This is a genomic window from Bacillus sp. ISL-57 (genome assembly GCF_018613135.1).
Lineage (GTDB): Bacteria > Bacillota > Bacilli > Bacillales > DSM-1321 > Peribacillus > Peribacillus frigoritolerans.
Window position 1 is genome coordinate 57672 of record NZ_JAGGQV010000013.1, and the last position, 52278, is coordinate 109949.

Sequence of the window (52278 nt, forward strand, 5' to 3'; positions counted from 1 at the left end):
CGCTATGGTTATATATCCTCGCTTTAATTCTTCCTCAAGCGTATATAACGAAAATTGACCTATATTATTCAATAATTGATCTGCATCCGAATGGGTCACTTCATAGGAAAAAAAGTATGGTTCCCCCCCTACAATGACCTCAAGCGGCCTTCCAACCCGAATTCGCAGCTCTTCCATCTTATCGATCACCATCGGTGTCATACCGCGGAGTTGCTCGTATAAACTTTTCGGTAAAAAAGAAAGAATCGTTTCCATTTTGACAATCCTCCTGTATACACCACTTTCACTAAAATATATGCCGACAAGCCCGCAATCATGACAGGCTATTAAAGAAACGGACCATTTATTGATTTTTTATAACTTCCTGGATCTAAAAAAAGACAATAAAAAGACCGAGAAATTAACCTCGGCCTTCAGGCTTTAGACAAATTCGAAGAAACGCGTTGCCTAAGTTTTTCTATGGCTTGTACAATTTGGACGTTAGTCTGTTTAAAAATAGGAGGATAAAAAAAACTTGAGGTGATAAGGATTCTTTTTAAATCATGATTCTATTCAGCGAGATCAGCTTGAAATGTTTACTTTAGACAAATGGTGCCAGCTTGTAACATGGAGATTAAAGAGGGCTATCGTGTGCACTCGTTCATTTTTATCACAGTGTACAGAAAGTAAGGACCATCAGAAAGTGGTGACACTCCATATTTGGCAAGAATAAATGGAAGAAGCAGATCATCTGAGTCATCATGAAGTCCCATCCAATAAAAAATCAAAAAGGTTTCGGAATGAGACCACCCCGAAACCTTTTTGTCTACAATTTGAGGCCGAGATATTAATCTCGGCCTTCTTTCATTTATGCACGTGATACGTAAGAACCTTCATTTGTATTGATTAATAATTTGTCACCTTGGTTGATGAAGAATGGCACTTGAACCGAAAGGCCCGTCTCAAGTACGGCTGATTTCGTACCGCCTGAAGATGTATCGCCTTTAATTCCAGGCTCAGTCTCCGCCACTTCTAGTTCCACTGTGTTTGGAAGTTCGACACCAAGAGTTTCCGCTTGGAAAGTCATGATATGTACTTCCATATTTTCCTTTAGGAACTTAAGTTCACGTTCAATGCTTGAAGCCGGCAGCTCGATTTGGTCATACGTTTCGTTATCCATGAATACATGGCTGTCTCCACTTGCATAAAGGTACTGCATCTTGCGGTTTTCGATATGTGCTTTAGCAACTTTTTCACCAGCACGGAATGTTTTCTCCTGGATTGAACCCGTACGAAGGTTACGGAGTTTAGAACGTACAAAAGCTGCACCTTTACCAGGTTTAACGTGTTGGAACTCGATAACCTGCCAAATTCCATTATCTACTTCAATCGTAACACCCGTGCGAAAATCGTTTACAGAAATCATAAATTTGTCCTCCTACATGTACATGTTTACAGAATGATTAACTCTTTAGTTGAATGAGTAAGTGCTTCGTTACCGTCAATTGTAAAGATTGTATCATCTTCAATCCGCACTCCGCCTACGTCCGGTAAATAAATGCCCGGTTCAACGGTTACAGCCATACCTGGTTCTAAAATGATATCAGACCTAAAGGATAATGCTGGACCTTCATGAACTTCAAGGCCGATTCCATGTCCGGTCGAATGTCCAAAATACTGCCCATATCCCTTTTCTTCAATTAGATTTCGAGTTAGTGCATCCGCTTCCCTGCCAGTCATACCGGGTTTGATCCCAGCCATTCCCCTCAGTTGAGCTTCTAAAACAATGTCATAAATATTAATAAGTTCTTCACTTGGCTTGCCAACCGCTAATGTCCGAGTGATGTCAGACACATACCCGTTATAATATGCCCCGTAATCCAATGTGACAAAATCGCCTTTTTCGATGATTTTATCAGTAGCCACTCCATGCGGAAGTGCGGACCTTATGCCGGATGCCACTATAATATCGAAGGAAGAAGAAGTTGCCCCTTGTTTCCTCATAAAGAATTCAAGTTCATTGGATACATCCAGTTCCGTAATCCCTGGACGCAGGAAATCCAGAATATGCGTAAACGCAGCATCAGCAATAGCAGCCGCTTCCTTTAATATCTTAATCTCTGACGAAGTCTTTATCAAGCGTAAATTCTCAATAACCCCAGACACCGGCAAAAGTTGGCCATCAATGGCCGCTTCATAAGCTTTATATGTAGCGTAAGTCAGGTGCTCTTGCTCAAAACCCAGCTTGCCGATATTCATCGCTTTAGCCTGCTTGCCGACTTCTTCCATGATGGTTCCTTTGTGTTGAACGACTTCATAATCCGGTGCCTGCTTACCCGCTTGTTCCACGTATCTGAAATCAGTGATGAATTTAGCTTCTTTTTGAGAAATGAGGACAACGCCTGCACTTCCCGTGAAGTTGGTCATGTATCGGCGGTTATATGTACTGGTGATCAAAAAACCATCAATGCCCACCTTTTCCATCGAGGCTCTTAAGCGCATAAGTTTATTCATTTAATTTCCCCCTTTGCAATCTTTGTGATCGCCTGCAACGCCAATTCATAACCGTGTATCCCCAAGCCAACAATCTGTCCCGCCGATACCGCAGCGGTCACTGATTCATGCCGAAAGCTTTCACGGGCATGTATGTTCGAAATATGCACTTCCACCACTGGAACATCAATTCCGGCTATTGCATCACGAATCGCATAACTATAATGAGTAAAAGCCCCAGGATTAATGATAATCCCGTCGATCCCATGATCCTCTGACCAATGGAGCTTGTCGATAATCGCTCCTTCATGGTTAGTTTGAAAAGAGGTTAATTCCACATTTAACCCTTGTGCTTGCAGCATTAATTGCGCTTCCACATCCGCAAGCGTCGAGGATCCATAATGCGCAGGTTCCCGCTTCCCCAAGCGATTTAAATTCGGACCATTGATTAGTAAGATTTTTGTCATCATCAAACACCTGCTCATGTTAAAAGAATGCTTTCCATGAACATTCTATCATAATTACAAATTGTCTTACTACTTTTTTACAACCAAGAGCAATCAGCTTTCCGATTGCTTCTCGGCCTTGTTTTTATGGCGTATATATTCCTGATGATCATATGATATAGAAAACCCTACAAAAAGACCGTATATAATAAAAATGCATACACTTGTTATAACCGTATTTGCTGACATTTTATAAAAGGTCGGCAAATCGATGAACATCGGTTTCAGGACAAATACAAGCAAAGCCCAGCAGACCACCCCCAAAATAATACCCGGAAAAATGCTCTTCATCCTTTTAAAAAGACTATAGTATATAAAAGCGATCCCCACGGATAGAATTCCGAATAAAACCATGGTCATTACCGTACCGAGCCAATGATCGATCCAGGTCATATTTGACCACGAAGTCAGTATGAATTTTGGGCTGAAATCCATAAAGTTAACATAATGGGCTAGGATTCCGATAAAACTGGCTAAAGCCCCCCCAACAAAACCGACAGCAAGTACATTGAAGATTAACATGCTTTGATATTCCTGTTGAATTTGTCCATTTTCATTTGAAGACATATCAAACACCTCCCCTACGTAGTATGCCCTTTGTTAAATAGAACTATTTTTTTTTATTATTGGGGAGGAGAATCACTAGAGGTTTTGTGATTAATTCTGTATGATTAAATCATAAATAATCTGCTTTTTTCAGAGGAAAATCCCCTTCCTCTGTTGAAATTTATAATGTACACAGGATAATACCTTCCTGTGATTCAACATTCAAAAAGCATTTGCAGGGGGTAAAGCTTCCATTCCATTTTGGAGGACCGCCTTTAACCCTTGTGATGCTTGATAATACACATGTTAGCACCCTTGAGAGAGCTACGTGAATAACTATTAGGTTGGTGTAGAAATGTCTGAGGTTCAAAAACCCGTTTATGGAGGGCAGGCTGTAGTGGAAGGCGTCATGTTCGGTGGCAAACATCACACAGTCACTGCGGTACGCCGCAAAGATTCGACGATTGTATATTATCATCTGCCTCGTGAATCGAAACCTGTTGTAAACCGCTTAAAAAAAATACCGTTTCTACGGGGTATCGTATCACTGATTCAGTCAAGTGCCACCGGTTCGAAACATCTTAACTTTTCAACTGAACAGTATGAAGAAGAAGACGGGGAAAAAGAGGTCGAAACGAAAAAAGAGACGAAAGACCCATCTAAATTAAGTCTTTGGCTAGGTGTTGCCGTGATCGGTGTGATCTCCTTCCTATTTGGGAAATTGCTTTTCACCTTGATTCCTGTCTTCCTCGCAAAATTGACAGAACCCATTTTCAGTGGCCATACGGCTCAGGTATTAGTGGAAAGCTTGTTCAAGCTGATCTTACTGCTCGTATATATTTATGTAGTTTCCTTGACGCCATTGATCAAGCGGGTCTTTCAGTATCACGGAGCTGAGCATAAGGTGATCAATTGCTTTGAAAGCGGAAAAGAATTGACGGTTGCAAATGTGCAGGCAAGTTCCCGCCTTCATTATCGCTGTGGCAGCAGTTTTATTTTATTTACCGTCATTGTAGGGATGTTTGTCTATCTTCTTGTACCAATAGATCCGCTATGGGTTCGTATCGTCAATCGCATTTTGCTTATCCCCGTCGTGCTAGGCATAGCATTCGAAGTCTTGCAGTTGACTAACAAAGTAAGGGACACACCCATCCTGCGTTACCTTGGCTATCCCGGCCTTTGGCTTCAGTTATTGACAACCAAAGCCCCTACCGATGATCAAGTCGAAGTCGCATTGGCTTCCTTCCGAGAACTGTTAAGGATGGAAAAAGAGACCAAAAAAGGTTTAGAATCGGATGTAATTGTGTAAAACATCTATACACATTTTGATGATGAAAAATCATATACTAACTAAATGAAAGATCTTCATTTTTTTCAAATATTTCTCATTTGGAATGTTTAAAATAAGCTAAAAATGCTTATGATGCTCTTAAGGAGGTGTCTTTGTTGAAACGTTTCATATCTTTCATGATATACGGAATCATCGCCCTCGGAGTCCTCGGACTATTGAGCCGACTATTTAATGACCCGATTGGCTTTTTTAGAAACATTCTCATAATAGCCATTGTCGCAGGGATTATTTATATGATTTATACCGGATTAACAAAGGGAAAACCAGTTAAGAAAGAGCAGCAAGCATTCCGAAAGGCTGCCCGCCAATCGAAAAAAAGGCTAAAAAATCGAACTTCGAAAAAAGATAATGTGGCTAGCTTCTCTGCAGCAAAATCATCAAAGAAAATAAAATGGAGAAAGAAAACGGATAGTCACTTAACCGTCATCGAAGGAAAAAAGAATAAAAAGAAAAATCGGGCATCTTTTTAAGAGCCCGATTTTTTATTATTATCAATAAGTCCATTTTTTAAGGAATTCCTTCGTACACTGCCTGCCGTTATTGATCAATTCACCCTTTTTTTCATCATTCAGATTAAAATCCATTGCAGAAATTCCCTTCATCGGGATGAATACAATATTATGGACGTGTTTCTTGGAAATATACCGTGCATCATGGGCATCTTTCATCGTTTTGAATAGTGCGGAGAACAATTCAACCGCATTATCCACCTCATGCGGTTTCCATATCTCATCGACGCTTAACCGCAAGCCAATGACCGGTCTTTCCTTTCTAACTTGATCTGAATTGAATAACCACATTGGAAAATTGCTTAATACACCTCCATCAACAAAAAGGAACTTGCTTTTTCCGACATTAAGTTTGACTGGCTCAAAGAAATAAGGAATGCTGCAACTCATTCTTACTGCCTTTGCCACCGGAAAAGCGCTTGGGTCAATTCCATAATTAGGCAAATCATCGGGCAGTACGACCAATTTCCCATTCGAAATGTCAGAGGTTATGATACGGAGTGATTTCGGCCGAACATCCTTAAAGGTGACTACATTCCTTTCGGCAAGTTTACTAGCGACCCATGCTTCCAAGGCGTTGCCTTTATAAAGGCCCAGTTTCCAGTATAAAAGAAGCCATTTGGCAAATGGGATAGGCAAAAGACCACGCCTTTTATCCAGCAGGCCGCTTAAATCTATATCAAGAAAAAACTTTTCCATTTCTTTTCCCGTGTACCCAGCCGCTACGAATGCTGCAATTATGGATCCTGCACTCGTACCTGCTGTTCGATGGAATACAAATCCCTTTTCTTCTAATTCCTGCAGGGCTCCCACTAAACCATAGCCTTTAATCCCGCCTCCGGAAAAAACGCCGTCAATAATCATAGCTGCCCTCCCCTAATCCGGTCTTTACATTTCTAAGCAGGATTAGAGCGATTTATGACAGTTTAAAAAAGAAAATTGTCTTGATTCAGGTAAAATACTGAATTTCCGCTTTCGGGAAGAATTCCGCTATATACCCACGAATGGTCGTTTCCAGTTCTGCCGCTTCCTCGTTTTGATAAACATATTTACCAATTCCATATCGGCCCCATTTATATTTACGCTTCGTTTCGTCCAGTTCCAATTTTGTTTTCGGATAGTTTTTTTGAATCACTTTTTTTGCTGGACCAGTGAACCGATGCTGGATTAATTCGAAAGTCAAGTCAGGGATATCCATCCCTTTCAAGGCCTCACTCAACCGTTCGAATAATTCATGGTAGCCCTCCTCCCATGCTTCATGACGGTATATTGGAGCTACGATAAAACCCAGGGGATATCCGGCACCTGCCACTTTTCGTGCCGCTTCCATCCGTTCTTCGAAGCTCGAAGTCCCGGGTTCGAAATTCTTTATCACATAACGTGAATTTATACTGAAGCGAAATCTCGTTTTTCCATTATGTTCGGCATCCAACAGATGATCGACATGATGGAATTTAGTGACGAACCTAAGAACCCCATATTCACTTTTCCCAAAATACTCTATGGCCCTTTTTAACGAATGTGTCAAATGATCAATTCCGACGATATCCGATGTACAGGCTGCCTCAAAACGGGTAATTTCAGGCTTTCTCTCATTTATATATTTTTCGGCCGCTTCGAAAATCTCGTCAAGATTCACATATGTCCGAATATATGGCTTTGATCCGAGTGTCGTTTGTAAATAACAATAGTGACAATGCCCCATGCACCCTGTAGCAAGAGGGATGGCATATTCAGCAGATGGCTTTGAAGAATCGAATTTCAATGTTTTTCTGATTCCTACCACGAGTGTCGATTTGGCGACACGATATTTTTGCAGATCATTTTCTCCAGGAAGGTCCCTAATTTGGTTATGCGATGTGGTCTCACGGATTTCAATGTTCAAATCTTCGAATTTCTTCTTCAATTCCCGGCCAAGCGGGTATTCCAATGCCCTTGGCTCGATATATACTAACTGTGGCATAAATGGTTTCATTTCGATCTCCATTCTTTTTTCGATTTGTTCATACTTTCAATCGAACTACACAATCTAATTCATAAGGATAGTTTTTCTTTATTCTTTTATCCTCATGATTGTTTTTACTTGGAAATTCAAAATGAAGGAGATGCGATATGGCTAATAAACGAGACTTCTTGACAAATGGAATGGGAAAACAAACGATCACCGTCCAAACAGATAATAAATTTCCAAATCCAAGGAATATACCGGGAGACTCGGTCGATGAATTTTCGGTATTGAAAGATGGCAACCAATATCTAGCCGAAAAGGAAATAGGGCAGCAAAATGAAAATGGTTGATTGAACGTGAAAAGAAGACCGAATTTACGATGATTCGGTCTTCTCTATTGTTATTTAATTGAACAGACTGTCACTCCCCTGCATGAATGACTTTTAAAAAAAGCCGTTAAGATAGCTTTGCAGCATACTTAACGACTTCCTTTGCATCAGCTTATAGCCCGCATTTCAATTGCGCTCCGCAATTCGTGCACGTATTGCATCCGCCCATTTCCTGGACTTCACCCTTACGGCATACGGGGCAAGTGTTACCCACTTCCGAACCGATTGTAACATTCGTCGAACGCAGCTCATTTATCGTATCGACCAATACTACTTTTTTCTTTTCTTCCACATCTGTCAATTCATCCATTTCAAGCTGCTCGTCCATTTGGTTTTCTTCAGCTTTGAGCGTAAGGACCTGACTGTCACGGCTGCCATCCACATATACCGTTCCGCCTTTTGCTCCGCCTTTGTATAGACGTTCATATACCTTTTCAACTTGTTCGACAGTATATCCTTTTGGAGCATTGACCGTCTTGCTGATCGAGCTGTCAATCCAGCGTTGAATGATGCATTGAACATCAGCATGTGCTTCTGGAGCTAATTCCATAGCGGAAATGAACCATTTTGGAAGCTCTTCTGTATCGGCTTCTGGATGGCGGTCCAAGTATTCCTGTACAATGTCAGCCTTAACTTCAATGAATTTACCAAGACGGCCGCTGCGGAAATACGTGAAGGAGAAATATGGTTCAAGACCTGTTGATACCCCAACCATCGTTCCTGTACTTCCCGTAGGAGCCACTGTCAATAAATGAGAGTTACGAATACCATGTGCAGCAACACTTTCTCTGATATCTTCCGGCATTTTTTCCATAAATCCGGTTTGTGTGAAACGTGTTCTAAGCTCATTGGTTTCTTTGTCCGTTGATCCGATCAGGAACGGGAAACTGCCTTTTTCTTTAGCAAGTTCTACCGAAGCCCTGTAAGCTGTGGTCGCAATCGTTTCAAACACCTTGTCAACCAGGATATTTCCTTCTTCAGAGCCATATTCCGTTTCACAGTAGATCAACAGGTCATGCAGACCCATTACACCTAGTCCAACCCGTCGCTCGCCCAGTGCCTGTTTTTTGTTTTCATCCAAGAAATAAGGAGTTGCGTCAATGACATTGTCCTGCATGCGCACACCGATTTCAACGGTCTGTTTAAGTTTCTCGAAATTAACCGTTTTGCTTTCTTTATCAGCCATTTCAGCCAGATTGACAGCCGCAAGGTTACATACTGAATATGGGGCCAATGGCTGTTCTCCACAAGGGTTCGTGGCTACGACCTGTTGACCGTATGCTTTGGCATTCGTCATTTCATTAGCATTATCGATAAAGAAAATACCTGGTTCAGCAGAATATGTTGCACAAATGTTTATTAAGTTCCAAAGCTCTTTAGCCCGGATTTTACGGTAAACACGGACTTTGTGACCCATTTTCTCCCATTCGCGAACATCACCGACATTATGCCATTCTTCATTGTAAATGGCCATTTCTTCGGCATTATAGCTTTCAACATCAGGAAAACGCAATTCATATTCCGCATCTTGTTCAGCCGCTTCCATAAATTCCTTAGTCAGGCAAATAGAGATATTGGCTCCAGTCAGGAAATCCGAATTATGGACACTGTACGTTCCGCCTGTACGGATCTTTTCCTCTGCATCCCTAATGATTTTCTCGCTGAACCCGCCTTGACCAGGAATCTCCTTATAATTGATGATCCCTTGATACATAGCCGTTTCCTGTTCCGTGTGCGGCGTGAATTTCAATTTATCCGTGGCATATTTCTTGATGGCTTCATCTTTGGTGTTTTCCACTAGGTAACGCAAAATCCTTGGATTTTGCATTTTGGAAATGATGAACTCTGCAATATCGGGATGCCAATCAGCAAGCATGATCATTTGCGCGCCTCGTCTGCTGCCGCCCTGTTCAACAAGATGCGTCAGTTTTGCGATATCGTCAAGCCATGACACTGAACCGGAGGATTTTCCATTTACCCCTTTTGCCAGAGTGTTTCTTGGACGCAGTGTCGATCCGTTCGTACCCACGCCGCCGCCGCGGCTCATGATTTCCATCACTTGTTTCCTATGTTCTGAAATACCTTCACGTGAATCCGGTACGAATGGCATTACATAGCAGTTGAAATAAGTAACATCCGTATTGGAACCTGCACCGTATAATACTCGGCCTGCCGGGACGAAATTAAGGTTCTTTAATTCTTCATAGAATTTATTGAACCATTCCGTTCTTTTTTCTTCCGTGGTTTCCACTGATGCCAATCCCGTTGCATTACGTTTTGCAATTTGTTCATAGTATATTTCAAGCGGCTTTTCAATTATATCCAAGGGACGGTATACAATCCCCGTCTCGACTTCTTCCGGATTATCCAATACGCCACGGAATTCTTCATCCACCAATACCTTGGCTTTTTTGGTTTCCCAATCAATTTCAACGATGTAACCGAGACCCCTTGCCGGGAATTTCGGATCTTCCTTAATCGTCAACACGACGAAATCGCCTGCCGAGAGTGTGATTTTTTCAGTATCCTTAAAAGAATAGCGGTCAAGCATGACTAGACGGGACACTCCCTTATGCGCCATTTTCATATCAGCAGTTACAGGGTGAACCTGGGGAAATAAAGAAATATCCTTATTCAACCTTTCTAGATCAACCTTTAAAGCTTCTTTTATTACAACCGACATAATTCCCTCTCCTTTATATGTTTCAAGATCCGTTCTTGCTGCCGCAAAAATCCTTATGTAACCTTACATGTCCGTTTCGCTTAACAAGTACCCTAAATTTATCATAGCGAAACTCAAAAATCAACATATAGTATCGCATTAAATATTTCAACTACTATATATTGTGTTTGTTTTGAATAACTTTTAATTTTGTCAAACGTTAAATCAATTAATATAGTTAGCAAAAGGGAGGAAAATGTCGATTTATAATAATTTTTCATCAGATTTCAATTAATTTGGACCTTGCTTTTTCCCCATCCCTTTTAGGGCTTATCCCTGCAAGGGATGTGTAATTCGGTCAAACAAATCTGAAAAAACTTTTTATTATCCACTCTAATTATGCTTCCTCTATCTCATGAAATTCCATTCATCGCTTTCATATTTGCTTTCTGCAATTGCCTTCACTTCCAGCAATTGCTTTTCGGTGAGGACATATGGCTCTAAATCGACCGAAAGTCCTTCGGCAAAACCTTTTTCGAAAGCTTCTTTCGCTTCAGGGATGGTTATCTTTCTCCCTGCAATGTCATTCATGGCCACAGCTTTGTTTTTTAAGTTTTTTTGCATTCTCTCTTTAACCCTGTCATTCGAGAATTTGAATACGCTAAAGAGCTTATCATCATCAAGCTCAAGCAAAATGGACCCGTGCTGAAGGATGACGCCTTTTTGCCTGGTTTGAGCGCTGCCAGCGACCTTTCTGCCCTCAACGACCAGTTCATACCAGCTAGGTGCATCAAAGCAGACGGAAGACCTGGGCGATTTTAAAGCCGCTTTTTCCTGTTCGCTTCGAGGCACAGCAAAATAAGCATCCAATCCAAGATTCCTGAACCCCATCAATATTCCTTCAGAAATGACACGATAAGCTTCAGTAACGGTGGTTGGCATTCCCGGATAGGATTCTGGAACGATTACGCTATAAGTCAATTCATGTTCGTGCAGCACCGCTCGTCCTCCCGTCGGCCTGCGAACAAAACCAAGGCCCTGCCTTTTGACCTCTTCCAGATCAATCTCCGCTTCTGCCTTTTGAAAATAACCGATCGACAATGTCGCTGGATTCCAGCCGTAAAAGCGTATGATCGGCGGAATTTCCCCTTTGCTTTGCCAGTTTAACAAGGCTTCGTCCAGCGCCATATTAAAAGCCGGTGAACAATACCCCGAATCTATAAAACCCCATTTTTCTTTAGTCATCCTTACCCCTCGTTTCGATAGACGTTTTTCAATTCCCCACAAAAAACTCACATGTAGTAGTTTAACAGACTTTAACACTCTAAAAAAGAAAGTGCTATCAAGTCATGAAGAATTTGATGAAAATTCTTTTTGATTATTGGGTAAAGCAATTATATAATAAAGATTGTCTGTATTCGTTAAGGTAGAAGGGAGTTTTTATGTTTGGAAATATTATATACACTGCTCATCATCCTAGGAGTGGTTATTGCGTATTCACTTTTTAATTGGTACCGCCAGCGTAAAATCGTTAAAACACTAACACAGGACGAATTTATCGCCAACTACAGAAAAGTGCAGCTAATCGATGTGCGGGAACCGAATGATTTCGAAAATGGTCATATCTTAGGCGCAAGAAACATCCCTATGACTCAAATGAAAACCCGCTTGGTCGAAATTAGGCCGGACAAGCCTGTATATTTGTACGCTCAAAGCGAAATCATCAGCGGCAGAGCTGCAGCCATGCTATACAAAAAGGGCTACAGGGAACTTTTCCACTTAAAGGGCGGTTTCAAGATGTGGACCGGGAAAATCAAAGCAAAGAAATAAGACCCCATCTCGGCATGGGCTCTTTTTAATTCCATAGCTCAAGTAAAAGAAAGTCAACAGTTGGACTTTAATGGAATCTTACATAAACATGAAAAATCCCCGCCGGCAGGCAGGGATTTTTTTCGTGTAAGCTACTAATCTAAGCTTGATAACGCAAAACGGGTTTTCTTGCAGCAAGAGTTTCATCAAGCCGCTTTATAACGGTTGTATGCGGAGCTTCCTGAACGATTTCCGGAGTTTCCTCCGCTTCCTTGGCAATCTGGATCATCGCATCGATGAACGCATCCAGCGTTTCTTTTGACTCGGTTTCAGTCGGTTCTATCATCATTCCTTCTTCCACGTTCAACGGGAAGTAAATGGTTGGAGGATGATACCCGAAATCCAGCAATCTTTTAGCTATATCGAGAGTCCTTACCCCCAATTTCTTTTGCCGGCGTCCGCTTAATACGAATTCATGTTTACAATGACGATTATATGGTAAGTCAAAATAAGGTTCCAACTTGCGCATCATATAATTGGCATTGATGACCGCGTTCTCTGTGACCGCTTTAAGGCCATCAGGACCCATTGAACGAATGTACGTATATGCCCTCACGTTTATTCCGAAATTACCATAATAAGGTTTTACCCTGCCAATGGATTGCGGACGATCATAATCAAGGACGAATTGCTCACCTTGCTTGACTATAAGAGGTTTAGGCAAGTAAGGAATCAAGTCGGACTTCACACCTACAGGACCAGAACCCGGGCCTCCGCCTCCATGCGGGCCTGTGAATGTTTTATGGAGATTTAAATGAACCACATCAAAGCCCATGTCCCCCGGTCGTGCTTTTGATAGGACTGCATTCAGATTCGCTCCATCATAATAAAGCTTGCCACCTGCGTCATGGACAAGTTGTGCCATTTCCAAAATATTTTCTTCAAACAATCCCAATGTATTGGGGTTCGTGAGCATCAAGGCCGCCGTATCCGGTCCGACAACACGTTTTAAATCTTCAAGGTCGACTAACCCATTTTCATCGGACTTCACTGTAATCGTTTCTAGTCCGGCAACAGTGGCAGAGGCAGGATTCGTACCATGGGCCGAATCAGGTACAATCACTTTCGTCCGTTCTGTATCGCCATTCGCTTCGTGAAAAGCGCGAATCATCATCAATCCTGTCCATTCACCGTGGGCACCTGCTGCAGGCTGTAGTGTCACTTGGTCCATCCCGGTGATTTCCGTTAAGTGTTCCTGCAAATCAAATAATAGTCCCAATGCTCCTTGTACAGTAGCGGGATCTTGATATGGATGGATATGGGCAAAACCATTGAAGCGTGCCACATTTTCATTTATTTTCGGATTATATTTCATCGTGCATGAACCCAGCGGATAAAAACCGGAATCCACCCCATGATTCCGTTTGGAAAGTGCAGTATAGTGACGCATGATATCCAGTTCGGACACCTCAGGAAGCTCTGCCTCTTCTTCACGGATGTAGTCGGCAGGAAGAATTTCTTCGAGCGGAATAGTCGCAACATCCATTTCTGGCAGACTGTACCCGATCCTGCCGGAAGTACTGATTTCAAAAATGAGTGATTGATCTTGATTATTCATGTTGATCCCCCAATTCCTGCGCAAGTGCATCAATTTCTTCTTTTGTTCTTAGTTCAGTTACCGCAACCAGCATATGGTCTTTCAATTCAGGATAAACCGCCCCTAAATCGAAGCCGCCGATCATCCCTTTTTCAAAAAGTTTTTTATTGATCTCTGAAAACGGAGCAGGCAGTTTAATGACAAATTCATTAAATGAAGGACCGTCGAATATCACTTCCACCCCTTTTGCCATAATTGCTTTTTTCGCATAATGTGCTTTTTGAATATTTTGCACGGCCATTTCTTTGACACCCTTTTTCCCAAGTGCGGTCATAGCAACAGAAGCTGCCAAGGCATTCAAAGCTTGATTGGAACATATGTTGGATGTGGCTTTGTCACGGCGAATGTGCTGTTCACGAGCTTGAAGCGTGAGTACAAACCCTCTTTTTCCATTCTCATCGACCGTTTGACCGACGAGTCGGCCTGGAACTTTCCGTACAAGTTTATTAGTAACCGCAAAATATCCACAATGAGGGCCCCCGAATGCCGCTGGAATACCGAATGGCTGAGCATCCCCCGTTACGATATCTGCACCGAGTGCACCAGGGGATGTCAAAGCTCCCAATGCAAGCGGATTACTGGAAACGATAAACATGGACTTGACGCCATGAATGATTTCTTCCATTTCTTTCAATGGCTCGATCCTGCCAAAAAAGTTCGGGTATTGCACGATCACTCCTGCAATGTCATCATTCGCCAATTCCCTTAAAGCAGCTAAGTCCGTCACACCGTCTTTATGAGGAATTTCGATCACTTCCACGCGTTGCCCTTTCGCATATGTCTTCACAACTTCTCTTGATTCAGGATGGACGGTTCCTGAAATGAGAATCTTCTTCCGCCTTGTCTGTCCTGAAGCAAGCATTGCTGCTTCAGCCAACGCCGTCCCGCCGTCATACATGGAGGAGTTAGCCACATCCATGCCCGTCAATTCACATATCATCGTTTGATATTCAAAGATTGCTTGAAGCTCTCCCTGTGAAATTTCAGGCTGATAGGGTGTATACGCCGTATAAAACTCAGAACGGGAAAGAACATGATCGACGATGACCGGCGCGTAATGGTCATAGACACCCGCACCAAGGAAGGAAGCATAATTTTTAAGGTCCGCATTCTTTGCAGCAAGTTTTGATAATTCTTTCATTAATGCAGGTTCCGATTTAGCAGGCTTGATATCGTATTCTCCTTGAAAACGAACGCTTTCAGGGATATCATTGAAAAGTTCTTCAGCAGTGGCTACCCCTATCGCTTCCAGCATTTCTTGTTTATCTTGCTCTGTCATGGGTAAATAACGATGTTTCATCTAATGACCATTCCTCTCTATTTACGTGGTTTTTTATAAAAAGGTGTTTGTATTATAACGGCTTTCAAACGTTTGGAACGGATTTCCACTTCGACTTCCGCATCCAGCACCGAAAATTCCTTATCGATTAGTACCAATCCAACGTTTTTCTTCAATGTTGGCGATTGGGTACCAGTCGTGACCTCGCCAATGACTTCATCACCGCTGTAGACCTTATACCCATGACGTGGAATGCCACGGTCAATCATTTCAATTCCCACAAGCTTTCGGGGAGCCCCTTTCTCCTTTTGCTCAGCAAGAACGGCTTTCCCGAAAAAATCAACTTCCTTATCCACTTTTACTGCAAAACCAATCCCCGCTTCTATCGGGGTGATGTCCGCAGAAAGCTCCTGCCCATACAGCGGCAGTTTCGCTTCAAAACGCAGGGTATCACGAGCACCTAAACCAATCGGCTGAACCCCCTCTTCCTTACCGGCATCCATAATCGCCTTCCAAAGGGCAGGGCCATTTTTACTGTCGCTATATATTTCAAAACCATCTTCACCAGTGTATCCAGTCCGGGATACCAGCGTGGAGATACCGTTAATCATGACATTATCCTTGAACCTGAAAAATCCAATTTCACTTAAGTCAGTACTTCCTGATAGTTTTTGTAATATCTTCTCTGCAGCTGGTCCTTGAAGTGCCAGCTGTGTATAGTCACTTGATACATTCGTAATTTGGGCATCTTCCGTTAAATTAGCTTGCAGCCAATTGAAATCTTTTTCTGTATTCGCTGCATTGACCACGAGCAGATAGTCGTCCTCAGCCCTTTTATACACGATAAGATCATCAACCGTGCCTCCGTTTTCATAACACATGGCCGTATATTGGGCACCGCCCTGTTGCAGCTTTGATATATCATTGGTCAGCATCTTCTGTAAAAAGGAAAGGCTCCCAGGCCCCTTAACATCGACTTCCCCCATATGGGAAACATCAAATAATCCCGCTTTTGATCGTACGGCTTCATGTTCATCCTTTATACCCGAAAATTGGACAGGAAGTTCCCAGCCGCCAAAATCAATCGTTTTACCTCCGTATTCACGATAAACCTCAAATAGTGGTGTTCTTTTTAAATTGGTCAAAAAATGACCCCCTTCAGATTTTTTTAAAAATTAATCGGCTTCATTATCAAAAGCTTCTTGTCATTACGCATCAGATACATCCTGATTCATGATGTGAAAAAAGCACAAAAAAGGACAGAGAAAGCCCGTTTGAGCTTTTTCTCTGTCCTGAAACCTGAAAGTTTACCTATGTAATAGGTTTTCCCCTTTGGTGGCCGTCCCATAACGGGCGGCGCTCTCCAGAGTTGCGTCCAATAAGAGTTCTTTTGCCTGAGAGATTCACTGCTAAGTTTGCTCCTTCGGCGCTACATCCGTAGTCTCTCCCCTTATCTTCACCCGCATATAAATGGTCTACCATTGAAAGGAAGCGAATAAGCCCCATGCATCGGTAAAACCTTTGACCATAAATGGAATGCATTCTCTGCCAATTCTCCTAAAACTTCAGAAACCGTTAAACTGATCTCCTTCAGTAATCTTGGATAAATTAGGAGCCTATAGCCCATACTAAGAAAACGCGAACTGCAAAATCGAAGTACAATCATTCTTTGTAGCGTTTGGAAATTGGAATTTTCTAAATATACTTATATCCTACCCTAAGAAACTTATCTCTGCAATATCTTTTGAAGAGAAATATTTTTCTTACTTCACATATGAAATGTTCGGGTTTTGACCTTATATTAAGGAAATTATGATTTAAGAGGGAGTTATTTCTATGAAAATCAATATATCCTTCAATTCTGAATGGAATGACGAGTTTCTGCAAAAGATGGAAAATGACGGTCCATGGGGAAATTGGGAGCTTTATAAGTTGGCGGTTCAAATGGAGGAAAATCTTATCATCCCTGATTTTGAAGGTTTACAGGCGCCCAAGCACCTTCCTCAGTTAACCCCGCTTCCCCATCAATTGGAAGCGGCGAAGCAAGTAGTCGAAAAGATGAATGGAAAAGCCATTTTGGCTGATGAGGTAGGGCTGGGAAAAACAATTGAAGCAGGCTTGATCCTAAAAGAGTATATGATTAGGGGCCTTGTAAAAAAAGTATTGATCCTTGTTCCGGCTTCCCTTGTCACACAATGGGCATTTGAATTGAATACCAAGTTTCATATTCCGGCAGTCGTTCAGAGAAAAAGTTATGTCTGGGACTCCTGTGATGTGGTCATTTCATCCATTGATACAGCGAAACGCGCTCCACATCGAGATATCATCTTTACTCAGGAATATGACTTCATCATTATTGATGAAGCTCATAAACTTAAAAATAATAAGACGAAGAACTATGAATTCGTACAAAATCTGAAAAAGAAATTTTGTTTACTCCTGACAGCCACACCGATTCAAAATAAAGTCGAGGAGATTTTCCACCTCGTTTCGTTATTGAAACCGGGCCACTTGGGAAATGCCTCACTCTTTTCGGAAAAGTATAAAGGGAAAGGCCGGAACATAATTGAAGATGAACACCTAAAGGAACTGGTCAACACTGTCATGATTCGAAACCGGCGGGCCGATACTGGCATTGAATGGACAAAACGGCATGTGGAAACCATCACCATTGAATTTTCTCCAACGGAACAAGCATTGTATGATGCTGTTTCCAATTTCAAGCCAATTTCGGATGGATCAAAAGGAAGCGCCTTTTCGGCTCTCACTCTCCAAAGGGAAGCATGCAGCAGCAGAGAGGCTGTCTTTTATACATTAAAGAATATGAGAGATAAATACGAACAGCCTTCCCCTGATTTTTTGGCAAAGCTTGATGATTTATTTACTAAAGTGAATGAAACGGTCCAGAACTCAAAGGCTGAAAAAGCTTTGGAACTAATCAAGAAAATTGATGACAAAGTGATCATCTTTACGGAATATAGGGCGACTCAACTATATCTCCAATGGTACCTACAGCAGAATGGAATTTCTTCTGTTCCTTTCCGAGGCGGTTTTAAGCGCGGAAAGAAAGACTGGATGCGTGAATTATTCCAAAAGAATATTCAGGTATTAATCGCAACAGAAGCTGGCGGGGAAGGGATAAACCTTCAGTTTTGCCATCACTTGATTAATTTTGACCTGCCATGGAACCCAATGAGGCTTGAACAAAGAATTGGACGGATTCACCGCCTTGGTCAGGAAGAAGATGTGATGATTTATAACTTTGCCACGAAAAATACAGTTGAAGAACATATACTGAAGTTACTATACGAAAAAATAAATTTATTTGAAAAAGTAATCGGTGAATTGGATGATATTCTAACCAAACTGGATATTAATAACATTGAAGAATATTTAATAGATGTGGTCGGCGAGTCCAAAACAGAGGGCGAAATGAAAATCAAGATGGATAATTTTTCATCATTGATCCAATTCGCTCAATCAATGAAGGAAGGTGAGGTTCATGCAGCAACGGGAAATTCATGATTTTTTAATCACTTTCTTTAAAGCCAATGATTGTGAAATACTGGATAATGCACCAACCCACCTTACAGTGCAATTGACGATTGAAATGGATAAAGAATTAATGAACAGACCCTTTTATTGGCATTATCTAGAAAAAACAGGAGGTGTTCCGAACCCGGCACAAATCACTTTCATTACCGATCCAGAACAAGCTCCATCCGATTTAAAGGGAGAAATGATTCATTTTGGCTCCCCTCGCCTTCACCAGATTATTCAATCAACCAAAAAGCTGGCAGGGTATACTAGACTTTTTGAGAATACGCCTCCATCAAAAGGCAAAAATAATCCTTTGTTTCCTTGGCTGACCCTGAATGTGAAAATATCCTATCAATGCGACCGCAAAAAAGATACTTTCATGTCAATCGGATTGAATTTAATCTCAGGTGAAATAATGGAAGAGTTTCACCATCGGGTTTTACCGATTAACGTCACCCCGAAAATACCGGATTACTCTTTTACGCTTTCACCTCTGATCATGCCCAAGAGTGGATTGGCAAGACTGGATACATACATCAGAACCAGTTTCGAGGATGATGATCATTCCTGGGCGGAGGAAGCAATGCTGCGCTGGCAGAATGACTTGAATTTATTGGAGCATTTTTACAAGGATATGGAGGAAAAAAGTGAGAGCTATTATACCGAAAAAGAAGCACTAAAAGCACAATATGAACCCAACATCAGAATATCCATCATAAACGGAGGATTATTTTACCTTTCAGATAGGGCGTTGGGATAAGTAGAGAACAAAAAAACAGATGTCCAAAGTTCAGGACATCTGTTTTACTTTTTGATCGTTTTCCTTATAAACATCGACAAAGCAAAAGGGACAATGCCAAACCAATGGGACATACCCTGGTTTTTATCCTCTTTTCTGTGAAGGCGTTTTTCTTTTCGTTCTTTTTTCGTCAGATTGAAATACTCGACAAGCTGCTGCGTCAGATATTTAATATAAGCGTTTGTAGACATATAAAATCATCACCCTACGCAAAGTATGTCCGGTTTACGCTTTTTTTATTCCTTCCCCTTGCTCCCTCCACTGTAAACCTCTCGCGTTCCCTGATTTTGCTATTACACAGCTTGCTTCTCCATCCATTCTTTCACTTCCCCCGCTTCTTTATCGTATTGAATGATGACCCTGCCCTCTCGATCATTTTTAGTTTTGGAGGAAAACTCGATATAGACGTAAGGACCTTCTTGCTTCATTAAGGAATAGCGCACCACACCATTGGGATATGATATTTCCCCCTGGATGATTTTCGGAACCTCTTCGCCCCACTCTGCCGTCACATCCTTGATGGCTAGATGGACAAGATGATCGGCCACAAGCGACTCTTCCACTTCTTTATAAAACTTTTTATCAATGATAAACTGGTCGATCATCAGTATCGTGAACATGATGAAAACACTCGCCACAATCATTACCATCGGGAAAACGACTCCTTTTTGATTATTCATCGAGTTTCGTATCATTCCTAAAGAAAGGATGAAATCTTCGACTGAAAGTAGTCCCTGTTTTATCCGTTATATTTATAACAATGACACTGCCATCCTTATTGACCTGGAATTCCGAAATGTTCTGCAAGATGACCTCATGCCCCATACCATCCACTCGTCTTCGGACCTTATCTTCATATTGTTCCAGCGATGATAATTGTTCACCTGAAAGCAAATATAATTTATTTCCCATTACATCTTGAGCTTTGGAACTCCGGACCTCCTGCTTCATTTGCATGGTAAAGACCTCCCATTCCTTAGGATGCAATTTATCAACAGACCTCATCTGGGTGTGAATGATCGAGAAGAGCTGCAGAACGAAAAGCGACGTCGTCATTAAAATCAATAAAGAAATAAGCAATTCGATCATCGTAAAGCCATCATTTTTTCGCAGCATCACAAATGGATTCCCTATTACCCATCTCAACTTCATAGCGTACACACCCTTCAATCATTCCCGGGAAATCCCCATGGTCCTTCCAAACCAATTCAAAGCTTCTTTTTTTGTAAATGATTTCCTGACCAACTGCTTGAATCTCCCCATCCATGAACGCCGTCAATCTTTCATATAATAAATGGTGGGCTTCAGTCCTTACGGAAATATCTTTCCGATGCGTCAATACCTCTTCAAGAATTGGTAAAATGGCAAGGACCAGTAATATACAAACGGAAAATGCGGCCATCAGCTCAAGGTAGACGTACCCTTTACAATTTCTCAATCCGGAACCTCCCTTTACCGATATTGAGGACCAGCTTGTACTTTCCCTTTGAGGTATCAATCATAATCGTTCCGGCTTTGGATGCATTTCCATATTGATTAAAATGAAATCTGAACCCCAAAGTGCCGCTTAAAAACTGGATATCCTCTGGTATGCTTCTCTCTAGAACGATCCCCTCCTTATAAGACGAAACGGTATAAACCTTTTCGGCATTATCAATATGGAGGTAAATCAAGCTCTCATGACTGATGGCATACTGTTGAGCATAGAAAAGATCTTCATGAAATTGTGAAAGAAAAAGCCTATTTTCCATTCCTTTAGTGAAGCTGGGATATAGATTAGGACCGATGGAAATAAGGAGTACAAAAATAGCGAGGACAATAAGGGTTTCAGATAGTGTATATCCACCATCGGAATGCCGTATATTCACTTCTCGCCTACTCAACGACCGTTATCTTTCCTTTACTATCCAAACTGATTTCATCCCCATTAGGACAGGATGTCTGTTTGAGATAGCCTTGACTTTCCAATTCACCGATACTTCCGGGCAGTTTACCATTATCGATTTCAAAAGCCTGCACCTGTGCTTGGGCCATCTTCACGAAAGCTTCACATCCTTTAGACTGGATTGTGGATTGGTTTTTCGTGATATTAGGGATTGTGATAATCAAAAGGATGGATATCACCAGTAAAACTATAAGCATTTCAATTAGTGTAAAACCACGTTCATTCATCACTTTCTTCATCATATCATCATGCTCCTGAAGATCTGTACCAGATGACCTTCGGGCATTTTCACCTCCGGAATACAAAAATGAAATCCTATAAACCTTCGAGCAGTGAGAACATCGGCAGCAAAACCGCCATATAAATGGACACAATCAAAAGACCTATCAGTGAAAACATTAGAGGCTGAATGATTTTCAAGATTGCATTCATCCTCTCTTCAATTTTCTCCAGAATAAAACGACTGTAATGAAGTAACTCGGCATCAAGTCTGCCGTATTTTTGACCATTTGCAGCGACTACCGGTAAATTCCCATCAAAATATGGGAGCTCCCGAAAAATCATTTCAAGTGATCTGCCCTCGATCAGATCATCCTTGATGATATTGCAAAGTTTTTGGTAAAAAGGCTGTTGTTGATTTATCGAGAATAATTTGATGCTATCGTTAATCGATAGTCCTCCGGAAAGCAAGCCACTGAATTGGCTTGTAAAAAAATAAGTTTCGTATAATTTGATGAACCTCCCGAATATCGGAATTCCCATCAAAATCCTGCGCTGCCTTAAAGGGCATAATCCATTGAACCAAAATCGTTTGAGTGCATACAAGAATAGGAGCAATCCGAGTAATAAGAAGGGTAGTGCTGGAAGAATGAACGTGGAGGCTGCCATTAATCTTAAGAGAATATGCTGATCGACATCCATCGTGAAATAGATGGTCTGGAATTGGGGAAGGAGAACACTCTGAAGAATATAAAAAACGATGCTTACAAACAAGACTAAGAATACAGGATACACCATTAACTTTTTCACTTTATCCATATCCTCGATTCTTTTCTTCCAATATCGCCCTCCTTCTTTCAACGCCCGTTCCAGGTCGCCATATTGTTCCCCATAAAATATATAACTTACAAGCTGCGGATGAAAATTAAGATGGGTCAGCACCATGTGCAACGGGTAGCCGTTCCTTAAATCGGCTATAGCCTGAGTGAAGTCTTCCGCTTTCTTCTTTGATTCCTGAAACTCAAGAAAATGTAAAGCTTCCGCCAAAGGATAACCATGATTCAATAATTCACCTAGCTTCGAAATAAAGACCGCCTGCTCTTTTACCTTCCATTTACTTTTTGGTTTCATGGTATACCAGCCGTTCATATTCCTGAGATTCCACATATCCCATCGCAACCGCTTTTCCGATTTCATCCTTTAATTGGCGGTAGCTGACCGTTGCCTTTCCCTTTTCATCTCCCATTATCCGGAGAACTTCAGCCAGACTTTTCCCATATAGCAATTCATATACACTTGCCCTTTTATTCCTTGCAGTCATTTTGCAAGCTAAAGCACAGTCCCCTTTACACGGAAGACATCGCAATTCAACCAGCCGCTGAGCTGTAACGCCAATCAAACTCTGTTCAACCTCAAGTAAGCTGACACCAAATTCCAGTAATCTGGAGATGGCGCCCTGGGCGTCCCTCGTATGCATGGTCGTTAGTATCAAATGACCGGTTAATGCGGCACGGACTGCGATTTTGGCAGTTTCTGCATCCCTGACTTCGCCAACCATGATCACATCCGGGTCATGCCTCAAAACAGCTTTTAGGCCGACGGAATACGTAATGCCCGCCTTTTCATTGATTTGGACTTGCAATACCTTTTCGGATACATTTTCAATGGGATCTTCAAGTGTAATGATATTTCGATTTATCATCTCGTGGGCGTGGTGAAGCAGGGAATATAGTGTCGTTGTTTTCCCACTGCCGGTAGGTAACGATTCATAAATACTATTAGGAGTGGTCATCTTAAAAGGTGGCCTTTTTTCAAACTGCATTTCCTACTTCTTTCAATACCTTCAAAATCAATGGTGAAACTTGAATCAGTACATATCCAAGACCAGCCGATTGAATCATACTCCAAGCTTTTTCAGCATTATTAAACATAAAGTAAAAGCATGCCCCAACAATGATGACTGAAGCAACAGGGAAGCTAAGAGCCACTAGTATATCGACAACAGGATCCAATACATGTGCTAAAGTGGATAAAGTAGCTTCTCCCATCCATTCCTTTGCGCCAGCAGTAACAGACGCTGGTGGAGCAAGGTCCATGGTTGCTGCCATTGCTGGTTTTGCCATGATTAACGGGATAGCGATAGATGTGCTTACTTTCTTTATGATATTAAGCGATTTTCTTTTTTTCTTTTGTTTAGCCTTGTAGCTCCCAGTCATGAAGTCGTTAAAAGGAATCACTTGCACATTTGCCATTTAAACCGCCCCTTTTATCTTATTTCTTCTGTTGTATAAACATCACAAGGCAAGTCTTTGCATAATTCTCGAAGTTTCTTTCTTCTATATTCTGTAGTCGTCACCCATATTAGTTTAGGGAAATAACCCAAATGTCTTTTCAAAGCTCCATTTTGATACAACCCTGAGTACTGACTAATCTTTACAGTATTCTCTTTCATTTTTTGTATTGAATCAATTTCCAAAAAGTGAAACTTCCGATCCTTTTTAAACCATGCATCACAGATAACAGTGAACTTATCATCACGTATCTTCATTTCATTGGTCCATTCGTGAGGGAACCCGGCATGTATATAAAAATCATTCCGCATAATCGCATGATTCACAAAGTTATTTTTCTTTCTGATTTTATTTGAGTTCACATATTCCCTTCCTTCTTTGTTCAGAAAATAAATCGTGCTGTATTCTTCACGGAAGCTTGATAAATATGGAGATAAATCTTTTAATATCCGGTTGGTATTTCTAACGGCGCCTAATCGGTGTATTTCTCTTAATTGATCTCGGTTAAGATAATCCAGTTTCTTCAAAGATAACAGTATTCTCTCTTGCCTCTCGTTTAGGCGTTTCAATATTCGGACCCCCTTTATTGATGATAAAAGGACCGATTGTTTCGTTGATAATTTCAGAGGTTATTAGTGGGGTTTGAACAATGACTTGTTTATCTGCGGTTTGATAAATAGCACGACCTTTTATTTCAGGAAGCTTTTCTGCCCCCGTCCCATCCAATACAACATTGGAAGCAGTACCGGATTGAACCCTAAAACATAATTTTGCATCACTATTCTGTTTACAGGCACGAGGGATTACATCACCTGTTGGATACTGGGTAGCTAGAATTTGTCTATAAGAGAGCCCGGCCCCTAACCTCGCTATTTGGGACATATACTTTTGACACATCCTTTTTATGACTTTCATATCCTTATCAACTTCTTCGTCAGGGTTCAATTCACCAACTTCATCAACAATAATGAAGTTTCGTTCGGTTATACCAGCTTCTTGAACGTTCTTCTTGCCCATGGCTTTTAATCGCTTCTGCATAGCCCTCATTTCTTTATAAGCATTTTCCAAGGTTAATAATGCCTCTTCTGGTTCGTATGCAATAGAAACGGTCTGAGCTATGTCCTCATAGTCGCACAATTCCACACCGCCTTTTAGGTCAATAAGATGAAATTTCACATTTGTCGGTTGTTGCTGCAGCAATGAATTTATTATGCAATTTAGCAAATTGGATTTTCCATACCTGGTTGCCCCTCCTTCAACTAAATGAGGAAACACTTCAAAGTCATGATAAACCTCTTTGTTTTTCTCTCTACAAATACCAAAAGAAACTTTCCAATCACTGCCTTTTTGAAAGTTCACTTGTTTAGGCATAGGATCGTTATAAACTCGGATGATTAACAAGCCATCATAAGAAAGCTCAATTTCCTTTATATCAGTTAGTTTCTTGGTGTATAGACTCTTTATAGTGGTTAAGATGTTTTTATCCAATTTGATCCCTTTTAGGTCTTTTAACTGCACCTTTACGGACCTTGTATTAATTCCTGCCTCAATGGTTTTTTGCTTTGATAAGTAATCCTCAAAACTTCTTCCTAACGGAATACGGTACCGGTATTCAGTTCCCCATTCATGATTTCGCTTCTTGATTAATTGAGTGGTTAAAGTTTGTTTTCCATCCTTAACATTAAGCCCGCTAAGAGCAAATATTCTGTTCAGTTTTTTCGAGTCATTCCCCACTCCGTTTTTTGACAAATGTGCTTTTAAAGCAAGCCCTCCCATCAGTGCTGTAGAGACTGTTTCAAAAATCATCACATTCCCCTCCTTCAACGCCACCTCATTGGAACTTACGTAGTAAGTCTCCCTCACATCTAGAAACGTAATAAAGCACTCTAAACCATTGATAATAATGAATCTGGTATATTCCCGAACAAACTACTAAGGTGGAATTTAATCTGGTATCTCATTTGGTATACTCAAGTCTATGGTCATATGCCCAATAACTTGCCTGTACTATGAAAAATAAAGTTATGCAAATTTTTCTAAGCAGGAAAACATATTAATTCAGAGAATGTTATATAGTGGTGATGTAGATGAAATCTAATATTGGAAAATTGCTCAAAGAGTCCAAATTTAAAAGGGATTATATTCAAAAGGAAATGGGGGTATCTCGGAATACTATTTCGAATTGGAGTCAAGGGAAAACCAATCCATCGGTCGATCAGTTATTTAAATTGGCTAAATTATTAGAGGTTAAAGTCGATGATTTATATGAGGAGGATGAAGAATGAAAAAATTATTATTTGTAGGATTATCTGCTTTGTTATTGGCAGGGTGTGGGGATAAACAAAAGGAAACTTCTGGTGATGTGGAGGGTAATAAAACTGAAGAAACAGTGGAAACAAAGGGACTTACACAAGATGAATTAAACGCTAAATTAAAAGAAGAAGCTGTTGAAGCAGATTATAAGGAGTTAAATAGTGATAATGCTCCAGATAAGAAAAAAGTATTTGTTAAAGGTGAAATTGGATCTGTTTTTGAAGAGGGCATTCTGGGGACATTCATTTTGAATAATGAAAACGGCATTTATACTGTAAACTTACTAAGTGTCGATGAGAAGTATGAAGCTGGGGATAATGTAACTGTGTATGGAACAACAAATGGTAAAGATGAAACAGGTAACCCACAGATCACTGCTACAATTTTGGAACATAATGAAGAAAAAACAGAAACAAAGAGCGAAGGCCCATTAACTAAAGTTGGTCAGAGCATAGATGATGAGGGTGTAGGTACAGTTACCTTAGATAAAATCGCTAATATCAATAAAGAATACGAAACAGGTGGTCTTAAAATAAAGGTTATAGACGCTAAAGTTTTAACTATTACCGATGTGGCCCCTGAATTCAAAGAAAATGTAGCGTTAATGGCCGATGTTCAAGTAGGCGATGAATTTACGTATCTTCAAGTTAGGTATAATCTTCAAAATACAACAGAAGAAACAGTTATATTCAATGGATTTGAAACAGCAGTGCCCGATAATGGAAATCAAATAGATATTAATACTAAAGATTTGGTTGGCAAGAATCCAAATAATAGCGAGATTCTTCACAATGCATCAGTAGATGACAATCTACTTGGAATTCCAGTTGATAAAGGAATAAATTCAATTAGATTAATGCCTTCTGATGTACTTTATGACAATGATGATCTCTCCATTTTTTACCCTAAAGAGATTACTATTGAATTTTAAACTGAGGTATTGAAGAATGAATATAAATATCAAGGTTTACTTACATTCAAAAGGAAGCAGATTTTTTCAAAGTGGAAGCTTCTCAGTAAGAAATTCAGACTTTAAAAAGGATCCAGACTGGACGGCAGCCATTGCGGCATATGAATGGATTCAGCAAATTAAAATCAAGTTTGCTGCCAGTGATGATTTTCGAATAGATCAAGTGGTTTATAACGAAGATATCGATATTACGGAGTTAGTTAAAAGGGTTAAGGCTAAAATTTAGGGAGATATGCCTTTTTAACTATTTGATGGAAAGGGATGCGATTAAGTTGAGAACAAAGTCAGTGAGTCCTAAATATTATTTAAATGCATTTAATTGTCCAAGGTGTGGTGTTAGAGCACCTCAGGAATGGTATAAAGTTTATAAAGATCCTCAAAAAAATGGACCTATAATTAATAAGGTTGATAACGTTACTAGTGTAGCTAAATCCATTGCTTTTGTTTCTTTTATTAATCCTACAGAGCCAAGGTTTCGTAAAGAATGGGACTTGGATATATCGATGTGCGATCATTGTGAAAAATATACTGTATGGGAAAATAAACAAATTATATACCCTTTTGAAACAGAACTACCTAATCCGCATGAAGATATGTTGGAAGATGTAAAAGGAATTTACGAAGAAGCTGCACTTGTTTACCAACACTCACCAAGAGCTTCAGCAGCATTACTAAGGCTAGGAATTGAAACAATGATTCCACAGCTTGAAGAATATAATATTAAAAAGTCTTCTATCAATAACATGATAGGTGAACTTGTTAAAAAGGATATTCCGGAACATATTCAAAAAGGATTGGATGCAATTCGTATCTATGGTAATGAAGGGATTCACGCAGGTGAAATTCACTTAAATGATGACCAAGAAAATATTGAGTACTTGTTCGAATTGATTAATTACATGACTGAGGAACTAATTACTAAGAAGAAAAAACTCAGCGACTTTTATTCGAAATTACCTTTGGGCAAACGCGAAGGTATTTTAAAACGAGATAAAACAAAAGCTAAAGAGTAATAATCAAGCCCCTCTCACTAAGAGAAGGGCTTTGAATGATGGAAGTGTACCATGAGGTCGGTTGGTACCCTAATTTTAATTTATCCTTATAAATTCTTTTATTCATCCTAAAAAAAGAAAAAACCCTCTCCATATAGAGAAGGCTTACAATGAGTGAAACGTGTGAGGGCCTATCACATTTGTATTGTAACCAATAAAATCCTTTATATTCCTGTTTTTTTATTATGCAGCAAACAATTCCGTGAAGGTATCTTTACCTGCCTTCTTATCTGCAGTAATCTTTTTAGCTTTTTGGAATTTTAATAATGCATATTCAGTACCTTTTCCAAAGATGGAGTCAAGTGATCTAGGATTATATCCTTCTAAATAAAGAGAAGCCTGCAGGATCCATGTAAGATTGCCCTTTGCACCTTTTTCAATAGTGACAATGGCAGCCCTTGTTTTATCTCCCCATTTACCATCCACAACAAGTTTTTTATTAAACTGCTTATTAAGTTCAGTTTGTAAAGCTTTGATTAATGCAGTTTTAGTTTTAGGTCCATTAATTCCATCCACAACAAGACCAGCATTATAACGGTTGTTTAAGGTTTTTTGAATAGATCTGATTGTTTCATCTCCATTGTCTGAAGATTGTTCTTCTTTTATATCAGGTTGAACAATAACCTCCTTGGCATTCCCGAAATTGATTTTCTGACCGATTTTTAATTTAGTTGGATCTATGCCAGGATTTGCTTTTATTAAATCTTCAACTTGCACTCCACCCGTTCCGTCCTTATGGGCAATGCTCCATAAGGTATCACCTTCCTGGATAGTATAAACATCAGGAGCCGGTGCTGGTTTGGATGGAGTTTTTGAACCTTTCCAATCAAATACATTTCTATAGTTATATTCACAACAAGCTTTCCAACTATACCCTGGCATTTCATTATGGGCCTTGTCATATTTCCCTATGCCATCTTTAACAAGTGCAGCGTGAAGTTCTGCAATACTGGCAATTGTGGCTTCATCCATAGTGTCATATCGATAATCACCAGCAACACAAATACCAAGGGAGAACTGATTGCTATTCCCCACATGATAGGTCCTGCGGTTAATATCATTTGCATATACAATCCTAGCCCTTTTACCGTTTGGTGTATTAATAATATTCTTAGGTTCGATAACCAATGAATATCCTATTCCTGGCCACCCCAGAGTGCCTACGTGATACGCCGCAAAGCTTGCAGCATCAGAACCGGCTAATTCCTTTTTGGTTAAAGAATGATGCCATACACGGTGAGTAATTGATTTAGTACGCTTTGAATAAGTACCATTTGATTTTAATTTACCTCTTTGATCGACCAATTGAGGAAGTTTAGTAAAGTTCATTTCCATCGTCTCCTTTTAATTTAAAATAAAAAGCCACCCAGGGGGCAGCTTACTTTAATCCATTCTTTTTCAAGACTTCTTCTTGTTTTTGAGCTTTCTTAGTCACTAAATATTGATTCTTATATACTCCATACAAAGCAAATCCCAGGGGTATTGCAGCCGTTAAAAAGTTAATAAATGAATTAATCGTATTTTCATTGAACCATTCAATTTGAAAACCTAATGATTGAAAAAATAAAAGCAGTGCCCCAAGAGCACCGCCAATCATTGCTACATATTGTTTTGCCTTATCCATTTTATTTCCCCCTTATCCTTTCCAAACACCAAATACAATTGCTATAGTTCCACCAATAATTCCCGTGCTAACTGCAGTAATAATGGCACCAGTAATAGTCCGTTTTATCCAGGTCGTATTATCATCAATCTTATTTAGTTTTTCTGTCATATTAATGATTTGCTGATCATGTCTGTCTGTTGTTCTCTCTAGAGTTCCAACACGTTGTTCAAGATTTTTATAATCTGTTTTCAATTCAGCTAATTCTTTCTCGTAAACGTTCATGTCATGAGGCACCTCCGTATTGTTCAATGTTCATGACCCCCTTTAACATATAAATTCTCTCTCTCTGTATGTCTAGGATGTTTATACATAATAAAAAGCCGCCCTTTTGGGACGACTTGATTTGTATTGCTATTTAGTTTAAGTATTTATATTCTATAGCACATGAAGTGAAAGCTTCTCATCTTCTAAGGATCTTACCTCTTTTGCCGGAACACCAGCGTAAAGAGTATCTGGTTTGCAGTCTTTGGTTACTACGGATCCTGAAGCAATAATACAGCCATCGCCAATTGTTACGCCAGGTAAAATCGTAGCCCTTGCTCCTATCCAACATCCTTTTCCAATTACAATTGGTTTCCTATCAGAAACTCCAGCTCTTTTGAATGATTCCCCAATTTTATGGCCTGATGTACAAATAAGAACATCAAAGGCAATTGCTGTATTCTCCTTGATAGTTACCTTTTCCCAACTATCAATAAAAACATTATGGTTAAGAAAAACACCCTTTTCAATTACAAGACTTTTTCCGCGAAATGTGCAACCAGATCGTATATTTGATGTTGAGGTTCTCATTCCGGCCATTTTATATAATATATATCGTAGTTTTTGAGGAACCAAAATAGATTTTCCTAGAGTATTTACAAACACGTTCCACATAATCAATGATAAATAGCCTTTTAGTTTTGACATTACTTGAATACCCCCCTTTCTACATTCATTTATTCAACGAATGATGGGTTATTACCTTTCTATAAATAAAATAATAACCAGTTCTATTCAAAGTTTCCCCAAACTGAATTTATATCCTTTGTAATCCGTGAACGCATATACTTGGCCATCAGATACGGAAACACCCTGCATGTCGCCAGTAGCATTTAAAATTGGCCTATATTCGCTATCGAAATACCCATTATTTAAAGGGATACACTTCCTAATATTGTTCGCTCCTTTGACTCCCGTATAAATGTATCCTTCGTGAAAAAACATGCCACCTAATGTATCGACGGTCCTAGAGTACCAGGTATTTAAAATGGAGTAGCTGCCATTATATCTAGTTGCTGCAGTTCCATCTATAAAGGTACCACTCCCTAGATTATTCGTCCCTTTACCTAAAAGAATTTTCCTCAAGATTCGGTTATCGTTGGTGAACAAATAGACAATATCGCTGGAACCATAGCCCCAACATAACTGCCCCTTCCATTCCCCGACCAATTGACTGAAGTCTAATTCGATTTTATCTACCGCATTAAAATCAATCGTAGTCCCAGCTAACAAGGCTGCAAAATTGGGAAGTATCCACCCTTTCGGTAATAATGTGAAGCTCTTTGAACCATTACCCACAATCAAAGAATCTTTAACTGCACTATAATCTGGCGCATTCATATGGCCTAGATTATGCGTAATTGTTTTTATGGTAGTGTTAGGATTAGTTTTGGAAATCGCGGTTATATTCATAAAATCCGTGTGTTCATCGTTAGAATGATAACATTTATAAATATTATCACCTACAATAAACGTTCCCTGAGTAGATCCGGTATTAGATATCAATTCCCCTTCAAGTTCTTTTACAGGAATCCCTAAAGAATCGCCACCGTACACGCAATATTTACTTAATAACCCGCCTAAAATTCCTAGGGTATTATATAAAAGTAAATATTCGTTTTGTGATACCGCTACATTTCCCCAACTACCATTTTTAATTGATACGGTGTTAGTTGTAATATTGTAAACCAAAGCGTCACTTTCCTCTAAAACACCGTCCGCTAAATCTATGGAAGTGTTACCTGTTCCCGACGGCTTCCAAACAAACAACCTCCTATATCTATTCGTATCCAAAGTGGGGAAAGTATAATAAACTTTTGTCGTGTCAGTATCTTTCTTTGCGTTGATAGTACCGCCCCTTAATGAAAAAAACGCTTGTCCTCTGCCGCTAACTGATACACTTTCCCCGCCGCCTGTTGCGCTTAATACCCCGTTATTCATCGCCAATCCTGTTCCTACTTTAACGCCGCCTAAAGTTGTGGCTGATGCTGTAGGAAGTTGATAAGAACTACCACCGCCACCACCGCCAAGCGTCCCATCTTGAATGGCTTGTTTTAGTGTTTTAGCTGGTTCTATATAAACAGCTTCAGCAACCGTTACGGGGAACAAACCTTCCAGTACTTTTATTTGTCCATCCACTCAACAGCTCCCCCTTTTTATACATAGTATATTTTCAAGTTGTTTTTAGTTAAATAATCAACAACGCCAGCTGCGTCACGACTTATTAATGTTCCAACTGTTAAAACCAATTCCATTGTGCCATCTGCATTAACCCTTACGCTTGGTTTTGTACTACCATGAATACTACTAGAACCAGCTTCAACGACTGAATAACCATTTGACGAAAAGAATCTATTGCTAATAGATATAGTTGGTACATAGTCCCCGATACCGTCAACTAACCTAAATTTAACGTATTCGAACCCTGCAACCACACCTGATGTTCTTGTTTCAAAAGAATCAATATTTGGTGTAATTGTAAGAACTTTATAAGAGGTTGATAATTTGATTTTCATTCGCAAACCTGAGTTTTGTAAATAGGTTGCAATTTCCGCAGCAGTTGCCCCGTGTGCCGTTGATACCTTCAATATGATTCTATGGATTGGTGAACCAGTGGTAGCAATCGTTACACATTCATACGGATATGTTGATGTAGGCATACCGACCACGAATGGTTTAAATGGATAGCCATTGATTAATACAGGATCGCCGTTTGTTGTTGTTTCATCGAATAGCGCGGTTAATATTTGTGATCCGCTTGTCATGCCAATATAACTAGCATCTGCATAACCAGTCAAACCAGCCCACGGATATTGCGTTATGGGCATATTCAAGTAACCATTATCCTCATATACTTCAGCCGTTACCGGACCAGGTGGCGTAACCACAACCTCATTTATCGTTAATGTACACGTTGCTTTGAAACTTCCGTCTGCTGTTGTCGCTGTTATAACTGCAATACCTGTTGCAACTGCTGTAACTAATCCACTGCTGTTAACTGTTGCTAAAGCTGTGTTTGAACTGCTCCACGTAACGGCTTTATTGGTTGCATTAGAAGGTGATACTGTTGCCGTTAGTTGTGAAGTATTCCCCTTCGTCAAAGTTAAAGTGTTTTGGTTTAACACAACACCAGTTACCGGAACATTACTGACTTGTAAGGTTACAGTGATTGAAAACGTTAAAGTATTACTAACTAACCCTCCACTATCCGTAACTTTCAATGTCAAAGTATGATTACCTATCGATAACAATCCAACATTCCATCTATTAGCACCTTTGTTCACAGTCCTAGTTGCAGAAACACCATCTTTCGTTTCTGTAACAGTCAAAGATGCAGTCTTGTCATCTGCTATTGTATAAGGTATTGAAAGTGCCGTTTTGTCATCTATGGTAACCGGTACGAATGAGGACGTTAATATTGGTGCTGTATTAGGTGTAGGTGTTGACCCAACAACTGTAAAGATTTCACCGTTGGTAATATCTCTTAAATTAATTCCGGTACCACCACCACTTCCTCCACCGCCAGGGTTCGGGTTAGGAATGGTGTCCCTATCTTTTAACGACCTTTCAATTTCGAAAGTAAATTGACATACCGTCAAAGATTGGCTATTGGTGTATGCTATATTCAATTCCCCATTTACTAATCCAGGATGACTTATTTCTTCTTGAAGGACATACTCCACTTGTCCATTAATCGGAGCAATTATGGATGCCTCCCTTTCGAATGTGCTACCATCTGCCATTCTGAGGAAAATTTTTGCTGTTGCTGCAGAACTAAAAGGCAAAGGCAAGTTTTCCTTATTTATATTAAATACAAGCTTTGCTGTACCATTGTCTTGTGTTGTAAACTTAATGGATGTTTTAGTCAAACTGGATGAAGCAGCTACATTAGCATTAATGAAACCACTTTTAAAGATTTCATTTGCCATATTATTAACTCAACCTTTCTATATCAAAATGAAAAGGACTGGATAACCAGCCCTTACCGAATGAAACATAATGCAACTCCATAACCCTTATCAGGGTCATATTTAGAAGTTATTTTCATGACTACCCAGCCTTGACCATACTCTTCTGAACGTGTAGCAATTCCGTCAAGTGGTTTTAGATAATTTCCTGCTTCCACAGTGTTATCAATCCGAACATAAACTTGGCCTAAAAGCCCAACGATATTCCACTCTGGACGTTCTTCTCTTGATAAATAGTCACCGTCTACCCATTCAGGATTTTCCTTTGGCATCATTCGGACTTCTTGGGTTACTTCTCCAGTATCATCATTGATAATTTCGATGGTTCTTTCCTCGTAAATTAAGCCACCAAATTCATTAAGGATATATCGGTTTTTCCAGTGGAAGGTCATTTCCCCAAGAACTACACCAGCTGTTTCGGAAATGACACCCAGCATATGATCGCCTTCAACAGCAGCTTTGATTTTTTCATTTTCCAAGGTGACAATAGTTCCCGTCTTGATTGACTTACCATCAACCGATTCGAAATACTCCGCATAATCGGAAAAAGAAGAGGAACCTGTAATACTACCCGCGCCTTTTAGGTTTCCGTTCATCGAATCAAGTTCCCATTTTGTATTAGCTGATGTTGGAGTTTCACTGTCTCCATACCCACCACGAACAGAATAGTTATTATCATTTACAACGCTGTTACTGGCCATAATAATCTTCCCGTTTTCATCTTTCCCGGGTGTCCTTGAATTATTAGAACCTATAATGACGTCTCGACCACCTTCTGTCTTAGAACCTCCAGAAGATCCGATAATCGCACTCGCTTCCCCTGATGCTTCCGAATTAGAAGAAGCTATAACTGCCGTTTTATCTCCAGATGCCCTGCAACCTACCGTCGAGGACATAATCGCCGAAGTTTCTGTTAAAGGTTGACCACTAGATGAAGCAATCCTTGTTCCGCCCTTGAGGTTATTCGGAACAAAATCTTTGTAGATGTTTCCAGCAATCATCGCTGCGTTTGCATATCCTTCCGCAAAAATACCTGTAACACTATCCTGTGAATTAACTGAAATAAGCCCATATTCTCCACTACCATCATTAATCATATTTACATTTGAAATGTTCACATGATAAATGGACCCACCTATTCCGATTCCCTCTTTTGCTGAATTGAGAATCTGAATATTACTTATATTAATGTAATCTGTTTTTTGGTCTCCACCAAACAATCTAATATCGGTGCTTGCTTTCTTGAATCCACGAATGTTTATATTATGAAGTCCGATATTTCTACTTTTATATTGAATCGCAATAACCGGATTGTTTTGATAGTCATAATTGGGGTCTCCAATCGCTGTGAATCCTGAAACCGCCACATTTTGATAAGCCGAAATAGCAAGTGCACGAGGTGTTAATCCTTCGTATAAACCATTGAAAATTGGTTCAATGGCTGTACAGTTGGTTACATTGATATCGAAAGCCGTTGTGGAAACTGGATCTGTTGCAGCATGATGACCTATATGGCGGAAATCATAAGACCGAACATCTCTATAAGAGACATGCCCAATGATGTGAACATCCTGGGATGCTGGCCAGTCGGCGTGTGCCTTTACTTCTACACCTCGGATATTTCCACTGGTAAAGTTATTGGTCAGCCATACATGTTTGGAACCGTCATCCACTTCAACCCCATTTGAATTACTGATCCCATCTTCATGAGCATTACCACTAGGAGAAACACAAAAGTTATTACTAATAAACACATACTCACTATAATGAGTGGTGATTCCATCATCGCCATAACCATAAGCTACACAGCCATCAATCCAAATATATCGACAACCATCTTTCGTGTAATCTGTATCGGACGCATGGTTATAGACAGGTGATGTAATATCAAATCCATGTAATCCAGCATTTATCGCTTCAACATCTTTTATCCACCCATACGACACTTTAGCTAAAGTTAAACAACTAGACTTTTGTCCACCTGCTGCTCCCACTCCGCCTTGTCTATTTGGATTCCAATCAAGGGACATGCCTTCTATATAAATGTTACGGTTACCGTTGACGTAATCTGAGTTGGTAATAACCCATTCACCATTGGGAGTATCCTCATGCAGTTTGAGAATGGTTATACCTTTACCCTGACCTATTAGATATGTCCAGGATGGGATTTTCAAACCTCTCACAATATATGTCCCTGCAGGGATAATCAAACGTACTCTTCCGTTTCCTAGCGCTTTTTTAAACGCTTCGGTATCATCTGTGACTCCGTCTCCAACTGCTCCAAAATCAGCCACGTTGATTTCCCTATCGATTCGTTTCTTTAATTTGCTGTATTCTTTATCCAACCGGTCTTTTAAAACGCCGTGAAGAACACCTTCCGAATCCAATCGGCTATCCACAACTTCTGCTAATTCTGCAGTATTTAAAACGAGGTTATTGATTCGTTTATTAGTATTAACGATACGTTCATAAACATTTGAATCATCAAAAAAGATATTCCTAGCGTCGTGAGCTTTCTTACTCAAGACATGATTCTTGATTTGCAACAATAAGTCATTCAGAGCACTTTGAATATTTCCGGCATTTTTATCTAACTCATATAAAAATTTTGCATTTTTAGTGGGGTCATGCTTTGTAATCAAATTAAATGACATTTCTCACACTCCTTACTGTAGATAGGCGGAAACGGTAATTTGCGCGCCTGTTGGTATATTGGTTTCAGGAGATACAATTACCCTATCTTTCATTAGATTAATCTTTATAGCATTGTCTGCTGTCTTGAAATCCGTCAATGCATCAAAACCATTTCCTTTAAGTAATAAGTCTTCGTTGATTACGATGGATATGGTATTAACAGAAACCCCGCCAGTCAATACAAAAAGAGCATCCCTTTGAACAGAGATACTCGCTGATGATAGATTGCTTGTTTTAATCGTCCATTTTGACCCATCAAAACGTAAGATTAACATGATTTGTTGGGGTAAGCTGTTTCTAATTCCACTTGATGTATTTCGGATGTATTTAGATTGCCTTTTGATTTGTAATTTGTCATCCACCTGCATATCATAGATGTCTTTCCGGAATGTAGAAAAGTTCAATTCTGGTTTGCTGTACTGATCAAGTGGATTGTACTTCATATCAATGATTCTAAGCTCATCCTGATAGGTCCCACCGCCAGCTTTATCAGCAATCATACTTATGGTATCTCCCTTAAAGAAAACCTCTTCAAAGCCTTCAAGTCTCGGGTCATAAAAAATAGCCAGGTCTACATTTGCCGTTACTTCCGGATAGGGATTGACCAAGTTTTCTAAAGCAATTTTTATACTACTTTCTTTAGTGAACCTGTCATCTCTAATATCATCAGCATACCGGGGAAATCCATCCAATAGATAATTCTTCTCATCAGGATGGACATACAAAACAGGATCAAATAGATACTTTCCTTTATCATCTTGCTTTCCATATCCCCATGCCCTTGTGGTACTGTTTCGTGTGGATGAAGAAATTTGCAATCCAGCTACGTTATACCGAGTGTCTAATAAATAATTCACTTTCTTACCCATTTGTTTATAGACATAAATTTTTGTATTGTCTACATCCAATTCAATCTTATAATCTTCAATGGTTTCATCCATCAACGTTTGGGAATTTTGTTCCCCGAAATTCTCCTGTTCTACTGCTTCTATGGTTTTTGCAGAGGCATCCAATACATAACTAAACCCACTTCCTTTTAAAGCTATATCTAAAGCCTCCGTGAGTTTCAACGTTCCCGTTTTGGACGTGCTTACCATATTGTTAACCAGCCTTGCTACATACGTATGTGAAGCAGTTATGGTTTTCGTAAACGCTATATTATCTGTATCTATATCTAAAATGAAATATCTCTGAGCCTTAAATCTCTTTTCATCGATGACGATGATGTTGTCATTGACCAACATGTCATATTCCACTTGATTTTCCTCGGTTCGACTAATCGTAAATGACAATTCCTTTTTTCCATTCAACCCATCACTTATGGAAGGGACTACGTCCACAATTTCAACACGTTCCCCTGTAGTTTTGTTTTCTACAAATATTTGATTTAAAAATACATCCTTCACCACTTCATATGTTGTATCGCCTGTCACTTCCAAATTAGGAGTATCCAATATTGGTGGTTCAGGTGTAGGAGTAGAAGTTTCTAGGTTATCAAAAAAAGAATCGATCGCTCGATTCACATCCACATTTCCGGTTATTCCATTAACTTTTCCTTCTTGTGTGTATTGCCAAACGGTCCAGCCAGTAATATCTGGGTCTGATGCTGTTGTATATCTTGCTATCCACAACGGATAACCACTGGCATCGATTTTATTTTGATAAAAGGAATAGTAAGTGTAAATCATTACTTTTCTGCCTTGAGATATTAGATAATCCAGAAAAGTCTTGGCTGCTGCTGTCAAAGCCGATTTTCCAATATTACCTGAATCTGTTTCAATATCTAATACCAGGGGTAAATCCATTTCAAAATCTTTGACGGTCTTTAAAAAGAATTTTGCTTCTGCCAAAGCCTCTGAATTGGACTTGAAATTGGCAAAGTGATAGGCACCCACTTTTAACCCGTTTTTCTTGGCATTGGTGATATTCGTTTTAAAAGTTGAATCAATATAAGTGGTTCCTTGTGTTGCCTTCACAAAAGCAAATTTCGCACCATCTGCTGCAACAAGTCCCCAATTAATGGATCCTTGCCAATGAGATACATCAATCCCTTTAATCATTCAACCACCTACTTATAATAAAACCTTGTGTTAAATTTGATGCTTTTCTGACTAGCTCCGGATACTTCCATGAGATTGTAGCCAGGGAGAAGTGAAGGAAAACGTCCTGTTGTCTTAGCAATCTTCCCATTCACAGTGACATATTGGCGAAAAATACTTACCTTCGCATTGGTCAACGTTTCATTGATGATTAAATACTCCCCGGTATTTCTGTTGCTGATCTTTACGTTTTTTCCTGTAAGGGTCATTTCCACCTCGAAGTCATGTTCCGTAGTGTATAAACGAATATCTCCCCCGTTATATACTCGGAATTGATAAGGGAGTTGAGCATTACTATCCTCAAAAAGATAGACAAGATCTTCGTTAGGAATATTCATTCCAATGCCGAATCGCTCTTTGCTTAAATTATAAGCAGAATCTGTATTATATTTGGATTCCGCCACACCTGGGAGACATGTGAATTCAACTTGAAATTCCTTATGTCTGTATTGCGCTTCTTTCTCAATGGAAAAATTCCCATCACATGTGACTAACCATCTTTTATATGGCTCAAATGTATTAGAAATATAGTAAGAATGATCTCTTACTAACAATCTATATACTTCACTTCTCCACAAATAAAATTGTTGAGGAATTACTGATTTTATAAGCAGTTTTACAGGTATTGACCTTTCCTTGTAGACTACCTTTTTTTGATTGGTTTGAATCAATCCACTTTTACCTGGAATGGACTGGACATCCCTTTCGATAATGGGTGCAGGTGGGCTAAATGATAGGAGATTTACTTTTGGTAATAACTCACTCAATTTCTGTTCACCGTTTCCATAATCGATTAATAAGTCATACTCGCCCATCACCTTACCCCCTTATCCCCATATTGAATGATTTACTTTTTAATACATTCGTACTACGATTATCAAGCACCCGACCAACCTGATCCTTACCAAGATAAATATCTCCTGTTTTTTCCGAAATAATTCTCAATAAATTTGCTATCTCTTTAGAAAGAATTTCATTTTGCCGTAATGTCGCATTTAATAATTGGCTCATGACTGAATCGTTACTACTACCCCCACGTACATTCGGTAATTGATTAGGGCGCTTATTTCCTCCCTCGATAGACTTTCCTGCTAAAGCAAGTAGTTTCATCGCGTCTGTTCTCCGGCTTGGGTCAGTCGGAATAACCCATTCTGGCCATCCTCCGTCAGCCAAATTATAAAGGCCCTCATTTTTGACGAGTCCGCCTGTTTCAAACTTACGTTTTCCTGTAGGACCCCAACCACGCTTACCATATGGCAGGTTTTTACGCCATGATGTGTTATTGAAGAATGCTAATAGTTGATCATAACCAGAATAAATATTATTGTGACCTTTTACGGCATAGCGCGAAAATGACTGCGGTATATATTGGAGCAATCCACGAGCCGGATTGTTATTCCTCATATTAATATCATTGACAGCAGAACTTTGTGTAATCCTTTGATTTCCACCTGATTCTCTTTGAATTTGTGCGATGATACCATTTATTTCAGAGCTGGTTATGCTTTCATTCATAGCCATAGCTGCTTTAATGATTTGACCTCTCCAAGCAGAAGCACCGCCTGAAATATTTGGAGCTATACCTCCACCTGCACCGCCGCCACCTAATGTGAACTTATCCATTAATCCCTTAACCCAGCCAGTACCCATATTAATTAATGATTTAATTGGGCTGCCTGTTAATTTGTTCATCCAACTAGGAATTAGCGAGTCTTTCAAATTAAACTTCTCAAAAGCTTTTCCTAAAAGGTGTTTTGGTCCTTTTAACATCCAATCAAAATAGTTACCTGTGCCTTTTTCATAACCATTTAAACCCTGACTTTTTAATAGTTTTTCAGTTTTATCATTTGGTAAAACACTTGTACCTTTTGAAAGATATCTAAGCTCGGGACCAAGGGAACCTGAAAGATAAGTACCAACTTTAGGATCGTGTATTATTTCTCGACCTTTTTCTGATGTGATTGCAAGTCCATCAGCAGGATGCCCACCTTTGGGCGTACCCTTAGCATAGGCTAATTCTTTGGGTGGCTTTGCGACACTTTTATTGGGCTTTTTTAATGATGGCTTATCTTTCGTTTTACTTTGTCCAAATACATCCTTAAACCAATCGACAGCTTTTTTAACGCCGCCAACCATCTTATCCCAACCAGTTAGAACCTTACCCGTTTCCCAGTTCACATCATCGATATGCTCTTTAGCTTGTTTTTTAGAAGCTTTGACCACACCTTTATGCATTTCGTTGGCTTTTTTTACAGATTCATTTTTTTGGCGTCGTGCTTCACGTATTAATGTATCAGCTTCTTCAGCACTGATACTTCCCGTTTCATCCCGTTCACGAATGATAGCTGCTTTAGCTTTTTCATACTTTTCATTTGCTTCTTTAATGGTTCCGTCTTTAGCTTTCTTACTGTCAGCAACCGTTTTTGCAGCCTGTCTAGCTGTAATTGAACTAGCATTAAGTCTTAATTCCTCCATGATGGCTTGTTGTTCTACTTGACCTTCTGACAAAGTTTTAACTGCCATGTCCCTCATTTGTTGATTTATTGCGGCAATTTCAGCTTTTTCAAATTGAGAAGTTTCCCGTTTTTGTGCAACGGCTCGATCAGTAATTTCTTTAACTCTGTCTTCGTACTGCTGAATTTTAGCAAGTTTCTCTTGATTAGCTGTTTCCATTTTTCCAAGCAATTCTTTTTGGTAATTGTCGGTTAGAACACTGCCTGAAAATACGCTTTCAATATTTTTCTTACTATCTTCAAAGTCCTTTTTCAAACTATCTTTAATAGTTCCACCCATTTTACTGAATGTAGCTACCAAATTATCAGCCATATCTTGAGAAACTGCTTTTCCTGATGAAGACATAAGATTTAATTGAACAGTTGCATCATCATTAAGTTTTTTATAACTCAAAACAGCTTTAGTTGTTGAATCCGAAACCTTATTGCCAAAATCGTTTAATGCAGGGATCTGCTCTTCTTTCAGGTGTTTATATAGCTTTACTCCGCCAGTAATAAGTTGAGGGATAGCAAATGAGGCTAATAATCCGATTGGTCCTCCCAATGCACCTACGCCAAGACGTGCTGCACCTAATCCTTTTGTAAGAGTACCTATACCACCAGCAGAAGCCAGGGCAGTCTTCCCAAATCCAAAAACAGCTTTTCCGCCTTTTAATATCTCCGGCAAGAACATAGTAGCAATTCCTGCTACAGCTCCCCATTTACCTCCAAACATGGTCATCGCTCCGCCTGCAGCTGCAGCGCCACCTCGTAGAGCTCCCATACCTTTCGTGGATTTTGCCATTGAAGCATTCGCTGTATTTATTTTTGTGGAGGCAACTAATGCAGAATTACCCAGCTTATTCACAGAGTTGCCGGCCAGCGCTGTTTGAAGGCGGTATTTACCGAATAGGCCAATTCCTTTTCCCAGTCCAGAAGATAAAACACTTATTCCTGTTGCTGCACTACCTAATAGAGATAGAAGAACACCAACTGCAGTTCCTATACCTAGAACAACAACTGCTAACGCTCCACCTACGGCAATTGTATGTTTCATAGAGGGGGATAAATTGTTGAACCATTCCACACTGGATTGAATATGTTCAGCAAGAACTCGTAATGATGGAAGAAGTTCTGTCCCAATGCTTATTCCCGCAGTTTCCAATGCCCCTTTTAATTCTTCTATGGTACCTTTTAGGTTATCGAGCTTCTGTTTAGCAACATCTGATGCCTTTACCTTATTTAAGGCAGTCGTCATGCCGTCTATGCCTTTAGCGCCTTCTTTGTAGAGAATGTTACCTGCTCGGATAGCATCCGAACCAAACATGGTATTTAAAGCGTTTTGCCGCTGTTCGTCATTCAATCCTACCATCGATTTCTTTAAAATACCTGCAATTTCAGACATGGATCTAATTTCGCCCTGTTCATTGTAGAAGGCGCTGGAATTTAAACCTGATGCTTCTGTAACTCTGTCATAGGCCTTCTTCAGGTCCGCTTTTGATGCAGCTGCTCCAGCTTCTTGTTTGGCTAATAATTTCAAGCCATTTTGGATACCTTCCACACTTCTCTCAGTAGGAGTGATCCCTTTATCAACTAAGTACTTATAACCAGCTGATACGTTATAAGCTGATAATCCTAATTCGTCGAACTGCTCCCGTGCCGCCTTTGTATGCGGGGAAAGGTTTAGCAACATGGTTTTCAGAGACGTACCTGCGTCGCTACCCTTTAATCCGTTTTGAGCAAATACACCAAGGGTTGCGCTTGTTTCTTCAAAGTTAAGCCCCACACCACTTGCAACTGCTGAAACTGCTGACAAAGCGAAATTCATTTCACCTACTGCTGTAGCTGAAGCGTTTGCCGTACCTGCAAGGATATCAGCCGCCCGTGTTACTGAAATATTATCATCTTTAAATGCATTCAAAGCTGTGGAGGCTATTTCAGCAGCCTCTTGCAACTCAAGCGTACCTGCTGTGGCTAAATTTAATGCTCCTTCTAATCCACCGCCTAATATATCTTTCACAGATACACCGGCTTTGACTAGTTCTTCGATTCCCTGGGCAGCTTCGGTAGCTGAATACTTTGTTTTCTCACCCATCGTTATGGCTAGATTTTCAAGCTCTTTACCAAACGATTCAGCTTCTTCTGGGGACATAACAGACTTCATAGATGAAATTTGAGACTCAAAGTCCATAGCCTTTTTTGTTGCGAAGGCTAAACCGCCTCCGACAGCTGCTGTTGCCACACCAAATGAGCTAGTCATCCCTTGTCCAACTTCGCTCATTTCGTGACCGGTTTCATTCAATTTACCTGAAAAGACAGTTAATCGTTTGCTCATCCTGCCCCAACCGGATTCCGCAAGTCGTTGCTCTTTTTGGAGATTTTTTAATTCAATTCGTACTCTCCCTACATAACGTTCTAAGTTGTTTAGAGAAGCCACTTCATTGTTATAGCTTGTGGCAGCTTCATCTGCCTCTTTAGAACCTTCACCATGCTCTTTAACCATTTTTTCATAGCTTTTTCGAGCTTTATCAGTGACAGCCTTTTGAGTTTCTAATTTAGCATTTAGTCCTTGTAATCGAGTTTCAAATTTACCTAATGATTTATCACTACGATCGAACGCGGACATATTTGCCTTCATCGCGCTATTAACTAATTTCAATTTTTCCTTCAAATCAGTTAATCCACTATCGAGTTTTAACGTATCTAATCCGAGTCCTATCGATAATCCTTCAATTTTCTCCATCAATCACCCTCCCTTCACATGCCAAAAAAGCCCCTATCCTCCGAATGCGGCAATTAGGGACTTTTCATGTCTTGGCTTATTTTCTTCGCTGAGGATTTCAATTAGAAAGTGAAAAGGCATGTTTAAAACTTCATTGATGTCCTTCCCGTTTTTCACATAATTAAGGATGAGTTTATCCATATATTCCTTTTGTTTAGCAGGAGAAAAGTCCTCATCCGTTAACCGATCTTCTCCATATACTTTTTTGTTTCATCACTTTGGTACCCTCTAGACACAAAGATAACTTGTTCTTGAAGGGTCTCAAGAGCGTCAGGTGCATGCAGGCCATTGATTAAGTCTTGGGTCGTAAATTGCTTGTTGTAAATTTTATTGGCTACAATATCTATCATCTTATCGAAAAATTCTTTATCAGTTAGATTATCCTTATTCATCTCATCTTCTATATCAACAGCCTCGTATACTACTGAAAATGGAATGAAAACGGGAGTGAGGTATGTTTCAGTAACGACATCTTCCCCATTCACTTCTTTCACCAATTTGATCATGTTACGTTTCAAGTTAGCCATTTCAACACTTCTCCTTTTCTAATAAAAAAAGAGCAGGCATTAGCCCACTCTTAGATTTCTTTAATGACCGGTTTTCCCATCTTATTTTCAGAAGACAGTAATTCCTCTAAGCGCTCTTCCTCAACCTTTTTATTACCTGGTTTCGGAAATGCATCCCCTTTACGATAAATCTTATCTTTATCCTGGAGGTCTTTAAAATCCTCAACTGCTTGATATCTCTTTTTCCCACTCATCTATTACACCCCCGCTGGTGCGCCAGAACCAGGGTAAGCTTTACCGAAGATGGCTTGGAAGATTGCATCACGGCTAGTAGTTTCGCCTTTTTTATCCATACCGAAAAGTACAGATTTAGCATCTTCAAATCCTTCCACTTCCCGGTCCATGAATTCGGCTGTGATTTCTTCATTTTGAAACTCTACGCTATCTTCTTTCGTTTTACTAGAAATGTTAGGCCGCATAAAAATCCCTTTCGGTAGGCCTACCCATTCCGTTGATCCATCTTGATATGTTTTGGCAAATACACAGGCTACATATGGAGGGAAATCATTCGGGCCGTATGAATACAGACCATCCACAGTTGATTCCAATCCGAACAATATTTTCTTATCCTCAACTGGTACCTTGTGAAAGGCTGATGTAACACTGATATTTCCGTTTGATACAGCAATTTCAGCTGTTGTATTATCACCGTAAGCCCTAACTGCCTCCTGTGGCATTTCAATCGTTATTTCTTGAAGAAACTTCACTCGCTCAGGATCCATTGAAGTTACCCCAACACCTGTTTCGTCCAATGTTCCATAATGAAATTCGTCTACCCCTGTAGTTGCTCGGTAATTCTTTTCTACTGCCATTCCTATTCACTCCTTTTATGATATAAAAAAAAGACACATTATAAATTGTCTAAGTCTTCTCTGTATAATTTTCCTCGGTACCTTCTAGCATCGCGGTAAATTCCTGTATCTTCATCCCATTCATCGGTGCCAGTACCTTGATGAAAACCAAACTTCCACATTACCTTACCAATTTGTTCAGATAATTCTCTTGTTGCGGTTCTATTCTTTGACCACACTTCAATTTGATAAAGGCAGTCATAAGTTAGCCAGGTATCATCAGCAAAATCTTTAGGAAGAGGGACGTCTAATGGATCTATGATGATATTCGGAACTGACGTCACACTGCTGGTTTCAGGAAAAGCATAAAATTTAATCCTTCCTGCCGCCTTTTCTTTAATATAAGGGTCAGCAATCAGCTCGTTATATACCATCCCTAATACATCCATCAAATCCCCTCCTTTATCACCCGTTTGATGGTATCACGATATTCCTTCTCCGCATTTCTCATAGCCCTGGCTATTGCTCCCTTACCTTGTGGATTGGGATTCTTCACTGTGCCAAATTCATTCAAGTGGATAATCCTGTAACGATCTTTAGGGCCTTTCCAATGAATCTTTATGGTACGGGAACCATTCACCCACATAGGTTCGGAAATGGTCATTTCATCGATGGTTGCACCTGTATCCTTAAAGGATTCAAACTGACTCTTTAGTTCCCTAACAAATACCTCGGCCCCTTTTTTAAGAGCAATATCGCTTAATTGCTGCATCTTCATTTGTCCGTAACGTTTTTCTATTTCAGCAAGCAATTTCTTTTCACCTGTAATTTTCACACTCATTCGGTTAGCCCTGCCACAACAATGATGAATTCCTTGTTCTGCAAGTCAGGTTGAACATGTTTAACGTTATATCGCTTGTCTCGGTATTCAACAGCATCGATAGAAAGATAATGCTTATTATTAGGGATAAAATCAGCTTGTGGATCACGTATCGTAATGGTGATATCAGATAGGGTTCCATTTGCTTTAGCAATCTCCAAGTCTTTCAACCAAACATTATCAATCTTGGCCCATGCCTGATAGAGTATTTCTTTTTCAGACTCACCAGGCTCAGGCCCTTCATTTGCTACATACTTATAAAATTTTATAGGTGTGCGTAAATCCCCTGTATTAACCCTTGGTGGTTTATATTTAAATGGTTGCATCTACATCACTCTCCGGTATTAAAGAAAGCCCTAAGCTTGTTATCTGACTTAAAAAATTGTCATCAAAATATTCAAGAGCATCATTGTAAGCATAACGGGTACGTTCAAATACAAGTTCCTTCGCTCTCTGATCAGTATCCTTTTCACCATTAATATCAAACACTCCACAACTGCTATTAATCGCAGAAATAGAAAAGGACAACAATCTTTTTAAATTGTCGTCCTCACTCGAATGGGAAATATGCATGCGCTCCTTAAACTCTTCCAATAGGTCGGATGATACATCCTCCATTTACCTCACTCCAATCAAACGCCTGCTGGTGCAGCTGTAAACGTAATATCCAGAGCATAGACCAATGCAGCTTTATTATCCTTTGGTTTACCGTTCGCAAATTGCTTGATTGTGTAGAGCATAGCATCCTCGATCGCCAGTGTCTGATCAAATTTATTTGCCTTGTAACCCCCGGCAACAGCAGCTAGATATTGACCTTTCACAAAGAATAAAGTTTTGCCATCTGGAATTTCTTCTGACTCTACAACTTGGATGTTATATGGCAAAGCCGTTACCCATTGGCCATTTGCTGTCTGGATAGTATTACGAGCTTGTACACTGATTGCATCGATAGGATTTACTACCATTACAATTTTGTTGAGCACCTTACGCGCCTTTCCTTCCTCATTCGTGGATAGTGCTTTGATGACATCATGCAGTTCACCCGCAATGATTTCCCCAAACTGAGAAGGGGCAAATGTCAAAGTGCCGGAAGTAGTTTTATCTGTCACCGCTCCATTCTCCGCAACATTTTTCATTAAGCCAACAGGCTCGTTTTGAGAAGGTCCTCGACCGTTTACTAAACCGTATTCAAGGCCAACAGAGTAAGATTCCACTAACAGGTTACGGACGTAACGCTCAACCCACTCTGGTCCAAGTTCAAGCATATCTTTTGGAATAACGGCAAAGGCAGTAAGTTTCAGTTGGCCGATTTGTTCTTCACTGAAGGCGGCACTGACTTGTCCTTTAATTTCTCCAAACAATTTACCCCACGCATAGGCTTTGGTTGGGTCAGACGTGATAAAGCGTGTGACAGCTCCTAAGTCCTGCAGGCCGATTGCATCCAATAAAGGATGTTCTTGCACCAAGTCTTCAAAAATTCTTTCTTGAGTAGTCACAGGCAGGATAGATTCCTCAGCAAAACCTTCACTAGAAATAACCTCATTAAAGAATTTTCTTTCTTCTGATGTAAGGACGTTTTGGCCGCGGGCGGTAAGAATCTGAGCATCCATTTGTTGTGTGCGTACCTGAGTAGTGATTTTTTCGGTCAAGTCTTCAGCAAGCGCCGATTGCATTTCATCCCATGCCAAGGCAAGCTTTTCGGCATCCTGTTCTTCTGCTTTCACCAAGTTCATGTAAGCTGCTTTCTTTGCTTCAAAGTTCTCCATTTTACCTTTTAATTTCATAGTCATTCTGTTTTCCTCCCTTTAATTAAAAAATGAACCCTTTACGTTTTGTCTTAACTGGCTTACGCTCAGCTGAGACAGGAGAAAGAGGTTCATTGTTTTGGTTATTATTTTGTTTTAAATTGTTGGTAACAGCATTAATAATTTCTTGTAATTGTTCGTCAGTAATGCCTTCTTTTGAATCTTCTTTCGTTTCATATTCCACTTTGTCAGCGAAACCATCCTTAACAGCTTGTTCAGCTGTCATCCAGGTTTCGTCCTCGATTAACTTTGCTATTTCCTCACGACTCATATCCGTCTTTTGTTGATAGATGGAAATGATTGATTCATCATAAGTTTCAAGGGCATTAAGAGTTTTCTTAATATCTTGTTTAGTTCCATATGCAAAGGTTGCCGCTTCATGAATCATCATCCTGGATCCAGTCCGCATAATCACCTCATCCGCCCCCATCGCAATTATTGATGCAGCCGATGCGGCCAATGATGTAACTTCCACAACAATATGTTTATCCAGGTCTTTTAAGTAATTGTAAATTTCAATCCCTTGATCAGCATCGCCACCACCGCTATTTAATTTTATTCGCACTGTGGGAGCAGTAATTTCAGCTAAAGCATTTCTTACATCTTCTGCACTTGTAGCTGTATAAAACCATCCACTTTTACCAATGGCACCAGAAATAATCATTTCATGCTCTTCTCCATTGGTTTGATTCATAAACTTATAAGGGATTGCTTGAATTTTTTTCGTCACTTAGTCTCACCTCCTTCAACAGTACCCGCAGCTTGATAGTTTTTAGTAATAACAAATTCATCTAATTCTGGATTGTCTGAACGTTCTTTCCCAAACAACTCCCTCACCTCGTTTCTGGTAAACGCTCCGGAGGCCACTAACTTATCAACTGCCTCAGCATTCTCGATTAAATCCCTTTCCGTTAACCCAAACACATCAATCCGGGATCCTTTTAAAAAATCTTCTTTGGCAACTAATTTTGCATTTAATTCATCCTGTATTTTCTTAACCATTGGGTTATTACAGAACCTTACGTAAGCCTTAATAGCTGTTTCATAATCAGATAATTCACCATGAATCAAAGCATTTGGAATACCTAACACATTGGCTACATCATCAATGACTGACCGTTTTAATTTGGTTAAATCTTCAATGGATTGCCCCTTCACATCGCCTTTTGATACTTCTGTGTATTCAAAACCTTTTAGCTTAGGGACTAACGCAATGGAATTCACTTTAAATGATTTAAATAACTTATCAATGAAATTCTGCAGCTTATTTGTGTTCTTTTCATCGAGGGCTTGACTTGATTCAATACCAACTGTTCCGCGAATTTGATTATTCCTCATACTGATTTCTATCATCCTGCTGAACAAATCGGCATAATCATCAAACATTCCATCCATGAATTTTGTAAGTTTCTCATTGTTATAAGTTAGATAAATAACCTCGTCCATTGGGAATGTTCGTTTGAACGTATAATCCTTAACGGTTACGTCTTTGAATTTGTCTGGATATACAGCATATTCGTCCCTGACAAAATCGTCAGCTATTAGCAAATCATTATCATCCGTCAAAACAACAAGCACTTCATTTTCATAAATCAATTTGTAGATGAAGCTTTGCCAAAAATCCGCAGCACTTTGATCTGTGTTTGGCCGTACATTTAAAAGATAATGCCAATCATTTTGCTGACGTTTGTCCCCTTCCATAACTCGGAAGTCCGATTGGCTAATGGTCCGACCGATGAAATTGATGCAGATCTCCAAAGCCATCTTTTTTAAATATACTCGATGGTTGGTTTCATCAATTAAATCCAAATCAAACAATGATTCCAATTCGCTATTTCTTCTTAACACGTTTCCTAACCATCCCATTTACATTTTCACCCCCTCCCTAAAAGTTAAGTGCATCTAATGCATCTAAAGCATCTGAAAAGTCGTAATCCTCTAAATCTCTGGATGCCCATACTCCGTATAAAAACATCATAAAACCATCCGTTTTGCGTTTGACTGGCTCCTTTTTTCGATATAACTTATTACCCTTGTTATCAATAACAACCAGAACATTGTTTGTGTACCAATGCATCATAGGATTCTTACCAAAAATAACTCGTTCCTCATCAAAGGCAAGGTCGATTTTCGGGGATAACAAAGCACTTGCAGCATCTGGATTTCGAATGGTTTCAACTTCGAACCCTTCTGCTTCAAATAGTGGCCGTAATATTTCCATTCGGAAATTATCGCCAATGATTTTTTTTATATTCCAACCTTCATTACGACGATCCACAAACCATTGGACAACAATGTATGGATCCATTGAATCTTTATCTAGCACTTTCAATAAACCATTTTCTTCCCATTTCCGAATAGGTGCAAATTTTCGATGGTCCTTTTTGTTATTACCTTCCGCTTTCGGCGTACTATAACCGTAATGTTTATCAGCAAATGGTTTGCAAACGAACGAATACGATAGTTCTCTTGGTATGATGAAATAATCGTTTTTCAAGAAAAGCAATCCACAAGCAACAAAGTCGCGAATGGAAGCATAGTCAACAGAACCTATGCATTCGCGTTTTTTCAATTCCGATAAATCATATCCTTGATTGGTAGCTTTTATTTTCTCCCATGATGAAACTGATTTTTCTAAATCAACTTTTGGTAGATTCATACGTTTTGTAATGAAATTTTCATATCCTGATGCATCGTTTTCGAGCTTCTTGTATTGCTTCAACACTTTCTTGAATAATGTTTTTGCATAGCCACTTAATGGCTGATGAAACTGTGGATTCGCCTTTTGCCACATATCTGGATTATGCATTTCTTCTTCATCATCAATACAACACATGAATGGAAATAATGAATCTTCTTTTACCGAAACTTCACGCTTCAAAATACTCATAGCACGTTCTTTTAAACGATCAATAAAACCATCTCGTACAAATCCATCTGTACCAATAAAAAATTCCCGACTGTCTCGCACTTTACCGAGACCACCCGAGAATACATCTACTACATCATTATTTTCATATTCGTGTACTTCATCATAAATAACGCAACCATCGCGCAAACCGTCTTTAGTGCTTGCGTTTGACGTATGGAATTGGAAGATAGCTTTTGTATCTACAGATTCAATAACAGCTTTTTGATGTTTGAAATAAGACTTCAAATCATCATTCATATCGATTGCATTGTAGACTTCTGCAAATGAAGTCTTAGCTTGTTTTTCGCTGTTGGCCACAATTGACACATTATAAAAATCGATCCCGTGAAGCTCACTAATTAGATAATTTACAAGTGCTGAAATAAAACCATTTTTTCCGGCTCCACGTGCCATGTAAATGAAAAATTCATCGAACACTAAATCATCCGTATCCTTATAACGCAAGAAAATAAAACAAGTGATAAATGTTTGAAATGGCTCTAAATTGAAATACCACTTTTCAGCAAATTGTATAAACTGTTCAATGTGCTTACTGTCAAAGTAAACGTCATCCATAGTCAGGATGTCCGCTTCAAGCCACTCGATAAGCATAATCCGCTCTTTGTTTAAAATGATGTCGCCGTTACGCCACATCGAAATATATTCTTCTACGTAGTTATAAGTAATCAAATTAAACTACCACGCTTTGGTTTGCCTTCCACAGGAGATGCTGCAGGGGCAGGGGTTGCCTTTAATTTAAATTTAATTGATCTTTCCAACGCGATTTTTTGAGCGTTAATTTTCATTTTCTCATTCATACTAGGATGGCTCTTTATAAATTTTTGCGAACCATTTTCGATGGTGATACTTACTCCATCACGATCAATCACTGTATCGCACTCTGCATCTAATTCATGCAGTCGAATTAAATCATTTACTTTCTTTACTTCCAGCAAATCATCAGTATCAATACGGGATAATAATTGATTTTTTAATTTTTCAAAGTCTATTCTTTCCATACTACCCCCTCCCCCCATCACCCCTAATGTGAAGGACTTATTTTTCATATATTTTTAGACAGTTGGGCCCCCTCCCCGGTCCCCGGG

The 52278-nt window shown here is 39.7% G+C and carries 55 protein-coding genes, 1 pseudogene and 2 riboswitches (1 of these 58 cut by a window edge); of the genes and pseudogenes, 10 read left to right on the plus strand and 46 right to left on the minus strand.

The window, feature by feature from the left end; genetic code table 11:
* The 5 genes from spoIIIAA to J7I90_RS18615 form a co-directional block, all read right to left on the minus strand.
* On the minus strand, positions 1 to 255 hold the 5' end (the start) of the coding sequence (spoIIIAA, locus tag J7I90_RS18595; protein WP_214773251.1) for a stage III sporulation protein AA. The gene continues 678 nt to the left of window position 1, outside the view; 255 of the gene's 933 nt are visible here — the first part of the coding sequence; it begins with the start codon at positions 253 to 255; its stop codon lies beyond the left edge, outside the window.
* A gap of 592 nt (positions 256 to 847) precedes the next feature.
* The gene (gene efp / locus J7I90_RS18600) at positions 848 to 1405 is read right to left on the minus strand and encodes an elongation factor P (protein WP_034308328.1); all 558 of its coding nucleotides are present in this window, start codon (positions 1403 to 1405) and stop codon (positions 848 to 850) included.
* Between the two features lie 26 nt (positions 1406 to 1431).
* Positions 1432 to 2493, minus strand: coding sequence for a M24 family metallopeptidase (locus J7I90_RS18605; RefSeq protein ID WP_214773253.1), 1062 nt, complete (start codon positions 2491 to 2493; stop codon positions 1432 to 1434).
* A complete protein-coding gene (aroQ, locus tag J7I90_RS18610) occupies positions 2490 to 2939 on the minus strand; it encodes a type II 3-dehydroquinate dehydratase (RefSeq protein WP_048677783.1) in 450 nt (149 codons plus the stop codon). The genes J7I90_RS18605 and aroQ overlap by 4 nt, the downstream gene beginning before the upstream one ends.
* 93 nt (positions 2940 to 3032) lie before the next feature.
* Positions 3033 to 3545, minus strand: coding sequence for a YqhR family membrane protein (locus J7I90_RS18615; protein ID WP_214773255.1), 513 nt, complete (start codon positions 3543 to 3545; stop codon positions 3033 to 3035).
* Between the two features lie 334 nt (positions 3546 to 3879).
* Here J7I90_RS18615 and J7I90_RS18620 point away from each other — a divergent pair, with 334 nt between their 5' ends.
* Entirely contained in the window at positions 3880 to 4833 is a 954-nt protein-coding gene (locus J7I90_RS18620) for a DUF1385 domain-containing protein (protein WP_214773257.1), read from the plus strand.
* 137 nt (positions 4834 to 4970) lie between these two features.
* Positions 4971 to 5345: an SA1362 family protein gene (locus tag J7I90_RS18625; protein WP_048677789.1), complete on the plus strand. Its 375-nt coding sequence runs from the start codon at positions 4971 to 4973 to the stop codon at positions 5343 to 5345.
* 21 nt (positions 5346 to 5366) lie between these two features.
* Here J7I90_RS18625 and J7I90_RS18630 read toward each other — a convergent pair whose 3' ends face one another.
* On the minus strand, positions 5367 to 6248 hold the full coding sequence (locus J7I90_RS18630) for a patatin-like phospholipase family protein (protein WP_214773258.1): 882 nt from the start codon (positions 6246 to 6248) through the stop codon (positions 5367 to 5369).
* Between the two features lie 85 nt (positions 6249 to 6333).
* Positions 6334 to 7359 (minus strand): spore photoproduct lyase, encoded by a 1026-nt coding sequence (splB, locus tag J7I90_RS18635; protein WP_214773260.1) that lies wholly within the window; start codon positions 7357 to 7359, stop codon positions 6334 to 6336.
* Positions 7360 to 7496: 137 nt separating this feature from the next.
* Between splB and J7I90_RS18640 the strand changes: the two genes are divergently transcribed.
* Entirely contained in the window at positions 7497 to 7682 is a 186-nt protein-coding gene (locus J7I90_RS18640) for a hypothetical protein (RefSeq protein ID WP_048688331.1), read from the plus strand.
* Positions 7683 to 7833: 151 nt separating this feature from the next.
* Here the strand turns inward: J7I90_RS18640 and J7I90_RS18645 are convergent, their stop codons facing one another.
* Positions 7834 to 10404 carry a vitamin B12-dependent ribonucleotide reductase gene (locus tag J7I90_RS18645; RefSeq protein WP_214773261.1) on the minus strand — a complete coding sequence of 857 codons (2571 nt, stop codon included), beginning with the start codon at positions 10402 to 10404 and terminating at the stop codon, positions 7834 to 7836.
* Positions 10405 to 10791: 387 nt separating this feature from the next.
* Positions 10792 to 11628: a lipoate--protein ligase family protein gene (locus tag J7I90_RS18650; protein ID WP_214773262.1), complete on the minus strand. Its 837-nt coding sequence runs from the start codon at positions 11626 to 11628 to the stop codon at positions 10792 to 10794.
* A gap of 201 nt (positions 11629 to 11829) precedes the next feature.
* Between J7I90_RS18650 and J7I90_RS18655 the strand changes: the two genes are divergently transcribed.
* Complete coding sequence (locus tag J7I90_RS18655) at positions 11830 to 12213, plus strand: rhodanese-like domain-containing protein (RefSeq protein ID WP_034308355.1); 384 nt, start codon at positions 11830 to 11832, stop codon at positions 12211 to 12213.
* A gap of 139 nt (positions 12214 to 12352) precedes the next feature.
* Here J7I90_RS18655 and gcvPB read toward each other — a convergent pair whose 3' ends face one another.
* The 3 genes from gcvPB to gcvT are packed head-to-tail and all read right to left on the minus strand — an operon-like array spanning position 12353 to position 16273.
* Positions 12353 to 13810, minus strand: coding sequence for an aminomethyl-transferring glycine dehydrogenase subunit GcvPB (gene gcvPB / locus J7I90_RS18660; RefSeq protein ID WP_053535687.1), 1458 nt, complete (start codon positions 13808 to 13810; stop codon positions 12353 to 12355).
* Positions 13803 to 15149, minus strand: a complete 1347-nt coding sequence (gene gcvPA, locus J7I90_RS18665; protein WP_214773263.1) for an aminomethyl-transferring glycine dehydrogenase subunit GcvPA — start codon at positions 15147 to 15149, stop codon at positions 13803 to 13805. The genes gcvPB and gcvPA overlap by 8 nt, the downstream gene beginning before the upstream one ends.
* A 17-nt stretch (positions 15150 to 15166) precedes the next feature.
* Complete coding sequence (gcvT, locus tag J7I90_RS18670; RefSeq protein ID WP_214773264.1) at positions 15167 to 16273, minus strand: glycine cleavage system aminomethyltransferase GcvT; 1107 nt, start codon at positions 16271 to 16273, stop codon at positions 15167 to 15169.
* Positions 16274 to 16413: 140 nt separating this feature from the next.
* Positions 16414 to 16497, minus strand: a riboswitch (glycine riboswitch).
* 3 nt (positions 16498 to 16500) lie between these two features.
* A riboswitch (glycine riboswitch) is annotated at positions 16501 to 16588 on the minus strand.
* 376 nt (positions 16589 to 16964) lie between these two features.
* On the opposite strand from gcvT, the gene J7I90_RS18675 reads away from it, so the two are divergent.
* Both J7I90_RS18675 and J7I90_RS18680 read left to right on the plus strand, forming a co-directional pair.
* Entirely contained in the window at positions 16965 to 18653 is a 1689-nt protein-coding gene (locus J7I90_RS18675; RefSeq protein ID WP_214773265.1) for a DEAD/DEAH box helicase, read from the plus strand.
* Positions 18631 to 19428: a YqhG family protein gene (locus tag J7I90_RS18680; protein ID WP_214773266.1), complete on the plus strand. Its 798-nt coding sequence runs from the start codon at positions 18631 to 18633 to the stop codon at positions 19426 to 19428. The genes J7I90_RS18675 and J7I90_RS18680 overlap by 23 nt, the downstream gene beginning before the upstream one ends.
* 44 nt (positions 19429 to 19472) lie before the next feature.
* Here the strand turns inward: J7I90_RS18680 and J7I90_RS18685 are convergent, their stop codons facing one another.
* The 11 genes and pseudogenes from J7I90_RS18685 to J7I90_RS18735 form a co-directional block, all read right to left on the minus strand.
* Positions 19473 to 19658 carry a YqzE family protein gene (locus tag J7I90_RS18685; RefSeq protein ID WP_057278811.1) on the minus strand — a complete coding sequence of 62 codons (186 nt, stop codon included), beginning with the start codon at positions 19656 to 19658 and terminating at the stop codon, positions 19473 to 19475.
* 102 nt (positions 19659 to 19760) lie between these two features.
* A complete protein-coding gene (gene comGG / locus J7I90_RS18690; protein WP_214773267.1) occupies positions 19761 to 20147 on the minus strand; it encodes a competence type IV pilus minor pilin ComGG in 387 nt (128 codons plus the stop codon).
* Positions 20140 to 20619 (minus strand): competence type IV pilus minor pilin ComGF, encoded by a 480-nt coding sequence (gene comGF, locus J7I90_RS18695; protein ID WP_214773314.1) that lies wholly within the window; start codon positions 20617 to 20619, stop codon positions 20140 to 20142. The genes comGG and comGF overlap by 8 nt, the downstream gene beginning before the upstream one ends.
* A complete protein-coding gene (locus J7I90_RS18700) occupies positions 20567 to 20905 on the minus strand; it encodes a hypothetical protein (RefSeq protein WP_214773268.1) in 339 nt (112 codons plus the stop codon). Before J7I90_RS18700 ends, comGF begins: the two co-directional genes overlap by 53 nt.
* Complete coding sequence (gene comGD / locus J7I90_RS18705) at positions 20892 to 21335, minus strand: competence type IV pilus minor pilin ComGD (RefSeq protein WP_214773269.1); 444 nt, start codon at positions 21333 to 21335, stop codon at positions 20892 to 20894. Before comGD ends, J7I90_RS18700 begins: the two co-directional genes overlap by 14 nt.
* A gap of 7 nt (positions 21336 to 21342) precedes the next feature.
* Positions 21343 to 21651 (minus strand): competence type IV pilus major pilin ComGC, encoded by a 309-nt coding sequence (gene comGC, locus J7I90_RS18710; RefSeq protein WP_285289449.1) that lies wholly within the window; start codon positions 21649 to 21651, stop codon positions 21343 to 21345.
* Between the two features lie 76 nt (positions 21652 to 21727).
* Entirely contained in the window at positions 21728 to 22762 is a 1035-nt protein-coding gene (gene comGB, locus J7I90_RS18715; protein WP_214773270.1) for a competence type IV pilus assembly protein ComGB, read from the minus strand.
* Positions 22746 to 23390 (minus strand): annotated as a pseudogene (locus J7I90_RS18720) (ATPase, T2SS/T4P/T4SS family); the annotation flags it as partial. The gene comGB and the pseudogene J7I90_RS18720, both read right to left, overlap by 17 nt.
* 52 nt (positions 23391 to 23442) lie before the next feature.
* Entirely contained in the window at positions 23443 to 23883 is a 441-nt protein-coding gene (locus J7I90_RS18725; protein WP_214773272.1) for a hypothetical protein, read from the minus strand.
* Between the two features lie 14 nt (positions 23884 to 23897).
* Entirely contained in the window at positions 23898 to 24491 is a 594-nt protein-coding gene (locus tag J7I90_RS18730) for a replication-relaxation family protein (RefSeq protein WP_214773273.1), read from the minus strand.
* Positions 24427 to 25728, minus strand: a complete 1302-nt coding sequence (locus J7I90_RS18735) for an FtsK/SpoIIIE domain-containing protein (protein ID WP_214773274.1) — start codon at positions 25726 to 25728, stop codon at positions 24427 to 24429. Before J7I90_RS18735 ends, J7I90_RS18730 begins: the two co-directional genes overlap by 65 nt.
* 281 nt (positions 25729 to 26009) lie before the next feature.
* On the opposite strand from J7I90_RS18735, the gene J7I90_RS18740 reads away from it, so the two are divergent.
* From J7I90_RS18740 to J7I90_RS18755, 4 genes are read left to right on the plus strand one after another with little or no spacing between them, the layout of a single operon-like run.
* Positions 26010 to 26207 (plus strand): helix-turn-helix transcriptional regulator, encoded by a 198-nt coding sequence (locus J7I90_RS18740; RefSeq protein ID WP_214773275.1) that lies wholly within the window; start codon positions 26010 to 26012, stop codon positions 26205 to 26207.
* Positions 26204 to 27166, plus strand: a complete 963-nt coding sequence (locus J7I90_RS18745; protein WP_214773276.1) for a hypothetical protein — start codon at positions 26204 to 26206, stop codon at positions 27164 to 27166. The genes J7I90_RS18740 and J7I90_RS18745 overlap by 4 nt, the downstream gene beginning before the upstream one ends.
* A 16-nt stretch (positions 27167 to 27182) precedes the next feature.
* Positions 27183 to 27431, plus strand: coding sequence for a hypothetical protein (locus J7I90_RS18750; protein WP_214773278.1), 249 nt, complete (start codon positions 27183 to 27185; stop codon positions 27429 to 27431).
* A gap of 25 nt (positions 27432 to 27456) precedes the next feature.
* A complete protein-coding gene (locus tag J7I90_RS18755; protein ID WP_214773280.1) occupies positions 27457 to 28218 on the plus strand; it encodes a DUF4145 domain-containing protein in 762 nt (253 codons plus the stop codon).
* A gap of 222 nt (positions 28219 to 28440) precedes the next feature.
* On the opposite strand, the gene J7I90_RS18760 is transcribed toward J7I90_RS18755, so the two are convergent.
* From J7I90_RS18760 to J7I90_RS18870, 23 genes are all read right to left on the minus strand, one after another.
* Positions 28441 to 29586, minus strand: coding sequence for a peptidoglycan-binding protein (locus tag J7I90_RS18760; RefSeq protein WP_214773282.1), 1146 nt, complete (start codon positions 29584 to 29586; stop codon positions 28441 to 28443).
* A gap of 49 nt (positions 29587 to 29635) precedes the next feature.
* Entirely contained in the window at positions 29636 to 29881 is a 246-nt protein-coding gene (locus J7I90_RS18765; RefSeq protein WP_214773284.1) for a phage holin, read from the minus strand.
* A gap of 12 nt (positions 29882 to 29893) precedes the next feature.
* Positions 29894 to 30145, minus strand: coding sequence for a hemolysin XhlA family protein (locus tag J7I90_RS18770; RefSeq protein WP_214773316.1), 252 nt, complete (start codon positions 30143 to 30145; stop codon positions 29894 to 29896).
* 153 nt (positions 30146 to 30298) lie between these two features.
* The gene (locus J7I90_RS18775; protein WP_214773286.1) at positions 30299 to 30832 is read right to left on the minus strand and encodes an acyltransferase; all 534 of its coding nucleotides are present in this window, start codon (positions 30830 to 30832) and stop codon (positions 30299 to 30301) included.
* Positions 30833 to 30919: 87 nt separating this feature from the next.
* The gene (locus tag J7I90_RS18780) at positions 30920 to 32323 is read right to left on the minus strand and encodes a hypothetical protein (RefSeq protein ID WP_214773288.1); all 1404 of its coding nucleotides are present in this window, start codon (positions 32321 to 32323) and stop codon (positions 30920 to 30922) included.
* Between the two features lie 17 nt (positions 32324 to 32340).
* Positions 32341 to 34113 carry a BppU family phage baseplate upper protein gene (locus tag J7I90_RS18785; protein WP_214773290.1) on the minus strand — a complete coding sequence of 591 codons (1773 nt, stop codon included), beginning with the start codon at positions 34111 to 34113 and terminating at the stop codon, positions 32341 to 32343.
* Positions 34114 to 34166: 53 nt separating this feature from the next.
* On the minus strand, positions 34167 to 36806 hold the full coding sequence (locus J7I90_RS18790; RefSeq protein ID WP_214773292.1) for a peptidase G2 autoproteolytic cleavage domain-containing protein: 2640 nt from the start codon (positions 36804 to 36806) through the stop codon (positions 34167 to 34169).
* A 12-nt stretch (positions 36807 to 36818) separates the two neighbouring features.
* Entirely contained in the window at positions 36819 to 38906 is a 2088-nt protein-coding gene (locus tag J7I90_RS18795) for a phage tail spike protein (RefSeq protein ID WP_214773294.1), read from the minus strand.
* Positions 38907 to 38914: 8 nt separating this feature from the next.
* The gene (locus J7I90_RS18800) at positions 38915 to 39760 is read right to left on the minus strand and encodes a phage tail domain-containing protein (protein WP_214773295.1); all 846 of its coding nucleotides are present in this window, start codon (positions 39758 to 39760) and stop codon (positions 38915 to 38917) included.
* Between the two features lie 4 nt (positions 39761 to 39764).
* The gene (locus tag J7I90_RS18805; RefSeq protein ID WP_214773297.1) at positions 39765 to 44180 is read right to left on the minus strand and encodes a phage tail tape measure protein; all 4416 of its coding nucleotides are present in this window, start codon (positions 44178 to 44180) and stop codon (positions 39765 to 39767) included.
* 33 nt (positions 44181 to 44213) lie between these two features.
* Positions 44214 to 44360, minus strand: a complete 147-nt coding sequence (gpGT, locus tag J7I90_RS18810; RefSeq protein WP_214773299.1) for a phage tail assembly chaperone GT — start codon at positions 44358 to 44360, stop codon at positions 44214 to 44216.
* 38 nt (positions 44361 to 44398) lie between these two features.
* Positions 44399 to 44746 carry a phage tail assembly chaperone G gene (gene gpG / locus J7I90_RS18815; RefSeq protein ID WP_214773301.1) on the minus strand — a complete coding sequence of 116 codons (348 nt, stop codon included), beginning with the start codon at positions 44744 to 44746 and terminating at the stop codon, positions 44399 to 44401.
* A gap of 50 nt (positions 44747 to 44796) precedes the next feature.
* Positions 44797 to 44979 carry a hypothetical protein gene (locus tag J7I90_RS18820; RefSeq protein WP_214773303.1) on the minus strand — a complete coding sequence of 61 codons (183 nt, stop codon included), beginning with the start codon at positions 44977 to 44979 and terminating at the stop codon, positions 44797 to 44799.
* A 3-nt stretch (positions 44980 to 44982) separates the two neighbouring features.
* Positions 44983 to 45597: a major tail protein gene (locus J7I90_RS18825; RefSeq protein WP_214773304.1), complete on the minus strand. Its 615-nt coding sequence runs from the start codon at positions 45595 to 45597 to the stop codon at positions 44983 to 44985.
* 38 nt (positions 45598 to 45635) lie between these two features.
* Positions 45636 to 46025 (minus strand): hypothetical protein, encoded by a 390-nt coding sequence (locus tag J7I90_RS18830; RefSeq protein WP_214773305.1) that lies wholly within the window; start codon positions 46023 to 46025, stop codon positions 45636 to 45638.
* Positions 46025 to 46417, minus strand: a complete 393-nt coding sequence (locus J7I90_RS18835) for a hypothetical protein (protein WP_214773306.1) — start codon at positions 46415 to 46417, stop codon at positions 46025 to 46027. The genes J7I90_RS18830 and J7I90_RS18835 overlap by 1 nt, the downstream gene beginning before the upstream one ends.
* Positions 46414 to 46782 carry a phage head closure protein gene (locus tag J7I90_RS18840; RefSeq protein ID WP_214773307.1) on the minus strand — a complete coding sequence of 123 codons (369 nt, stop codon included), beginning with the start codon at positions 46780 to 46782 and terminating at the stop codon, positions 46414 to 46416. Before J7I90_RS18840 ends, J7I90_RS18835 begins: the two co-directional genes overlap by 4 nt.
* Entirely contained in the window at positions 46769 to 47074 is a 306-nt protein-coding gene (locus tag J7I90_RS18845; RefSeq protein ID WP_214773308.1) for a phage gp6-like head-tail connector protein, read from the minus strand. Before J7I90_RS18845 ends, J7I90_RS18840 begins: the two co-directional genes overlap by 14 nt.
* Before the next feature lie 14 nt (positions 47075 to 47088).
* Complete coding sequence (locus J7I90_RS18850) at positions 47089 to 48246, minus strand: phage major capsid protein (RefSeq protein ID WP_214773309.1); 1158 nt, start codon at positions 48244 to 48246, stop codon at positions 47089 to 47091.
* A gap of 19 nt (positions 48247 to 48265) precedes the next feature.
* Positions 48266 to 48991: a head maturation protease, ClpP-related gene (locus J7I90_RS18855; protein ID WP_311315156.1), complete on the minus strand. Its 726-nt coding sequence runs from the start codon at positions 48989 to 48991 to the stop codon at positions 48266 to 48268.
* Positions 48988 to 50127 carry a phage portal protein gene (locus J7I90_RS18860; RefSeq protein ID WP_214773310.1) on the minus strand — a complete coding sequence of 380 codons (1140 nt, stop codon included), beginning with the start codon at positions 50125 to 50127 and terminating at the stop codon, positions 48988 to 48990. The genes J7I90_RS18855 and J7I90_RS18860 overlap by 4 nt, the downstream gene beginning before the upstream one ends.
* Positions 50128 to 50146: 19 nt before the next feature.
* The gene (locus J7I90_RS18865; RefSeq protein WP_214773311.1) at positions 50147 to 51862 is read right to left on the minus strand and encodes a terminase large subunit domain-containing protein; all 1716 of its coding nucleotides are present in this window, start codon (positions 51860 to 51862) and stop codon (positions 50147 to 50149) included.
* Complete coding sequence (locus tag J7I90_RS18870) at positions 51859 to 52191, minus strand: hypothetical protein (protein ID WP_214773312.1); 333 nt, start codon at positions 52189 to 52191, stop codon at positions 51859 to 51861. The genes J7I90_RS18865 and J7I90_RS18870 overlap by 4 nt, the downstream gene beginning before the upstream one ends.
* Between the last annotated feature and the right edge of the window lie 87 nt (positions 52192 to 52278).

Excerpts from the sequence above, each read along its gene's own strand:
- efp (WP_034308328.1), bottom strand. The coding sequence starts at position 1,405 with ATGATTTCTGTAAACGATTTTCGCACGGGTGTTACGATTGAAGTAGAT.
- J7I90_RS18605 (WP_214773253.1), bottom strand. The coding sequence starts at position 2,493 with ATGAATAAACTTATGCGCTTAAGAGCCTCGATGGAAAAGGTGGGCATT.
- aroQ (WP_048677783.1), bottom strand. The coding sequence starts at position 2,939 with ATGACAAAAATCTTACTAATCAATGGTCCGAATTTAAATCGCTTGGGG.
- J7I90_RS18615 (WP_214773255.1), bottom strand. The coding sequence starts at position 3,545 with ATGTCTTCAAATGAAAATGGACAAATTCAACAGGAATATCAAAGCATG.
- J7I90_RS18620 (WP_214773257.1), top strand. The coding sequence starts at position 3,880 with ATGTCTGAGGTTCAAAAACCCGTTTATGGAGGGCAGGCTGTAGTGGAA.
- J7I90_RS18630 (WP_214773258.1), bottom strand. The coding sequence starts at position 6,248 with ATGATTATTGACGGCGTTTTTTCCGGAGGCGGGATTAAAGGCTATGGT.
- splB (WP_214773260.1), bottom strand. The coding sequence starts at position 7,359 with ATGAAACCATTTATGCCACAGTTAGTATATATCGAGCCAAGGGCATTG.
- J7I90_RS18640 (WP_048688331.1), top strand. The coding sequence starts at position 7,497 with ATGGCTAATAAACGAGACTTCTTGACAAATGGAATGGGAAAACAAACG.
- J7I90_RS18645 (WP_214773261.1), bottom strand. The coding sequence starts at position 10,404 with ATGTCGGTTGTAATAAAAGAAGCTTTAAAGGTTGATCTAGAAAGGTTG.
- J7I90_RS18650 (WP_214773262.1), bottom strand. The coding sequence starts at position 11,628 with ATGACTAAAGAAAAATGGGGTTTTATAGATTCGGGGTATTGTTCACCG.
- gcvPB (WP_053535687.1), bottom strand. The coding sequence starts at position 13,810 with ATGAATAATCAAGATCAATCACTCATTTTTGAAATCAGTACTTCCGGC.
- gcvPA (WP_214773263.1), bottom strand. The coding sequence starts at position 15,149 with ATGAAACATCGTTATTTACCCATGACAGAGCAAGATAAACAAGAAATG.
- J7I90_RS18675 (WP_214773265.1), top strand. The coding sequence starts at position 16,965 with ATGAAAATCAATATATCCTTCAATTCTGAATGGAATGACGAGTTTCTG.
- J7I90_RS18680 (WP_214773266.1), top strand. The coding sequence starts at position 18,631 with ATGCAGCAACGGGAAATTCATGATTTTTTAATCACTTTCTTTAAAGCC.
- J7I90_RS18685 (WP_057278811.1), bottom strand. The coding sequence starts at position 19,658 with ATGTCTACAAACGCTTATATTAAATATCTGACGCAGCAGCTTGTCGAG.
- comGG (WP_214773267.1), bottom strand. The coding sequence starts at position 20,147 with ATGAATAATCAAAAAGGAGTCGTTTTCCCGATGGTAATGATTGTGGCG.
- comGF (WP_214773314.1), bottom strand. The coding sequence starts at position 20,619 with ATGAAGTTGAGATGGGTAATAGGGAATCCATTTGTGATGCTGCGAAAA.
- comGC (WP_285289449.1), bottom strand. The coding sequence starts at position 21,651 with ATGAAGAAAGTGATGAATGAACGTGGTTTTACACTAATTGAAATGCTT.
- comGB (WP_214773270.1), bottom strand. The coding sequence starts at position 22,762 with ATGAAACCAAAAAGTAAATGGAAGGTAAAAGAGCAGGCGGTCTTTATT.
- J7I90_RS18725 (WP_214773272.1), bottom strand. The coding sequence starts at position 23,883 with ATGGCAAATGTGCAAGTGATTCCTTTTAACGACTTCATGACTGGGAGC.
- J7I90_RS18735 (WP_214773274.1), bottom strand. The coding sequence starts at position 25,728 with ATGATTTTTGAAACAGTCTCTACAGCACTGATGGGAGGGCTTGCTTTA.
- J7I90_RS18740 (WP_214773275.1), top strand. The coding sequence starts at position 26,010 with ATGAAATCTAATATTGGAAAATTGCTCAAAGAGTCCAAATTTAAAAGG.
- J7I90_RS18745 (WP_214773276.1), top strand. The coding sequence starts at position 26,204 with ATGAAAAAATTATTATTTGTAGGATTATCTGCTTTGTTATTGGCAGGG.
- J7I90_RS18750 (WP_214773278.1), top strand. The coding sequence starts at position 27,183 with ATGAATATAAATATCAAGGTTTACTTACATTCAAAAGGAAGCAGATTT.
- J7I90_RS18755 (WP_214773280.1), top strand. The coding sequence starts at position 27,457 with ATGGAAAGGGATGCGATTAAGTTGAGAACAAAGTCAGTGAGTCCTAAA.
- J7I90_RS18760 (WP_214773282.1), bottom strand. The coding sequence starts at position 29,586 with ATGAACTTTACTAAACTTCCTCAATTGGTCGATCAAAGAGGTAAATTA.
- J7I90_RS18765 (WP_214773284.1), bottom strand. The coding sequence starts at position 29,881 with ATGGATAAGGCAAAACAATATGTAGCAATGATTGGCGGTGCTCTTGGG.
- J7I90_RS18770 (WP_214773316.1), bottom strand. The coding sequence starts at position 30,145 with ATGAACGTTTACGAGAAAGAATTAGCTGAATTGAAAACAGATTATAAA.
- J7I90_RS18775 (WP_214773286.1), bottom strand. The coding sequence starts at position 30,832 with ATGTCAAAACTAAAAGGCTATTTATCATTGATTATGTGGAACGTGTTT.
- J7I90_RS18785 (WP_214773290.1), bottom strand. The coding sequence starts at position 34,113 with ATGGCAAATGAAATCTTTAAAAGTGGTTTCATTAATGCTAATGTAGCT.
- J7I90_RS18790 (WP_214773292.1), bottom strand. The coding sequence starts at position 36,806 with ATGTCATTTAATTTGATTACAAAGCATGACCCCACTAAAAATGCAAAA.
- J7I90_RS18795 (WP_214773294.1), bottom strand. The coding sequence starts at position 38,906 with ATGATTAAAGGGATTGATGTATCTCATTGGCAAGGATCCATTAATTGG.
- J7I90_RS18800 (WP_214773295.1), bottom strand. The coding sequence starts at position 39,760 with ATGGGCGAGTATGACTTATTAATCGATTATGGAAACGGTGAACAGAAA.
- J7I90_RS18805 (WP_214773297.1), bottom strand. The coding sequence starts at position 44,180 with ATGGAGAAAATTGAAGGATTATCGATAGGACTCGGATTAGATACGTTA.
- gpGT (WP_214773299.1), bottom strand. The coding sequence starts at position 44,360 with ATGGATAAACTCATCCTTAATTATGTGAAAAACGGGAAGGACATCAAT.
- gpG (WP_214773301.1), bottom strand. The coding sequence starts at position 44,746 with ATGGCTAACTTGAAACGTAACATGATCAAATTGGTGAAAGAAGTGAAT.
- J7I90_RS18820 (WP_214773303.1), bottom strand. The coding sequence starts at position 44,979 with ATGAGTGGGAAAAAGAGATATCAAGCAGTTGAGGATTTTAAAGACCTC.
- J7I90_RS18825 (WP_214773304.1), bottom strand. The coding sequence starts at position 45,597 with ATGGCAGTAGAAAAGAATTACCGAGCAACTACAGGGGTAGACGAATTT.
- J7I90_RS18830 (WP_214773305.1), bottom strand. The coding sequence starts at position 46,025 with ATGGATGTATTAGGGATGGTATATAACGAGCTGATTGCTGACCCTTAT.
- J7I90_RS18835 (WP_214773306.1), bottom strand. The coding sequence starts at position 46,417 with ATGAGTGTGAAAATTACAGGTGAAAAGAAATTGCTTGCTGAAATAGAA.
- J7I90_RS18840 (WP_214773307.1), bottom strand. The coding sequence starts at position 46,782 with ATGCAACCATTTAAATATAAACCACCAAGGGTTAATACAGGGGATTTA.
- J7I90_RS18845 (WP_214773308.1), bottom strand. The coding sequence starts at position 47,074 with ATGGAGGATGTATCATCCGACCTATTGGAAGAGTTTAAGGAGCGCATG.
- J7I90_RS18850 (WP_214773309.1), bottom strand. The coding sequence starts at position 48,246 with ATGACTATGAAATTAAAAGGTAAAATGGAGAACTTTGAAGCAAAGAAA.
- J7I90_RS18860 (WP_214773310.1), bottom strand. The coding sequence starts at position 50,127 with ATGGGATGGTTAGGAAACGTGTTAAGAAGAAATAGCGAATTGGAATCA.
- J7I90_RS18870 (WP_214773312.1), bottom strand. The coding sequence starts at position 52,191 with ATGGAAAGAATAGACTTTGAAAAATTAAAAAATCAATTATTATCCCGT.